At 36.0% G+C, this 57,671-nt stretch carries 55 protein-coding genes (1 of these 55 running past the window's edge); 37 read left to right on the top strand and 18 right to left on the bottom strand.

The features are described 5' to 3' along the window. Nucleotides 1–25: the 3' portion of a LacI family DNA-binding transcriptional regulator gene (locus TX86_RS14815; RefSeq protein ID WP_042349586.1), read on the top strand. Its footprint begins 998 nt before the window's first position; 25 of the gene's 1,023 nt are visible here — the last part of the coding sequence; its start codon lies off the left edge, out of view; it ends in the stop codon at nucleotides 23–25. Between the two features lie 59 nt (nucleotides 26–84). On the opposite strand, the gene TX86_RS14810 is transcribed toward TX86_RS14815, so the two are convergent. From TX86_RS14810 to TX86_RS14795, 4 genes are all read right to left on the bottom strand, one after another. Continuing rightward, complete coding sequence (locus TX86_RS14810; RefSeq protein WP_042349583.1) at nucleotides 85–1,266, bottom strand: iron-containing alcohol dehydrogenase; 1,182 nt, start codon at nucleotides 1,264–1,266, stop codon at nucleotides 85–87. A gap of 101 nt (nucleotides 1,267–1,367) precedes the next feature. Further along, complete coding sequence (locus TX86_RS14805; RefSeq protein ID WP_042349582.1) at nucleotides 1,368–2,840, bottom strand: aldehyde dehydrogenase family protein; 1,473 nt, start codon at nucleotides 2,838–2,840, stop codon at nucleotides 1,368–1,370. A 260-nt stretch (nucleotides 2,841–3,100) separates the two neighbouring features. Then, the gene (locus TX86_RS14800; RefSeq protein WP_042349581.1) at nucleotides 3,101–4,228 is read right to left on the bottom strand and encodes a class II histone deacetylase; all 1,128 of its coding nucleotides are present in this window, start codon (nucleotides 4,226–4,228) and stop codon (nucleotides 3,101–3,103) included. A gap of 40 nt (nucleotides 4,229–4,268) precedes the next feature. Next, the gene (locus tag TX86_RS14795; protein ID WP_042349579.1) at nucleotides 4,269–5,525 is read right to left on the bottom strand and encodes an MFS transporter; all 1,257 of its coding nucleotides are present in this window, start codon (nucleotides 5,523–5,525) and stop codon (nucleotides 4,269–4,271) included. 387 nt (nucleotides 5,526–5,912) lie between these two features. Between TX86_RS14795 and TX86_RS14790 the strand changes: the two genes are divergently transcribed. Next, nucleotides 5,913–7,664, top strand: coding sequence for a sigma-54-dependent Fis family transcriptional regulator (locus tag TX86_RS14790; RefSeq protein ID WP_042349577.1), 1,752 nt, complete (start codon nucleotides 5,913–5,915; stop codon nucleotides 7,662–7,664). Between the two features lie 21 nt (nucleotides 7,665–7,685). Beyond that, on the top strand, nucleotides 7,686–8,588 hold the full coding sequence (locus TX86_RS14785) for an AraC family transcriptional regulator (RefSeq protein WP_042349575.1): 903 nt from the start codon (nucleotides 7,686–7,688) through the stop codon (nucleotides 8,586–8,588). Nucleotides 8,589–9,023: 435 nt separating this feature from the next. Here the strand turns inward: TX86_RS14785 and TX86_RS14780 are convergent, their stop codons facing one another. Genes TX86_RS14780 through TX86_RS27570 form a run of 4 tightly spaced genes read right to left on the bottom strand, consistent with a single transcriptional unit; the run spans nucleotide 9,024 to nucleotide 12,606 of the window. Next, complete coding sequence (locus tag TX86_RS14780) at nucleotides 9,024–9,524, bottom strand: 3-phenylpropionate/cinnamic acid dioxygenase subunit beta (protein ID WP_042349572.1); 501 nt, start codon at nucleotides 9,522–9,524, stop codon at nucleotides 9,024–9,026. After that, the gene (locus TX86_RS14775; protein ID WP_042349570.1) at nucleotides 9,517–10,851 is read right to left on the bottom strand and encodes an aromatic ring-hydroxylating oxygenase subunit alpha; all 1,335 of its coding nucleotides are present in this window, start codon (nucleotides 10,849–10,851) and stop codon (nucleotides 9,517–9,519) included. The genes TX86_RS14780 and TX86_RS14775 overlap by 8 nt, the downstream gene beginning before the upstream one ends. 55 nt (nucleotides 10,852–10,906) lie before the next feature. Continuing rightward, nucleotides 10,907–12,484 (bottom strand): sodium:solute symporter family protein, encoded by a 1,578-nt coding sequence (locus tag TX86_RS14770; RefSeq protein ID WP_042349568.1) that lies wholly within the window; start codon nucleotides 12,482–12,484, stop codon nucleotides 10,907–10,909. 5 nt (nucleotides 12,485–12,489) lie between these two features. Beyond that, a complete protein-coding gene (locus TX86_RS27570) occupies nucleotides 12,490–12,606 on the bottom strand; it encodes a symporter small accessory protein (RefSeq protein ID WP_336469860.1) in 117 nt (38 codons plus the stop codon). 240 nt (nucleotides 12,607–12,846) lie between these two features. On the opposite strand from TX86_RS27570, the gene TX86_RS14765 reads away from it, so the two are divergent. The 6 genes from TX86_RS14765 (at nucleotide 12,847) to TX86_RS14740 (ending at nucleotide 19,314) form a co-directional block, all read left to right on the top strand. Next, nucleotides 12,847–13,527 carry a GntR family transcriptional regulator gene (locus TX86_RS14765; protein WP_042349567.1) on the top strand — a complete coding sequence of 227 codons (681 nt, stop codon included), beginning with the start codon at nucleotides 12,847–12,849 and terminating at the stop codon, nucleotides 13,525–13,527. A gap of 92 nt (nucleotides 13,528–13,619) precedes the next feature. Further along, nucleotides 13,620–14,534: a 2,4-dihydroxyhept-2-ene-1,7-dioic acid aldolase gene (hpaI, locus tag TX86_RS14760; RefSeq protein WP_042349565.1), complete on the top strand. Its 915-nt coding sequence runs from the start codon at nucleotides 13,620–13,622 to the stop codon at nucleotides 14,532–14,534. Nucleotides 14,535–14,625: 91 nt separating this feature from the next. After that, nucleotides 14,626–16,140, top strand: a complete 1,515-nt coding sequence (gene hpaE / locus TX86_RS14755) for a 5-carboxymethyl-2-hydroxymuconate semialdehyde dehydrogenase (protein ID WP_042349564.1) — start codon at nucleotides 14,626–14,628, stop codon at nucleotides 16,138–16,140. A gap of 116 nt (nucleotides 16,141–16,256) precedes the next feature. Beyond that, complete coding sequence (hpaD, locus tag TX86_RS14750; protein ID WP_042349562.1) at nucleotides 16,257–17,240, top strand: 3,4-dihydroxyphenylacetate 2,3-dioxygenase; 984 nt, start codon at nucleotides 16,257–16,259, stop codon at nucleotides 17,238–17,240. A gap of 62 nt (nucleotides 17,241–17,302) precedes the next feature. Beyond that, on the top strand, nucleotides 17,303–17,776 hold the full coding sequence (locus TX86_RS14745) for a flavin reductase family protein (RefSeq protein WP_042349561.1): 474 nt from the start codon (nucleotides 17,303–17,305) through the stop codon (nucleotides 17,774–17,776). A gap of 89 nt (nucleotides 17,777–17,865) precedes the next feature. After that, complete coding sequence (locus tag TX86_RS14740) at nucleotides 17,866–19,314, top strand: aldehyde dehydrogenase family protein (protein WP_042349559.1); 1,449 nt, start codon at nucleotides 17,866–17,868, stop codon at nucleotides 19,312–19,314. A gap of 94 nt (nucleotides 19,315–19,408) precedes the next feature. On the opposite strand, the gene TX86_RS14735 is transcribed toward TX86_RS14740, so the two are convergent. The 5 genes from TX86_RS14735 to TX86_RS14720 all read right to left on the bottom strand — a co-directional run bounded on the left by TX86_RS14735 (nucleotide 19,409) and on the right by TX86_RS14720 (nucleotide 22,759). Beyond that, the gene (locus tag TX86_RS14735; RefSeq protein ID WP_042350521.1) at nucleotides 19,409–19,798 is read right to left on the bottom strand and encodes a 5-carboxymethyl-2-hydroxymuconate Delta-isomerase; all 390 of its coding nucleotides are present in this window, start codon (nucleotides 19,796–19,798) and stop codon (nucleotides 19,409–19,411) included. A gap of 169 nt (nucleotides 19,799–19,967) precedes the next feature. Further along, a complete protein-coding gene (locus TX86_RS14730; protein WP_042349557.1) occupies nucleotides 19,968–20,756 on the bottom strand; it encodes a fumarylacetoacetate hydrolase family protein in 789 nt (262 codons plus the stop codon). Continuing rightward, nucleotides 20,753–21,538 (bottom strand): fumarylacetoacetate hydrolase family protein, encoded by a 786-nt coding sequence (locus TX86_RS14725; protein ID WP_042349554.1) that lies wholly within the window; start codon nucleotides 21,536–21,538, stop codon nucleotides 20,753–20,755. Before TX86_RS14725 ends, TX86_RS14730 begins: the two co-directional genes overlap by 4 nt. 159 nt (nucleotides 21,539–21,697) lie before the next feature. After that, the gene (locus TX86_RS27470) at nucleotides 21,698–21,829 is read right to left on the bottom strand and encodes a hypothetical protein (RefSeq protein WP_268258253.1); all 132 of its coding nucleotides are present in this window, start codon (nucleotides 21,827–21,829) and stop codon (nucleotides 21,698–21,700) included. Between the two features lie 66 nt (nucleotides 21,830–21,895). Continuing rightward, nucleotides 21,896–22,759 (bottom strand): DegV family protein, encoded by an 864-nt coding sequence (locus TX86_RS14720; protein ID WP_042349553.1) that lies wholly within the window; start codon nucleotides 22,757–22,759, stop codon nucleotides 21,896–21,898. Nucleotides 22,760–22,951: 192 nt separating this feature from the next. On the opposite strand from TX86_RS14720, the gene TX86_RS14715 reads away from it, so the two are divergent. Then, nucleotides 22,952–23,794: a YitT family protein gene (locus TX86_RS14715; RefSeq protein ID WP_042349551.1), complete on the top strand. Its 843-nt coding sequence runs from the start codon at nucleotides 22,952–22,954 to the stop codon at nucleotides 23,792–23,794. A 98-nt stretch (nucleotides 23,795–23,892) separates the two neighbouring features. Here the strand turns inward: TX86_RS14715 and TX86_RS14710 are convergent, their stop codons facing one another. Both TX86_RS14710 and TX86_RS27035 read right to left on the bottom strand, forming a co-directional pair. Beyond that, on the bottom strand, nucleotides 23,893–24,078 hold the full coding sequence (locus TX86_RS14710; protein ID WP_042349550.1) for a DUF3813 domain-containing protein: 186 nt from the start codon (nucleotides 24,076–24,078) through the stop codon (nucleotides 23,893–23,895). Then, nucleotides 24,079–24,231, bottom strand: coding sequence for a hypothetical protein (locus TX86_RS27035; RefSeq protein WP_195892895.1), 153 nt, complete (start codon nucleotides 24,229–24,231; stop codon nucleotides 24,079–24,081). 221 nt (nucleotides 24,232–24,452) lie between these two features. On the opposite strand from TX86_RS27035, the gene TX86_RS14705 reads away from it, so the two are divergent. Further along, the gene (locus TX86_RS14705) at nucleotides 24,453–25,247 is read left to right on the top strand and encodes an SDR family NAD(P)-dependent oxidoreductase (protein WP_042349548.1); all 795 of its coding nucleotides are present in this window, start codon (nucleotides 24,453–24,455) and stop codon (nucleotides 25,245–25,247) included. 165 nt (nucleotides 25,248–25,412) lie between these two features. On the opposite strand, the gene TX86_RS14700 is transcribed toward TX86_RS14705, so the two are convergent. Next, a complete protein-coding gene (locus TX86_RS14700) occupies nucleotides 25,413–26,234 on the bottom strand; it encodes a Cof-type HAD-IIB family hydrolase (protein ID WP_042349546.1) in 822 nt (273 codons plus the stop codon). Nucleotides 26,235–26,465: 231 nt separating this feature from the next. Here TX86_RS14700 and TX86_RS14695 point away from each other — a divergent pair, with 231 nt between their 5' ends. The 10 genes from TX86_RS14695 (at nucleotide 26,466) to argF (ending at nucleotide 37,726) form a co-directional block, all read left to right on the top strand. Next, nucleotides 26,466–27,224, top strand: a complete 759-nt coding sequence (locus tag TX86_RS14695) for a prolyl oligopeptidase family serine peptidase (RefSeq protein ID WP_042349544.1) — start codon at nucleotides 26,466–26,468, stop codon at nucleotides 27,222–27,224. Between the two features lie 73 nt (nucleotides 27,225–27,297). Then, nucleotides 27,298–27,606 carry a metal-sulfur cluster assembly factor gene (locus TX86_RS14690; protein WP_042349543.1) on the top strand — a complete coding sequence of 103 codons (309 nt, stop codon included), beginning with the start codon at nucleotides 27,298–27,300 and terminating at the stop codon, nucleotides 27,604–27,606. Between the two features lie 32 nt (nucleotides 27,607–27,638). Further along, nucleotides 27,639–27,977 (top strand): DsrE family protein, encoded by a 339-nt coding sequence (locus TX86_RS14685; RefSeq protein ID WP_042349541.1) that lies wholly within the window; start codon nucleotides 27,639–27,641, stop codon nucleotides 27,975–27,977. A gap of 315 nt (nucleotides 27,978–28,292) precedes the next feature. Next, entirely contained in the window at nucleotides 28,293–29,327 is a 1,035-nt protein-coding gene (gene argC / locus TX86_RS14680; RefSeq protein ID WP_042349538.1) for an N-acetyl-gamma-glutamyl-phosphate reductase, read from the top strand. Between the two features lie 17 nt (nucleotides 29,328–29,344). Next, nucleotides 29,345–30,577: a bifunctional glutamate N-acetyltransferase/amino-acid acetyltransferase ArgJ gene (gene argJ, locus TX86_RS14675; protein WP_195892894.1), complete on the top strand. Its 1,233-nt coding sequence runs from the start codon at nucleotides 29,345–29,347 to the stop codon at nucleotides 30,575–30,577. An 11-nt stretch (nucleotides 30,578–30,588) separates the two neighbouring features. After that, the gene (gene argB, locus TX86_RS14670; RefSeq protein ID WP_042349535.1) at nucleotides 30,589–31,356 is read left to right on the top strand and encodes an acetylglutamate kinase; all 768 of its coding nucleotides are present in this window, start codon (nucleotides 30,589–30,591) and stop codon (nucleotides 31,354–31,356) included. 2 nt (nucleotides 31,357–31,358) lie between these two features. Then, on the top strand, nucleotides 31,359–32,516 hold the full coding sequence (argD, locus tag TX86_RS14665) for an acetylornithine transaminase (protein WP_042349533.1): 1,158 nt from the start codon (nucleotides 31,359–31,361) through the stop codon (nucleotides 32,514–32,516). Between the two features lie 74 nt (nucleotides 32,517–32,590). After that, the gene (locus tag TX86_RS14660) at nucleotides 32,591–33,673 is read left to right on the top strand and encodes a carbamoyl phosphate synthase small subunit (RefSeq protein WP_042349528.1); all 1,083 of its coding nucleotides are present in this window, start codon (nucleotides 32,591–32,593) and stop codon (nucleotides 33,671–33,673) included. Further along, entirely contained in the window at nucleotides 33,666–36,779 is a 3,114-nt protein-coding gene (gene carB / locus TX86_RS14655) for a carbamoyl-phosphate synthase (glutamine-hydrolyzing) large subunit (RefSeq protein ID WP_042349525.1), read from the top strand. The genes TX86_RS14660 and carB overlap by 8 nt, the downstream gene beginning before the upstream one ends. After that, entirely contained in the window at nucleotides 36,776–37,726 is a 951-nt protein-coding gene (gene argF, locus TX86_RS14650) for an ornithine carbamoyltransferase (RefSeq protein WP_042349524.1), read from the top strand. Before carB ends, argF begins: the two co-directional genes overlap by 4 nt. A gap of 52 nt (nucleotides 37,727–37,778) precedes the next feature. On the opposite strand, the gene TX86_RS14645 is transcribed toward argF, so the two are convergent. Beyond that, nucleotides 37,779–38,591, bottom strand: coding sequence for an undecaprenyl-diphosphate phosphatase (locus tag TX86_RS14645; protein ID WP_042349521.1), 813 nt, complete (start codon nucleotides 38,589–38,591; stop codon nucleotides 37,779–37,781). A gap of 186 nt (nucleotides 38,592–38,777) precedes the next feature. On the opposite strand from TX86_RS14645, the gene TX86_RS14640 reads away from it, so the two are divergent. After that, nucleotides 38,778–38,957, top strand: coding sequence for a YjzC family protein (locus tag TX86_RS14640; RefSeq protein WP_042349520.1), 180 nt, complete (start codon nucleotides 38,778–38,780; stop codon nucleotides 38,955–38,957). Between the two features lie 170 nt (nucleotides 38,958–39,127). Next, a complete protein-coding gene (gene clpB, locus TX86_RS14635) occupies nucleotides 39,128–41,716 on the top strand; it encodes an ATP-dependent chaperone ClpB (protein ID WP_042349517.1) in 2,589 nt (862 codons plus the stop codon). A 140-nt stretch (nucleotides 41,717–41,856) separates the two neighbouring features. Here the strand turns inward: clpB and TX86_RS14630 are convergent, their stop codons facing one another. Next, nucleotides 41,857–42,042, bottom strand: a complete 186-nt coding sequence (locus TX86_RS14630) for a YjzD family protein (RefSeq protein ID WP_042349515.1) — start codon at nucleotides 42,040–42,042, stop codon at nucleotides 41,857–41,859. 374 nt (nucleotides 42,043–42,416) lie between these two features. Here TX86_RS14630 and TX86_RS14625 point away from each other — a divergent pair, with 374 nt between their 5' ends. The 14 genes from TX86_RS14625 to TX86_RS14560 all read left to right on the top strand — a co-directional run bounded on the left by TX86_RS14625 (nucleotide 42,417) and on the right by TX86_RS14560 (nucleotide 57,652). Beyond that, the gene (locus TX86_RS14625; RefSeq protein WP_042349513.1) at nucleotides 42,417–43,139 is read left to right on the top strand and encodes a hypothetical protein; all 723 of its coding nucleotides are present in this window, start codon (nucleotides 42,417–42,419) and stop codon (nucleotides 43,137–43,139) included. A gap of 115 nt (nucleotides 43,140–43,254) precedes the next feature. After that, nucleotides 43,255–43,983 carry a hypothetical protein gene (locus tag TX86_RS14620; protein WP_042349512.1) on the top strand — a complete coding sequence of 243 codons (729 nt, stop codon included), beginning with the start codon at nucleotides 43,255–43,257 and terminating at the stop codon, nucleotides 43,981–43,983. A gap of 21 nt (nucleotides 43,984–44,004) precedes the next feature. Beyond that, nucleotides 44,005–44,196, top strand: coding sequence for a ComZ family protein (locus TX86_RS14615; protein WP_042349511.1), 192 nt, complete (start codon nucleotides 44,005–44,007; stop codon nucleotides 44,194–44,196). A gap of 675 nt (nucleotides 44,197–44,871) precedes the next feature. Next, nucleotides 44,872–46,116, top strand: a complete 1,245-nt coding sequence (locus tag TX86_RS14610) for a cation:dicarboxylate symporter family transporter (RefSeq protein WP_042349510.1) — start codon at nucleotides 44,872–44,874, stop codon at nucleotides 46,114–46,116. Nucleotides 46,117–46,305: 189 nt separating this feature from the next. Beyond that, the gene (locus TX86_RS14605) at nucleotides 46,306–47,244 is read left to right on the top strand and encodes a beta-ketoacyl-ACP synthase III (RefSeq protein ID WP_042349509.1); all 939 of its coding nucleotides are present in this window, start codon (nucleotides 46,306–46,308) and stop codon (nucleotides 47,242–47,244) included. Between the two features lie 37 nt (nucleotides 47,245–47,281). After that, a complete protein-coding gene (gene fabF, locus TX86_RS14600; RefSeq protein WP_042349508.1) occupies nucleotides 47,282–48,520 on the top strand; it encodes a beta-ketoacyl-ACP synthase II in 1,239 nt (412 codons plus the stop codon). A gap of 151 nt (nucleotides 48,521–48,671) precedes the next feature. Further along, the gene (locus TX86_RS14595) at nucleotides 48,672–50,021 is read left to right on the top strand and encodes a TrkH family potassium uptake protein (RefSeq protein WP_042349506.1); all 1,350 of its coding nucleotides are present in this window, start codon (nucleotides 48,672–48,674) and stop codon (nucleotides 50,019–50,021) included. Nucleotides 50,022–50,252: 231 nt separating this feature from the next. Continuing rightward, nucleotides 50,253–51,056 carry a DUF2268 domain-containing putative Zn-dependent protease gene (locus TX86_RS14590; RefSeq protein WP_042349505.1) on the top strand — a complete coding sequence of 268 codons (804 nt, stop codon included), beginning with the start codon at nucleotides 50,253–50,255 and terminating at the stop codon, nucleotides 51,054–51,056. Between the two features lie 4 nt (nucleotides 51,057–51,060). Then, nucleotides 51,061–52,056: an ABC transporter ATP-binding protein gene (locus tag TX86_RS14585; protein WP_042349504.1), complete on the top strand. Its 996-nt coding sequence runs from the start codon at nucleotides 51,061–51,063 to the stop codon at nucleotides 52,054–52,056. Between the two features lie 17 nt (nucleotides 52,057–52,073). Continuing rightward, nucleotides 52,074–53,078, top strand: coding sequence for an ABC transporter ATP-binding protein (locus TX86_RS14580; protein ID WP_042349503.1), 1,005 nt, complete (start codon nucleotides 52,074–52,076; stop codon nucleotides 53,076–53,078). Continuing rightward, complete coding sequence (opp4A, locus tag TX86_RS14575) at nucleotides 53,075–54,787, top strand: oligopeptide ABC transporter substrate-binding protein (protein WP_042349502.1); 1,713 nt, start codon at nucleotides 53,075–53,077, stop codon at nucleotides 54,785–54,787. The genes TX86_RS14580 and opp4A overlap by 4 nt, the downstream gene beginning before the upstream one ends. 29 nt (nucleotides 54,788–54,816) lie before the next feature. Next, on the top strand, nucleotides 54,817–55,782 hold the full coding sequence (gene opp4B, locus TX86_RS14570) for an oligopeptide ABC transporter permease (RefSeq protein ID WP_042349501.1): 966 nt from the start codon (nucleotides 54,817–54,819) through the stop codon (nucleotides 55,780–55,782). 20 nt (nucleotides 55,783–55,802) lie between these two features. After that, nucleotides 55,803–56,705, top strand: coding sequence for an oligopeptide ABC transporter permease (opp4C, locus tag TX86_RS14565; RefSeq protein WP_042350520.1), 903 nt, complete (start codon nucleotides 55,803–55,805; stop codon nucleotides 56,703–56,705). Between the two features lie 194 nt (nucleotides 56,706–56,899). Then, nucleotides 56,900–57,652, top strand: coding sequence for a YjbA family protein (locus TX86_RS14560; protein ID WP_042349499.1), 753 nt, complete (start codon nucleotides 56,900–56,902; stop codon nucleotides 57,650–57,652). The last annotated feature ends 19 nt before the right edge of the window (nucleotides 57,653–57,671 follow it).

Genomic DNA, 57,671 nt, shown 5'->3' with positions numbered 1-57,671 from the left:
ACAATCGTGTAAACAATTGAAATAAGACTAGGCGTCTCAAAAGGGAGTTTCAATCACTTTTGAGACGCCTTAGCAATTACTAGTTTAAGCGTTTTGACTAATTTCAGAGCCAACGTAGGCTGCTTCAAGAATATCAAGAATATCTTCTTTCGTCACTTCAATTGGGTTAGCCATAATACTAACTTCTTCGTTTAAAGTAGCTATAGCTAAAGTATCGAATTGGTCGCGACTTACACCTACTTCACTTAAAGTTGGTATTTCAACTTTTTCTGATAGCTGTTTAACGGCTTCTACTGCTTTAGCAGATGCTTCAGCGTCAGATAATCCTTCAACATTTATCCCCATAGCTCTAGCGATGTCTTTATTTCTTCGTTGAACATTTGGATCTTTCGCATTGAAAGCCATAACGTATGGTAATCCACATGCATTTGCAACACCGTGAGGAAGACCACAGTATACGCTTAGCGGGTGAGCAATGGCATGAACGACTCCTAGTAGCGCTGATTCAAAAGCAAAGGCAGCTAGCATACTTCCAAGAAGCATATTTGTACGAGCTTCGATATTACTTCCGTTTTTAACAGCTTCTTCAAGATTGCTAGAAATCAGTTCAATTGCTTTCAAAGAATTAATTTCAGTTGGGATGGATGCGAATTTTGAAACATATGATTCGATGGCATGAGTAAGTGCATCCATTCCAGTTGCAGCAGTAATAGCTGGAGGTAGACCAACAGTTAGTTCTGGATCAACTAATGCTACTGTTGCACCGCAGTTATTACCACCGATAACCATTTTCTTTTTACGTACTGTATCTGTAATAACAGTAACGGATGTAACCTCACTACCAGTTCCAGCCGTTGTTGGAATAGCAATTAATGGTTTTGTAGCAATTTTTACTGTATTAATACCGTCATATTGATTAATTGGCCCTGGATTTGTAATGAGGATATTAATCGCTTTAGCTGCATCGATAGAGCTGCCTCCGCCTACTGCGACAAGAGCATCTACATTATTTTCTTTTGCTAAATTTGCACCTTCTTCTAAAATAGTGTCAGGTGGGTTTGGAAGAACGTTAGAGAATTCAACGACTTCAATGTTTCCGTCTTTTAAGAATTGCAAAACTTTGTCTATAATACCTGCTTGCTTCACACCTTGATCATAGATACACAAAACCTTTTTAACAGAGAGTTCTTGTAAGACTTCAGCGATTTGTGTTACAACACCATTACCAAATTTTACTTTGCTAGGGATACCAAATTGAAATTCCATGATTTATTGCTCCTTTTTCTGTAGTAGTTATATGCTAATAATCAAGTTGCAATCGAATTATACTAGTTATTGCAACTTGATTATTTAATAGGCGGATAGATTTATACGCCGTACCAATTTAGGCCTTGTTCATTTAAATCAACCCATACATGCTTTGTTGACGTATACATATCCATTGCTTCAAGTCCAAGTTCTCTTCCGAATCCGCTTTGTTTCTTTCCACCGAAAGGAGCAGCACTATCTAATAAGCTATACGTGTTCACCCAAACAGTACCGGTTTTTAAACCACGAGCCATTCGATGACCGCGTTTTATATCGTTTGTCCAAACTCCAGCAGCTAAGCCATAAATAGTATCGTTTGCTTTGCGTAAAGCATCCTCTTCATCTTTGAAACGAATAACTGAAATAACTGGGCCGAAGATTTCTTCCCTTGCGATTGTCATTTCATTTGTTACATTATCGAATACAGTAGGAGTGAAGTAATATCCATTTCCGGCTTTCAAGTTTCTTTCTCCACCGGTTACCAGATTAGCACCTTGCTCTAGCCCTACAGCAACATATCTTTGAATTTGTTCCAATTGTTGTTGTGAAACTTGAGGACCCATTTGTGTTAATTGATCTAAAGGATTACCCACACGAATGGATTGAATCTTGTTAACGAATGAATCCATAAATTTGTCGTAAATACTTTCTTGAACGAAAAGGCGTGTACCTGATGCACATACTTGTCCTTGGGCAAAGAAGATACCAAACATGGACCCATTAACAGCATTTTCAAGATTAGCATCATCAAATACAATATTTGGAGATTTTCCGCCTAACTCTAAACTAACAGGTTTCAAGTTTTTACTTGCAGATTGCATAATTAATCGACCTGTATTAGTAGAGCCAGTAAACGCAATTTTATCTATATCAGAGTGTGAAGATAAAGCTTCTCCTGCAACACTACCGTATCCAGGAACTACGTTGATTACGCCATCTGGAATACCTACTTCATGGAAAATTTTAACCATTTCTAGTATACTGACAGGCGTTTGCTCAGCTGGTTTAATAACAATCGTATTACCAGCAGCAAGAGCAGGAGCAAGCTTCCACATTGTAAGCATCAATGGGAAGTTCCAAGGAACAATCGCTCCAATAACTCCGATTGGTTCTTTTAACGTGTAGTTTAAACGATCACTTGGAGAGGCAAGTGTAGCGCCCTGAACTTTATTTGCTAACCCAGCATAGAATTCAAGTACGTCAATCATAGCAGGCATTGCGATATGTTTTGTTTCATTAATTGGTAAACCATTATCTGTTGATTCGATTGTAGCAAGCATATCTGCTTTCTCCCAAAGTGCTTGTGCTACTTTATATAATAATCGTCCACGGTCTCCAGGAGCCATGTTCGCCCAAGGACCTGATTCAAATGCTTGGCGAGCTGCTTTTACAGCTAAATCAACATCTTCTGCACCAGCTTCAGCGACTACAGCGTTCACTTCTCCTGTCGCAGGATTAATTGATTTGAAAGTTTTTCCGGAAAGTGCATCTACCCATTTTCCGTTAATAAATAATTGATATTTTTTATCCATCTCATAGTCCCCTAACTTTTGTGAATTTCTAATTTAATAGTTTTGATGTAATCGTTTACAGTGATGTCTAGAATACTTTTGCTTCAGTAAGATAATGATTTAAACTTATAAATTTAAAATGCAAGATGCATGCCAAGGCGAAAATACAGCATTTTTCGCTTGTTTTCTGTAAGATATTGTTCTAATTTGGAGCACTTATGCTCCAAAATGGAACATGAGTTGAAATACGTGATGTAAGGAGGTCAAAGAAGGTTTGAGCTTTAAGCGTTGATTGTAAATGTCCAAAATGATGATTGAATTTCTATAACTTTTTCAATTGCTTCGACTTGATGTTTAGCTAAAACATCAGTTGGTAAGCTTTTAATAGCTTCATAATACGGGTCGTCTGTCACTTTGCTCTTTAAGCCACTTAATGATTCTATAATTCTTAATGAGCAGAAAGGTACATATGCAGCACTATAACCACCCTCATGACAAACAACAAGGCGTCCATCGCATAGCTTTTTTGCAAGTTCTTTAACAAGAGCGGCGATTTTGCCATAGCCATCTGCTGTTACTAACATACGTGAAAGTGGATCGAATACACTAGCGTCTTGACCAGCGGCTACAATAATAAGTTCTGGCTTAAATTGCTCAGCTATAGGAAATACAACTTTTTCAAGTGCGTAGTAATATCCAGCATTTCCTGTACCAGCAGGTAAGGGAATATTCACATTATAGCCTTCTCCAGCACCTTCACCTAAATGTTCAGCGTAACCTCTATTCGGTGGGAAATTTAGTTCTTGATGAATTGATATAGTAAGTATTTCAGGATCGTCATAGAAAGCATTTTCAGTACCGTTTCCATGATGAACATCCCAGTCTAAAATTAATATGCGTTTTAATCCATATTTTTCTCGTGCATGGTGTGCAGCAATTGCGACATTATTAAACAAGCAGAAGCCCATGCCTAACTCTTTTTCTGCATGATGTCCAGGTGGCCTAGTTAGTGCATATACGTTTTGAACAGTGCCCTCCATAACAGCATCAACACCTGTAATCGCACCACCAACAGAAAGCAAAGCGATTTCGTAGGAACCTCTACCCACAACAGCTAGTTCACCAGCGTCGCCACCATCAGCATCGCTTAATGCTTTAACCTTTTCTACATACGATGGATTATGATTTCTCTCTACTTCTTCTTTAGTAGCTGAACGAGGCTTCATTACTTTCAGTTCTTCGATAAAGCCAGTACGCTCTAACAAGTTTTTAACACGACGCTTACTTTTCGGACTTTCACCGTGTTCGTCCGCTTCAATCCATCCGCCAGGTGGTAAAAATAATGCACCATTTCCTGTATCATGCCAAAAATAGCTTTCATCATAAATAAAACCAGTTTTTTGTTCCATTTTTCATTCACTCCTATATTAGATTTAAAAAGGGGGGATATTACGAAACAATTTCATTTTGATCTAATTCAACAGATGAACCTTTTTGTTTTTTACGAGGATTGGTTTCAATCAATCCGATACTTAATAATGTAATGACTAATCCAGAGATAGCAGCAACAATCATAACAAATGGTAATCCATAAGAATCTGCCAGTGTTCCTGAACCTCCTAAAATGAAGGAACCCATAATTTCACCAATACCGATAATTAGAGCACTTGAGGTAGCTCTTAAATGAACTGGCATCGTTTCTTCAGGAATGATACTCATATAAATGGGAGCGATGGCACCAAATAAACCGCCACATAAAATTAATGAGGCACTTCCTCCTATTGATGTAGGGAATAAATATAGCCCTAGTGGCGCAAGCCCAGCTAATAAAGCGAAAATCATTAAAGCTGATTTTCTTCCGAAATAATCAGAGAACAAAGGAACTAGAATACTAGTAATGATTGTTACAATCCCCATTAGTGACATAATTAAGCCCATTTTTTCTATGGAGTAGTTTCCTACAGATGTTAAATAAAGTGGAGCAAAGGCAGCCAAAATCCAAAAACCAGTCATCATGCTAATGTTAATAAGAATACACATAACGATATTTCGATATTTCAATGCTTCAAATATTCCATTCTTTTTCTCTGGTTGGCTTTGTTGTTCAACTACTGGTGCAGACGGCACCTCTTCTGTAAATCGCCAAATTAAGATGGCTAGAATAATACTTGGTATACTTACAATAACGAATGCCATATGCCAGTTTGTAAACGAAACGAGCTGTGTTACTAATGTTGGCCCAAGTGTACCTGAGATAACAGCAACCCCAGCATTGACAATCCCAACATTTCTTCCAAAACGCCCAGCTAATGAAGCGGATGCTACCATTGATACAGCTAGAGGCAAAATCGGTCCTTCACTTGCTCCAACCAAAAATCTCACAGCGAGTAATAGAGGGTATGAGGTAGCTAATGCTGATATAGCAGAAAAAATAGCTGTTGATAAAATGGCTGCTATTAATAGTGGCTTTCTTTTACCTGTTCGATCCGAGTACATTCCTACTAATGGACCTGCTATTGCGTATCCGATTGTTTGCCACATATTTATTTGTCCAACCTGCCCGTTTGTTAAATCTAAACTATCAACTAAAACAGGCATAATATAAGACAATGCAGTTCGATCAAGGAAAACAAATCCCCATGCTAGGAACATGAATGTTACAATTCTAAATTCATAAGAGCGAGACTTGTTATTTAAGCTTTCCATTTGAATACCTCCTTAATTTTTTATTTGAATTTGGTCTTTCTCCCTAATTAACAACTCTGTATTTCTAAGAATTGCAAGAACTATGCCAATTGATTTATAGTCATATTTCCTACTTTTTTATGTATGAGATGTGCTACTTTAGAACACTGTGTTACAAAATGGAACAAACAAGTTCTGAAAATTCAGAAATAAACATTGCTGTATTTTCACAATCGTTATATACTTTTCCTAATATTTACTTAATTGTTTAGTTCTAGCTTGTGCTAGGGTTCCTATTTCATAATGGTTGTTTGTGTGCTATATGTTAGTGGAACATTAGCACTAGCAAGAACTCCTTTGTTCCAGTTCGTACAGTTTTTCTAATGTAAGAAAGGAGTGGCGGAATATATGTTAGTTCCTCAAAGAAATGTGGAAATTATTAAAGACTCATGGAAGCGTTGCCAAAAAATCGGATTGAATTCTTATGAACCAGCACAAGAACAAAACATAACAAGTGAGTATTTGAAAGAACTTCAATTAGAGAATGAAAAATTAATTTACTATGCTTCTCAAGTATTTGAGAGAATTTACCCCATCATTCATAACTCTCACCATAAAATGGATTTAATAGATCATCATGGGCGTCTCACGTATTCAATAGGCTCGTATTTAGATTCACTTCCTGCCAAACGAAAAAATTCATTATTGGGTATTAATTGGAATGAGAAATACAAAGGAACGAATGCTGTTGCATTGTCGATTAGAGAAAAAAAGCCAATTAAGCTAGTAGGAAAAGATCATTTCTTTTCAGAGAATCAATCGTTACTTTGTGTTTCGTATCCCGTTTTTGGATTAGATCATTCAGTGATAGCTGTTATAAATATTAGCAGTGAAATCAGTGAATTTGATTATTCTGCGCTTCCGTTCGTTTCCATGATTGCGGAATTACTACAAGATAAAATGCTTCTTGAGAATGAAAAGAAAACGAAAATAGTAGCGCTACAAGAGTTAAATAATTTATCAAATCATGTTTCAAAGCCAATTATTTCGCTTAATGCAGATAATACAATTGTCTTTGCTAATAATGCTGCTCAAAACATTTTAGGATTCAATTGTGTTGGAAATGAGTTTGTACAACATAATCAATTTGCTACAGAAATAATTAGCGATACCACAAATAGATATTGGCAAACTCTTGCTCTACAACCCGCTAAAAAAAATGCTGGAAGTTCCAAAAATAACTATACGTTTAATGATATTAAAGGTAGCTGCTCTAAACTGAGTCAGTCCATTCAGCTTGCAAAGAAAGTGGCTTTAACAGATTTCTCAATTTTATTGTCAGGGGAGAGTGGAACGGGTAAAGAAATGTTTGCCCAATCTATACATGCTGCTAGCTCTCGTTCAACAATGCCTTTTATAGCTGTTAACTGTAGTTCCATTCCTGAAAGTTTAATAGAAAGTGAGCTTTTTGGTTATATAAAAGGAGCCTTTACTGGAGCCAATCCAAAGGGGAGCATCGGGAAGTTTGAAGCGGCGAATGGTGGTACTCTATTTCTTGATGAAATTGGTGATATGTCATTACGAGCACAAAGTACATTATTGCGTGTACTGCAAGAGAAAGTTATTACCCCTGTTGGTGGAACGAAAAGTAAGCCAGTTGATGTGCGCATTATTGCGGCTACGCATCGGAATTTTCAAGAAGAAATTAACGCAGGTCGATTTCGAGCAGACCTCTATTATCGTTTGAAAGAAATTCAATTAACAATACCATCCCTACGAGAACGAACTGATAAAATTGAGTTGGCAGAACATTTATTGCAACAAATGCTTCATGGAGCAACGAAAACATTTGCTACAGATGCGAAAGAATTAATTAATAAATATACTTGGCCAGGTAATATACGAGAAATGAAAAGCACATTGCTTCAAGCCGCGTTTTTAGGAGAAGGTGATATTATTCATGCATCACATCTTCAAATAAAGTTGGTCGACAAAGACATGGCTACAATTGAAAAGGGAAGTACAATTAAAGATTTAGAAATTACTCATATTAGGGAAACATTAGAACTATGTGATTGGAATATTAAGCGAGCTGCGGAGAAACTAGCTATTGGTCGAAATACATTGTATCGAAAAATGAAACAATACAATATTACATGAAACAGTAGGAGTTTATAGTTAATGAATAGTTATAAGAAAAAAAGTGAACTTAAACTTTTCAATGAACTAAATCAAACTTTTTTTCGCATTCATCGCATTGATGAGAATATAAGACCTTCTAATTGGAAAATCCATAAGGTTGACCGTCCATATAGCGTTTTTTGGTATGTTGTATCAGGAAAAAAGATTGTTCGAATCAATAACGAGGAGTATATTGTTCGTGGAGGAGATCTCGTTATATTCCCATCCGAAATTTCTTTTGAAATAGAAGAATCTAAAACATTTCCTCCTATGCATCATTTAGAAATCGCGTTTGAAAACAAATTAGGATCTTTTGATTTAGTTAGATTGTATAAGTTTCCTATCGTTACTAATTTGAATGAATATGATAAACGTACAGAATTAGTAGATTATTGGAGGGAAATGAAAAAAGGCTGGACGCCTGAAATTAAGAATTTGTACACTACCAAAAATGGAGAGTTTGAGCTTGCTTTAAATCAAACTATACAATTACTACAATTAAACGCCATTACACTTCACTGGTTTGTAGAAATACTTACTTTATTACAACCGTATGCTGAAGAACTTCTACCAACAATTGATTCACGACTTCAGCATCTTTTTTATTTTATTGATGATCATATAGAAGAAAAGCTTACTTTATATCGATTAGCTAAAGAGGTTTATATAAGTGAAAGTCATTTGAGTTTATTGTTTCGAAAAAATATAAAAATGTCTCCTATAGAATATGTAAGGCACGTCAGATTACAAAAGGCTAGAGAACTATTGTTAACTACTGATCTATCATTGATGGCAATTTCAGAAATGATAGGATTTAGTAGTCAAACACAATTAAGTCGGGCATTTCGTGAAATGATAGGTGTTAGCCCAATGGAATATAGGAAGAATGGAAATTTTATATAAAGAGGGTTGTACAAAAGGAATGGAAAACATATCTTTTGTACAACCCTAATTTTTTTCTGCTGTTCAACCTTACACCTGCTTATTTCTAGCGTATAGCTCTTTCTTTATCTCGGTTGGGGGCTCCAGCACATACGGAGCTAAGGAGGGAGCTTACGCTTTTCTTATACTTTAAGAAAGTTTAACTTCATTAAAGGAATAAAGTATAAGAAAAGACATCGACTTTCGCCATTAGGGGCGATAAGTCGTGTTTTTCTAATAAAATAAGAATGTATATAATTTTGTGCGGTGTCTAGCTCCAGCGCCCAGCGACTAGTAGATTTCACCCATCTCCCTACGATAAGTCAACATCGAATCAGCTACCGCCTCTTCGTGTTTCCTTTATCTCAGTCGAAGTGCTCCAATCTATACGTCGCTTAACGGGCGCTTGCGCTTTTCTTATAAAAACATGCTTAAGTTCATTACTGTTAGTACGGATTGGTCAGGGTATACAATGCGAGAGGCGATTTTCCAACTTTGATCTATTTTTCTAATGATATCTTCTCTTTCTCCGAATATCTCTTCCGTGTTTATTTCAGAACTTCTACTGCGTTTAAATAAGAAATAACTTCTTACTTTATATTCATTTGAATTAGAAGTGGGTTCAATCATGATATTGCTGATAAAATGTCTTTGTCTTGGTGCAGGATTATCTACCCATGCTGATTTCGTATAAAGTCTTTCCACTTTCGTTGTAACGTCTTTTTTTGTATCGGTGAAGTATGACATTTCATGTACTATATTTGTTTGCACTTTATTTTGAACGGTTACTCGTAAAGGCATACAATATTGGATGTCATCGGTTAGGAGTTCTAACCACTCTCTATATTGTCGATGGTCTAGAAGATAAGCTTCTTGATAAAGGAATTGTGTAATTTCATAATGTAGAGCACTATTCATTGATTGTCACCTCAGCTTGTGCAGAGATGAGTTCGAACCAATATTTATGCATACTCCGTGCGATATGATCAGTGTAACAAGTAGGATAGGCTGTACCGGGACCAACAAAATTTGGGTCTGCTTCTACGTTATCAAATCCCATCAAATAATTCGCCACATTGTTATAGCTTAGTTTTCTATCTCGAGCCATTTTACCTTGGCTTGCTTCAACGATTCGTGCCCAGTTTTCAGTATCGTCTTGTTCAAGAGTACCTGCTGCACCGAATGTAGCAAGAAATCCTTTATACGATTTTTCTTTATACTCTTCTGGAAGTGCTTTATCAATCATATACCAAACCCAAATTTCTACTTGATCGGGGCTAATTGGTCGCCATATTCTAAATTGTAGATGATTATATTTATTTCCTTCAGTACCACTACAGGAGCTTAAGAATGAAAGATTAGGGAATACACCCCCGACAAAATTTGTTACTTTTGAGAAAACGTCTAGTTGTTCATTAGTTAAATTCTTTTCAAACATAGGCCACATTGATTCAGGCATCCCTTGAAAACGGTTAGCTGATTGGCCAGTGACTGACGTAATCACATTGATACCATGTCCATTATTTAAAACAACTTGATGACCGTATGAAGCATATAAAGGGTCACTTGGAGTTAGTTTCATTTCTACGGCTGATCGATGTGTAGTCTGTACATGATACGGGTCGGCAGCAAAGTTCTCACTTGTCATTTTCCAATTTGCTTTTGCCACCCAACGTTGAGGAATACCTCTTACTTCCATTCCACCGTCGCTTCTGCCTAGCATTATATCAAAGTACCATTTCATATCGCCTAAATAATCTTCTAATGAAATAGCATTAACATCTAAGTTTCCAAAAATCATCCCTTGATAGCTTTCAACTCGTGGAACAGGACGAAGTCCCCATTCACTTTTATCCATCTTTTCACCATAAACTTTATTTCCTGCAACAATTCCAATTAATTCACCATCTAAATTGTAACTCCAGCCATGATAAGGACAAATATGAGCTTTCTTTTTACCGAAATCCTCTGTACATAAACGTGTTCCTCGATGTGAGCAAGAATTTAGAAAGGCTTTAATTTCTCCGTTACTATTTTTCATTAAAAGAATGGGATCATCAGCTAGCATGCGAGTAATATATTCGCCAGGTTCTTTTAATTCAGATTCATGTGCTAAAAACAGCCATGTAGTACCGAAAATTCTTTCTTGCTCAAGTTTGTAGACTTCTGGATCGGTTATAAGCCATTGTGGGAATTGACCTTCTAATACCTGATTTTTCATTTGTTTTATTTCGTCAATAATCATATTGAATGACTCCTCCTTCAAAAAATTTGCAGTAGTTTAATAAGGGTAAAAATCATTAACTTATATTTGCATCTTGTAGTTTAGTACTTTGCGTCTTTGATTTAGATAGTAAACTGACAACTACGAAAACAATCGCTGATAGGGGTAGGGAATAGAATAAAGGGTCTACAAAAGTCCAAGGATAAGAAACTAGAGTATCTTTACCGAATAAAGCCTTTGCTAAACCAAGAGTTGCTGATTCCTTTTCGTGTAAGAATAAAAAGCCGATAATACTCGTAGAAAATCCAACAACTATACTTGCAATAGCTCCTTCTTTAGTAGAGTTTTTCCAAAAGAAAGCCCCAATCATAGTTGGTAAGAAGCCAGCTGCACATATGCCAAACCAAAACGCAGTTGATTGAGCGATAACTCCACCTGGAAGGAGGTAAGATAAGATGACAGCAGCTAAGACACCGATAAAGACGCCGATTCGTGAACCATCCATTCCGAAAACGGATTTAATCCCTACTGTTTTTAAAATATCTTGTCCAAAGGCTGAACCTTGGAGATGGATTAACGAACTAATAGTGGAAATTGCAGCTGATAGAAGTGTGAGTGTAAATAAATAAACGAACCACTCAGGCATTAGATGACTAATAAACATCGGAATAACTAAATCAACATTTCCATTTGCCATATCTAAAGAGATTTTACCTGTTGTATTATAGAAATATAGATTGCTAATTGGTCCAATCATAAATGCAGCACCAGTCATAAAGAAAATAAAAACACCACCTACTAAAACAGAACGATAGAGGGCATTATTGTTTTTTACGGTCATAAAACGCATCGTTAATTGTGGTTGAGCTAATACGCCAATACCAACACCCATGATAATCGTACTAACGAGCGTCCACCAGATTGGAGAGCCAACTTCAGGCATAGAAGTCCACCCCCGATGTCCTTGGTCAATGAGAGATTGAGGAATCATATTTTTTAAAGCTGTTAAACCATTATGTGCTTCCATAACTCCTCCGACTGCTTTGTAACTCATGAACAAGAAGATTGCCATACCTATTAACATAACGACTGCAGCGAATGCATCCGTATACATAACCGCTTTAATTCCCCCACCAATCACATATATACCAACTATGATGGCAAGAATGAGTAAACTTAGGTTATAATCAATTCCTATTGATTCTTGGAGAAAGCGTCCGCCCCCTATAAGTACGACACTTGTATAAGCTGGCATAAATAAAAAGATGACAGCTCCAGAAAAGACGGTAATAAACTTAGAATGATAACGCTTACCTAGTAAGTCAGAAAAAGTGTATGCTCCTAGTTCTACAGAAAGCTTTCGAATACGAGTACCGAATACGGCAAAAGCAATGAATACTCCAAGGAAAATATTTAAGAATGCTAGCCATAATAATCCGAATCCATTCATAGCCGCAACTCCGCCAAAACCAATTAATGAAGATGTGCTTGTGAAGGTAGCTCCATAGGAAAGAGCCATAATGACTGGGTGTGTATTACGACCGCCAACTAGATAATCGGATTCTGATTTAGTCATTCGATAACCATAATAGGCAAGTCCTGACATGATGATTAGATAGATAATAACTAGTGAAATTAATACTGTAAGATTCATTTCAATTAATCCTCCTCTTCTCCTCGATTCCACATAATAAGCCCATAAATAATACATCCAACCATTGATAGTACAGTTGTTATCCAAGCGAGAGTAATAGTTACATCCTCCATACCTAGCATGAATACTCACCTCCTTAGAAGGTTTTGGAAATATAAAACTTTTAAATAATGTTAACAACATGAAAGTGTTATTAATAGCTCATTATCGCTTATATATTTGACAAAAATGATTATTTAGTAATGTTTATTAACGATAAAATATAGGAAGTTATTGAGTTTATATTAGTTAGAAAATAAAATCATATATGATTTTTCAAAAAACTTATTGAAATCATATATGATTTCGTATATGATTAGCTCATGGGAAAGAAAACCAATAATCCAAATAAAACACAACTTGCATATGAGCATCTTCGCACACAGATTCTAGAAGGAACTTACAAATCTGGACAGCGGATTATCATTGACCAAATTGCTAAGGAATTAGGATCAAGTCCAATTCCAGTTAGGGAAGCTATTCGACAATTGGAATCAGAGGGATTGATTCAGTATAAGCAGTATAGCGGAGCAGTCGTAACAAGTATCAATGAAAGTGAATACATCGAAACGTTAACGGTCATTGGTATATTGGAAGGTTATGCAACCGCCCTTAGCTCCTTATATTTAACGGACAGTGATTATGAAAATCTAATTAATTTAAACAAAGAAATGGATGAGGCCCTTCAGGACTTTGAATTAGAGCTGTTTGGTGATTTAAATCGTATATTTCATACTACAATCTTTGAGAAATGCGGAAATCCCATATTAATTGAAAAAATTAAAGAAACCCAACATCGGTTGGATCGAGTTAGATCAACAGTCTTTACGATTGTTCCTCAACGAGCTGTTCAATCTATTCAGGAGCATACAGATATTATTCAAGTATTAAGAGAAAAAGCTCCTTTCGAAAAGATTGAAGCAATTGTGAGAGAACATAAAATGAATACGATTACTGCCTTTCGAAAAAGAAAAGCCTCTATTCAAGACAATAAAGCGTTGTAACTCGAATGGCTTTGTTTATTAAAAGCAAAGCCAATTTTTATAAGTTTTATAATCAGAAAATACTGAATATTAAGAAAAGGGTGGTTTCGAAAATGTTTGAAGAAATTAAAAGTCGTTTACGAGGATCGATTTCTCCTATTATTACACCATTTGATGAGAATTTAGAAGTTGATGTGGAAGCGCTTAAAGGATTAATAGAATGGCATATTGAAAGTGGTTCACATGGAATTTCTGTAACTGGAACAACAGGTGAGCCAAGTTCATTAACAACGCTTGAGCGTGAGCTAGTGATGGAAACAGCTATTAAAGCTGCAAATGGTCGTATACCAGTAGTGCCAGGAACAGGTTCAGCTAATCAAAAGGAAACATTACATTTAACAAAACGTGCTCAAGAAATGGGAGCAGATGCTGCTCTAGTCATTGTTCCTTATTACAATAGACCGAACCAACAAGCTTTATATGATCATTTTAAAACAGTAGCGGATTCAGTAGATATTCCAATAATCGTTTATAACATTCCTGGAAGAACTGGTGTGAACTTAGAAGTGAAAACACTTGCTCGTCTGGCGAAAGATTGTAAGAACATTATTGGTGTAAAGGAATCGAATAAAGATTTTGAACATATCAACCGCGTATTATTGAATTGTGGTAGAGATTTCTTGTTATATTCAGGAATTGAATTACTATGCTATCCAATGTTAGCCATTGGTGGAGCAGGACATTTCGCTGCAACTGCCTGCGTAGCTCCTAAAGAAGTAGCTGATTTATATAACTTATGGCAAGCTGGCGAAGTTGATAAAGCACTAGATCTTCATTACAAACTAATGCCACTTAATGATGTTCTTTTTAAAGAAACAAATCCTGGTCCATTAAAAACAGCAATGGGATTACTAGGAAAAATCAACCCTGCACTAAGACCACCAATGGGACCACCTTCAGAGGCTTTAACAAATGAAATTCGTAAAGAATTAGAAGCTTTAGGATTAATCGAATCTATTAAATCATAATTCCATTAAAATAAAAGGGGAGACTTCTTCAAGCAATTAAGAGTTTCCCCTCTTTAACCCGAATAGAGTTATATAAGGAGGAGAAAAAACGATGCGTGAATTTCCAGTTTATAATATTCAACATTATATAAATGGACAGTTTGTGGATGGTGTTGCTGGTAAAACATTTGAAAACATCAGCCCTTTTGATAATCAACCAATCAACCAAATTGCTGAAGGTTTCCAAGAAGATATTGAACTAGCGGTAGCGGCTGCTAGGGAGGCTTTCGATAACGGTCCTTGGAGAAAAATGACAGTTCAAGAACGATTGGGCTACATTAACAAAATTGCTGACTTAATTGATGAAAATGCTGAAGAAATTTCCTACCTAGAATCCCTCGACACTGGATTACCAATCAGTCAAACAAAAAAACAGGCTGCACGTGCAGCAGATAATTTCCGCTTCTACGCTCAAATGGTGAATAGTCGACTTGTTGGAGAAGCATATAAAGTAGATTCTGAATTCATTAATTACACTGTGCATAAACCAGTAGGTGTAGCGGGATTAATTACTCCTTGGAATGCTCCGTTTATGTTAGAAACATGGAAAGTAGCTCCAACGTTAGCTACAGGAAATACATGTGTATTAAAACCAGCCGAATGGTCTCCGCTAACAGCTAATAAATTAGCACAAATTATTGATCAAGCTGGTTTACCAAAAGGTGTGTTCAATATTGTGCACGGATTTGGTGAAACAGCAGGGGCATCTCTTGTTGCTCATCCTGATGTTCAACTTATTTCTTTTACAGGTGAGACAAAAACAGGTTCAGAAATCATTAAAAATGGTGCAGATACGTTGAAACGTGTGTCGATGGAACTTGGCGGAAAGTCACCGGCTATTATTTTCGAAGATGCTGAACTAGAAAAAGCACTTGACGCTGTTATCTGGGGGATTTATTCGTTTAATGGTGAACGTTGTACATCGAATTCAAGATTATTTGTACATGAGTCTGTTATTGAGAAATTTACAGAAATGCTGAAAGAGCGTGTGCAAAATATTAAAGTGGGTCATCCAATGGATGCAGAAACAGAAGTGGGACCACTTATTCATCGCAAGCATTATAATAATGTATCTTACTATATTAACTTAGCAAAAGAAGAAGGCGCTGAGGTTATAAGTGGAAGCATTCCAGAAGAATTTAAAGCAGGAAACTATATTGCTCCAACACTTCTACTGAATTGTAATAACGAAATGAGAATTGCTCAAGAGGAAATCTTCGGACCTGTTATGGCTGTTATTCCATTTAAAACAGAAGAAGAAGTTTTACGAATGGCAAACGATATTAAGTATGGATTAGCTGCATTCATTTGGACGAATGATTTGAAACGTGGTCATCGTCTGGCTCAGTCTGTTGATAGCGGTATGGTATGGATTAATTCACATAATGTGCGTGATTTACGTATTCCTTTTGGAGGTTCTAAGCAAAGTGGAATTGGACGTGAAGGTGGACATTATAGTTTTGAATTCTACACTGAAACACAAGTTGTGCACGTAGCAATCGGAGATCCTCATATTCCGAAGTTTGGTATGAAGAAGCAAGTCGCTGCTAGCTCAGCTGAAAAATAATAGATTGAATCTTTACTAGCCGCTTACTACCTACCTATTTAAACATCTTCGCTTGTAATTGAGAGGTTAGTGCAAGTTTTAAAAAAGGGATAACTAAAAATAGGGGGATATATGAGATGACATTTTCAATTATTCGTATTGCAAGAACAGTATTAAATGTAACAGATTTAGATCGTTCAAGAGCATTTTATGTAGATGCTTTAGGATTTATTGAAACGGAAAGAACGGATACTCATATTTATTTACGTGGATTAGAGGAAATTCATCATCACAGTCTTGTATTACAAAAAGCTGATAAAGCAAGTGTTGATGTATTAGGATACAAGGTAACGAAAGAACAAGACTTAGAAGAACTAGAGGCTCTATTCAAATCAAAAGGCTTACCAACAAAATGGATGGAAGAGGGAACTCAACATGCAATTGGCAGAGCTCTTCACGTTCAAGATATTTCAGGATTGCCAATCGAATTCTATTGTTCTATGCCTCAAGTAGAAAGAATGTTACAGCGCTATGATCAGTATAGAGGTTCAAGAGTTCAAAGAATTGATCATGTGAACTGTGCAGTTCCTGATGTACAAAAAGCATATGATTTCTACGTAAATGAATTAGGTTTTGCTTGTTCGGAAGATACAGTTGATAAAGATGGTAAGTTATGGGCTAGCTGGTTACACCGTAAGCCAGGTGTTCATGACCAAGCATTTATGAATGGAGTTGGACCAAGATTACATCACGTAGCTTTCTGGTTACCAGATCCATTAGCACTTATTCATACATGTGATGTTTTAGCGTCAGTAGGATATGCTTCATCTATCGAACGCGGACCTGGTCGTCATGGTTTATCAAATGCATTCTTCTTATATTTAAGAGATCCAGATGGCCATCGTATTGAATTGTACAATGGGGATTATTTAACTTCTGATCCAGATGTTGGACCTCTTCATTGGGATTTAGATGACCCAAGACGTCAAACATTCTGGGGAGCAAAAGCTCCGGATTCATGGTTTGATGAAGCTTCTACTCTTCTTGATATTATCACGAAGGAAGAAGTGACTACTAAAGAGCCAACTCTAGAAAAACGTAAGCCTGAATTTATTATTTAAAAAATAGTTTCTTCTTTAATATATCAAAATTGCCTATTTAAAATAGAAAGAAGGTATGAAGAATGGACGATCGTATGTTTCGAAATGCCATGGGTATGTTTGCTACAGGTGTTACAGTAATCACAACTACAACTGATAATGAAGTGCACGGAATGACAGCAAACGCATTTATGTCAGTTTCATTAACGCCAAAACTTGTATTAATTTCTATCGGTGAAAAAGCAAAAATGCTAAGTAAAATTAAAGAATCAAATAAATTTGTGGTGAATTTACTATCAGATCAACAAAAAGAAGTTTCAATGCAATTTGCTGGTCAACTTAAAGAGAATATAGATGTTGATTTTAGTTGGTCTAATGATTTACCTCTTATTAAAGATTCATTAGCAAGTATCGTTTGTGATGTATACAGTTATCAGGTCGCTGGAGACCACACGTTATTTATTGGTGAAGTAAAAGATCTTGTATTGAATGATGGAGAGCCATTAACTTTCTACAAAGGCAAATATGGTGGCTATGCAGCGGAAACTTTAGTATAGAAAAATAGTTCGACACGCAAAGAAAGGGCAGCGGTATGATGTACTGTTGTTCTTTTTTTTTGAATATGTGCAAAGAGGAGTAGGGAATTATGACAGTGCAAAGAGATATGGAAATTATAAAGAGAGACTTATTTATAGATGGAGACTGGGTGAGTGCAAACGATTATCAATCGTTGTACTCGCCATATTCTGAGGAGGAAATCGGAAGCATTCCCTTAGCAAATGAAGAAGAAACAAATCGTGCGATTGCTTCTGCTTATAAAGCAAGAACAATCATGGCAAAGATGCCTATTTATCAACGTGCAGCAATTCTTGAGCAGCTAGCTTTACTGTTAGAAGAGCGTTTAGAAGAAGCAGCTAGAATTATTGCATTAGAAGCAGCTAAGCCTCTAAAAACAGCGAGAGAAGAAGTAAGGCGAACAATTCAAACGTATAAATTTGCGGCTGAAGAAGCAAAGCAATTACGTGGAGAAACAATCCCTTTAGACGCTGCACCAGGTGGTGTTAATCGCATCGGATATACAGTTCGAGAGCCAATCGGTGTCATTGGCGCCATTACTCCGTTTAATTTTCCGATGAATTTAGTGGCTCATAAAGTTGGACCCGCTATTGCTTCAGGGAATTCCATTGTGTTAAAGCCTGCTTCACAAACACCACTTTCTTCTTATTATATAGCGGAATTATTTAAGGAAGCAGGTCTTCCAGATGGCTGTTTAAATGTAATAACAGGTGGGGGGAGAACAGTAGGTGACCAATTAGTTAAGGATGATCGAATTAGCAAAATTACGTTTACTGGTAGCCCAGCTGTTGGAATTGGAATTAGAAATAAAGCTGGTTTAAAACGAGTTACGCTTGAGTTAGGGTCAAATGCAGCGTTAATTATTGATGATGGTATAGAAATTGATCAAATTATCGATCGTTGTGTGACAGGTGCATTTTCCTTTCAAGGTCAGGTATGTATTTCACTGCAACGTGTTTATGTTCATGAGAACCTTTATGAAACATTCGTTACAAATCTGGCAGAAGCAACTGCAAAATTAACGATTGGTGACCCGCTTGATGAAGCAACAGATGTATCAGCTCTTATTTCAAAAGGTGATGTCGAACGTTCGCTAGCTTGGATAAATGAGGCCAAATCACAAGGTGCTCAAGTGGTACTAGGTGGTGAATCACAAGATAATGTGCTATTGCCTACCATACTTACAAATGTAGATAATCAAATGAAGGTATCTTGTCAGGAAGTATTTGCTCCTATTGTGATTGTAAATTCGTTTTCAAACATCAATGAGGCAATTGCACGTGTAAATGATTCACGTTATGGCTTACAAGCCGGAGTGTATACAAATAATATTCAAACGGCCTTATTTGCTGCTGATGAATTACATGTAGGCGGTGTAATCATTAATGATATTCCTACTTTCCGTGTTGATAATATGCCCTATGGTGGTGTGAAAGAAAGTGGAGTTGGACGAGAAGGAATTAAATATGCTGTAGAGGAAATGACAGAGCTTAAGTTAGTTGTTTTTAATAAAAATTAAAATAATATGTAAGAAAGCCTTCCTTTAGAGCAGGAAGGCTTTCTTTAAAAGATAATAAAGTATAAAAAATTTGTGGTGTCTAACCTTACACCTGCTATGCTTTGTTATAGCGTTTATGAATATTGTTTTTCTTATACGTTCCAGCCTCACTGAATTCATATAATTCGAGTGAAAGGGCAAGGTATCTTTTGTTAAACAAGTCTGAGAAGTGATCTTGAATCATGTTAAAGAGTTCATCACAAACTGCTTTTTTATCACTCTCTGAACGACCAGCTCCTATTTTTAAGGTAGCATGAACAAAAGCATCATCTTCTGATCCATCAGCGATGTAATAATGTTGTAATTCAATAGCTCTTGATCGTATACCACCGACTGGAAAAATAGGTGAGTAAGATATAAGTATTTCATTTACTTTACGTAAGAGTTCATCTATGCGAGCATCGTCTTTAATGTTGTCGGTATATTCAACAATGAAATGTGGCATAAAATTAATTCCTTTCTTATTGTCTAGCTCCAGCGCCCGGATCCTAGTGTGCTTCGTCATCCTCCCAATGATAAGTCAACATCGAATCTACTTCTGTCTCTTCGTGTTTCCTTTATCTCGGTTGGATGGCTCCAGCAAATACGGAGCTAGCGGGGCGCTTGCACTTTTCTTATTCCTTCTGACTTGATGATAGTACTTCTTGTTTACTTACAAAAGTATCATCACCAGCAATTGTATTAATCAGACGTCCGATGCCTTCAATTTCAGTAATGACTTCATCTCCAACTGCTGTATCTGCTAAACCTTCAGGTGTTCCTGTTAAAATAATATCTCCAGGGCTTAAAGTCATAAAACTACTGAAATATTCAATTAAATCTGTGATGCTGAAAATCATGTCTTTTGTTGATCCTTCTTGAGTAAGTTTGCCATTAATATATGTTTTAAGAGTGAGATTCATCGGGTCTGGAATGTCTTCTGCATCAACTAACCATGGTCCAATTGGTGTACATGTATCTCGGTTTTTCACTCGAAGATTTGGTCGATAGTAGTTTTCAAGATAATCACGGATGGCATAGTCGTTTGCAATCGTGTAGCCAGCAACATATTGATACGCATCTTCTTTCTTTACATTGCGCGCTGTTTTACCGATTACTACAGCAAGCTCGCATTCATAGTGCATATAAGTAGCATCAGCAGGACGTCTCGTTTGACCACGATGTCCAACGAATGTATTGGGACCTTTTAAGAAGGCAAGTGGTTCTTCGGGAGCATTAAATGCTAGCTCTTTTGCATGATCCGCATAATTTAAACCTAGTGCAAATACTGTGCCTGGTTCAACAGGTGGTAGCCAAACGACATCTTGTTCATTTACTATTCGTCCATCAGTTAATTGTAATTGTCCGTTGTATTCTACTGCATCATGAATACTTCCGCTGTATGCTACACGTGCTCGTTTCATTGGTTTCCCTCCATCGCTACATTTTCTTCTTGAACAATTGTATTTTCTAAATAGCCAATTTCATCAATTTCAATTCGAATGTGGTCTCCTATTTTTGCAAGTGGAGCGTGTTCAGCTACTCCAACTAAAAGAATATCTCCAGCTTGGAGTGTCATAAAGTCCGTAACATCAGCAAGTAACTTAGCGATTGGTCTAACTAGATTGGCTGTAGTATTTTCTTGAACAGTTGTTTCATTGATTAGCACTCGAATTCGTAAATCATTTGGATTTGTAACTGAAGATGCATTTACAATCCATGGTCCAATTGGACAAAACTTATCACGTGCCTTAAAGCGAATCGCAGGTCGATAAACACTTTCGTGAGGGATACTAATATCATTAACGATTGTATACCCTTCAATATAATTCAATGCTTCTTCTTCTGTAATTCTAGTGGCTGTTTTTCTAATCACGATGCCTAGAGCAGCACCAACGGAGAGTTGTTCAGTATCTTGAGGTAATGGAATGGGTTGGGCAAAAGATGTGTATGTATTTTTAGGTTTAATATAAAGAATAGGTCCCTTTGGAGGAGCGTTGTATGGAGATTGATTCATTTGCTCTTTCATTGCCTCTAATTCGCCTCTATAGTTTAGCAATGTCCCATAAACAGTTCCTTTAATAGGCACGTCGATTTGAAGTTGTGATACGTCGTATGTATTCCCGTTTTTAATGATTTGGTTATTTTCGATTTGTATATCTTCTGAAGTAAGCTGATTTTGAAGCTTGATTTTTGCTTGGATCAAAATAAATCACTCCTTTAAGTTTTTATCATAAAAATAAATCATATATGATATCATATATGATTTTAAGGATATTATCAATGTATTTGGATTTTTCTGATAAATTATTTTTGATTATAGTTAGAAATAGATAAAGCCACCAGTATACCTGGTGGCTTTATCTTATAAATGATTCATTGACTTCGAATCTTGATGTTTGCCTGCTTTAAAGTTCTTATTTACAAGCTCATTTCTTTTCATATTAATTGCGTTATTATCTTTTGCTTTTTTGTTGTTGTCTTTTGTATGGGACACAATGCTTTCTCCTTTCGATTTGTTTACGTTAGTTTACATCATCGAAGGAGGAAGTATGTATGCTGATTAATCTACAGGCATTTCATCTAAGAAAAAGATTGCAATTGTTCCAGGGCCTGCATGAGCACCAACTGTGGAACCAATTAACTCTATATCAAATGAAGTAGTTCCGAATTCTTTTGATATAGCTTCCTTCCAATCATTAGCGGCTTTTAAATCATCACCATGACTGATGCCGATTGTTTGTTTAGCAAGCTGTGCACCATGTTCTTTCATTAATTCTAAAGTACGTTTGACAAGTTTTTTCTTCCCATGAATTTTTTCTAGTGGTACAAGTTTGCCATCATCCACGTGTAGCAACGGGCGGATATTTAATAAACCACCAACAAATGCAGACGCTTTTGAAATTCGGCCACCTCTAGCTAAATATTCAAGATTATCCACGGTGAATAAGTGCACCATATGTTTGGCGTGAAAGTTAAGTTTGTCGATAATCTCTTCTTTTGAAGCACTTGTTTTAGCAAGTTCAACTGCTCTTTTTACAACTAATCCATATCCTAATGAAGCACATTTAGTATCGATAATGGTAAGGTCCAAATCTGGATAATCAGCTTTAACTTGTTCTTTAATCATTACAGCTGTTTGATAAGTGCCTGATAGTTCAGATGAAAACGCAACATAAATGGCTTGTTTTTTTTGTTTAGCGAGCTCTGTAAATGTTTCTAGGAAAAATTCTGGTGATGCTTGTGACGTTTTAGGAGCAGCTCCTTGTCTCATAGCATCATAAACGGTTTTACTTTGAATGTTAATTCCATCTTCGTAATCTTTTCCTTCTAGATGAACGTTTAGTGGAATAAAAGTAAGGTTGTTTTCAGAAAAATAAGATAGGGGTAAATCACACGCACTATCTGCTAGTATATTTATAGTCACAACTTCACCTTCTTAAATAGTTTATTTTTGTATAAGTACTATATTAGTGTAGCATTGGTGAAAATAATAGGAAAGAATTGTTGATTAAGTTTTATTCGAAAATGCATTGGAAAAGTATTGTTCATTTGATATTATGTATGTTTCAGTTATTTCATTTAGGACAATATATTAAAATAATTAGGAGGTACAGTTTTGAATATAGAGGAAGGAAAAAAAATCTTAGCGGTAATTGTTGGGGCACTTCTAAATGCAATTGCAATGAATTTCTTCTTGATTCCTGCCAAGGTTTATGCGAGTGGTTTTGCAGGAGTAGCTCAATTACTCTCTAGTATCATTGGTAGCTTTACTTCGTATACATTATCAACAGGAATTTTAATATTTTTACTGAATGTTCCTGTCGCAATATTAGCCTGGAAGAAAGTCGGAAAGGCGTTTACGTTTTATAGCTTTTTATGTGTTGCATTAATGTCTTTGTTTATGGAAATTATTCCAATTTATCAATTTTCACCTGATATTATATTAAACGCTGTATTTGGTGGTGTTATTGCAGCCGTTGGTGTAGGTATTACATTGAAATATGGAGCTTCAACAGGTGGTATGGATATCGTGGCTATGATTCTTTCACGCATGAAAGATAAGCCAATTGGAACTTACTTATTTGCCATGAATGGTGCAATTATCGTTACTGCAGGTATCTTATATGGACCAGAAAAATCTCTTTATACTCTTGTAGCTCTTTATGTCACAACGCGAGTTATTGATGCAATTCATACTCGTCATGAGAAATTAACAGTATTTATTGTTACGCAAAAAGCAGAGGTTTTAAAAGAAGCGATTCATGCCAAATTAGTTCGTGGTATTACAATGATGCCAGCAAAAGGCGCGTTTACAAATGAAGATAAAGATATGATGATGATGGTTATTACCCGTTATGAATTATATGATTTGATTCATATTATTAAAGAAGTCGATCCTAAAGCATTTACGAACATTGTGGAAACGACAAATGTATTCGGGTTCTTTAGGAAAGATTAAAATGAATTTCTAAAAAAACAAAAAGGAAGGGCGTACTAAAAGTGAATCACTTTTGGTACGCCCTTTTTTTTGCGTATTTGATTGCTAAGTTACTGTTTCTAAGTTAACGAATCTAATTCTGCTTGCATGTCTCGTAACTGAAGCTTTTCGGCAGTTGATGTGTTAGCGTATGCAGAGGAAAGCGCATTTTTCGCTTTAGCTATAGCTTCTTCTCGATAGTGAGTGTCGGCATGCATAGCTTCATTTACGAATCGACGGGCTTCTTGAAATAGTTTATTGGCCATTTAACAACACCCGGATTCGCTGCAACCAGAGCTACTCATTTTATTTGCCTCTGCTTCAGCTAAAGTCATACGATATGGGAATTTTTCATCATGCTTGGAAACAGTATCTTTACTTTGTTGGAAGAAACGCTTCGATTTGTTACGTTTGCCCATTAGTAAACCCCTCGCAATCTAAGCAATTGACACATTCACTGTGTCGATAATAGTGTATGTAGATTTGATTGGATTATAAAGGTAAATAATGGTTGTCGGAAACGGGGCTAATTGTTAGATAGAATCTGCTATTTTATTTAAGTAATAATACATTTGTATACTAATGAACACCAAGCTGATATAATTTTAATCTGAATATTCAGATTAAGGGGGTTAATTTTTTGAAAGTACATACACATTTTAAAGACCGAGTTTGTGTTGTAACAGGAGCAGGAAGTGAAAGTGGAATAGGGTTTGCTACGGCAAAAATTATAGGTGAATTAGGTGCAAAAGTTGCCCTTATTTCTACAACGGTTCGTATTCAAACTCGTGCGGATGAATTAAAGGAGATGGGAATAGAGGCAAAAGGTTATATAGCTGACTTAATGGATGAACAACAAGTGCAACGAGTTACGAAAGCTATTCTCCAAGATTATGGTCAAGTCGATATTTTGGTCAATAATGCTGGAATGGGACAAATCGGTTCTCCAGAAAAATTCATTTCATTTGTAGACATGGAAACAGATGAATGGAATTTATCTATTTCACGCAATCTTTCAACTTGTTTTCATATGACAAAAGCAATTATCCCACATATGATTGCGGCTAATTATGGGCGTATTATTAATGTTACATCAGTTGCTGGCCCGATAGTTAGTAATCCTGGAGAATCAGGCTATAGTGCAGCTAAAGCTGCTATGGTAGGAATGAGTCGTGGTATCGCAATTGAGGTAGCCAAGCATCATATTACTGTTAATAATGTAGCTCCGGGTTGGATTGCAACAGGTTCACAAACAAAGCATGAAGAAATTGCAGGGCTTCACACACCGATAGGGCGGAATGGTCGCCCAGATGAAGTTGGGCATATGATTACTTTTCTTGCATCAGAACAAGCATCATATATTACCGGTCAATTATTTGTTGTAGATGGCGGAAATACGATTCAAGATTACAAAGGTCCTCATGAATATTTGTAAGTGTTTATTTTAAGCAAACTAAATAAAAGACAAATTAAAAAGACTAAGCAATCGGTAAGTGGTTGCTTAGTCTTTTGTATAGCTTCGGTGCCCAGCTCCTAGTGTGTTTTGCTAACCTTCCTATGATAAGGAAGAGGACTCCAGCAAACACTTGCGCTTTTCTTATTATTGCGCTTTCTTTAAATTAAACTTTTCCTCTAAAAAGATGGCAATACCATCTTGCTCATTTGTAAGGGTCGTTGTATTTGCAATGTTTTTTACTTCTGCAATACCGTTGCCCATTGCAACACCACATCCCGCATACTCTAGCATTTCTAGATCATTGTCTTCGTCACCGAAAGCGATGATTCGATTTTGTGGAATGTTTAGATTCGCAGCGACTTTTTGAATACCAACAGCTTTATTGAGACCAGATTTAACAATTTCAATAACGTGGAATGGGTCTGCCCATCGACGGTGATCAATGACTTCGGCATGTACGTCGGATAAATGCTTCCTAATAGATGAAACATGTTCTTCGTCTGTATGAATGAGCATACTTGTTGGTGATGAACCAAGGTAGCTTCGCAAGTCTCCTATTGTTATTTTAGGATTTCCCATATTAAATATATCGATTAATTTTGGATCATGTTGATGCAAATAAATATCATCTTTTACTTCAGCAATAATATTGTGGTACTTGTAATCATTACAAGCTTCCACAATGTCTCTTGCTACTTTAATATCAAGCGGACTATGATAAAGTCCCCAGTTAGCGTCTAATGGATGGTGAACGAAAGCTCCGTTAAAATTAACAATTGGAGTTTGAAGAGCGAGCTCGTTATAGTACGGTAAACTTGCACGATAAGGTCTACCAGTAGCAATCATAACGTGATGACCTTGTTGAATTAGAGTCCCTAATGTTGATTTTGTTTTTGCTGATATGGTTTTGTCATCTTTTAGTAATGTTCCATCTAAATCTAAGACAATTAAATGTTTTTCAGTCATAAAGCCCCTCCTCTTTTTATCATAATACTACTTTACAGTAGGAATGTTGTAAAAGAAACTTTCTTTCGTTTCCAATTTACAGCATGATATTGTAAATGTATACATGTTCATTGTTAAATATATGTAATTTTCATGTTCTTCTTAGTGTAAACGTTTTATATAATCATTTTAGTATTTAAGTTAAAAGGATATAATGTAGTAGTAGAAAAATGGTATGTTGGGGGAATACATATGGTAATCATCAAGAAAGAAAATATACTTGGCATCCCTTTATTGCATGTCGTAAAACATGAGAAAATGGAAGACAAGCTTCCGTTCGTCATTTTTATTCATGGAATTGCAAGTATTAAAGAAAGAAACCTGCAATATGCATATATGCTAGCGGAACAAGGGTATCGTGTTATATTACCAGATGCTCTTTATCATGGTGAACGTTTGGAAGAGAAACATCTACATGCAGAATTTTGGAAAGTCGTCTTAACGACTATTCATGATATCGAAGTATTGAAAGAGTTTTTTGATGAGCAAGGCTTAATAGAGGAAGGACGAATTGGGGTTGCAGGAACATCAATGGGAGCCATCATTACATTAGGCGCTATGGCGAAATATGATTGGATTCAAACTGCTGTTTCGTTAATGGGTAATCCAGCTTATATTGATTTTGCTAAATTACAATTGCAAGTAATGGAACAAAATAATATTAAAATTCCTTTAACAAATGAACAAATTGAAGAACAATTAAATATGCTAAAAGAATATGATGCTACTACAGACATTTCGGAATGGAATCACCGTCCACTATTATTCTGGCATGGAAAACGTGATACAACCGTACCATATGAAGGGGCATATAATTTCTATGAACAATTAAAGCCTACATATGAGCAAAAGAATATACCATTGTCATTTATTTTAGATGAACAAGCAGGGCATGTTGTTCCGAATAAAGCTGCAGTAGAAGCGGTAAATTGGTTTGTGAAATATTTGTAAGGTATGCAAATTGTCTTTTAGGACAGCCTTATTAATATTTGTTACAATGTAAAAAATAAGGAGTGTGAAAAATATGGATCAAGATTTAAAAGATAATATTATGGGTGCTTTGGAACAAGTAATAGATCCTGAGCTAGGAGTTGACATCGTCAATCTTGGATTAGTTTATGATATTGACTTAAATGATGAAGGAATGGCAACAGTTACAATGACATTGACGTCTATGGGTTGCCCATTAGCAGGTCAGATCGTGGATCAAGTAAGAGTGGCACTAATGGATATTCCTGAGGTGAAAGATTCAACTGTGGACATTGTGTGGAATCCACCATGGTCGAAAGATCGCATGTCTCGTTATGCTAAAATAGCATTAGGCATTTCTTAATGCTCTGACTATTTTAGAGGGTGTGATTAGTAGTGAATAATAAAGTGGTTCTTCTAAGTGCGAACACATTTGGAAAAGGAAATGAAGAGCTTGGTGAAACGTTATTGGAAACATTTTTTACATTATTAAAGCAGCGTGAAGAAATTCCGAAAGCTGTTTTTTGTATGAATAGTGGAGTCCTTTCGTTGACGAGCCAATCGCTTGTTTCTTTACAATTACAAGACTTAGCAGCAAAAGGTACTGACGTTTTTGCGTGTAAAACATGTGTAGATTACTACGATGTGGAAGACAAGATTGTCGTAGGTGAAATCAGCAGTATGGCACACTTTATTGAACTTGCTAGTCAATATGAAGTTATAACAATTAACTAAGAAAAGACCGTCCAAAATTATGGACGGTTTTTTCTTTATGGGAATAATGAATATTCGTTGCATAAAAATAATGAAATATACATTAGTAATATGTTTAATGTTTTAACACTTTAGTAAGTGGAAATATCGAAAAGTCTATTTACATTGACTTTTCAACACTACGCTAATAAATAGGTCAAAAATACATTTTCTTTAGAAAAGTTAAAAATTTATAAAAATTCAATTGCATTTATTTTTATTCACACTTATAATAATGTAAATATAAACGGTAATGCATTGTTTTTATGTATTCTTTCAAAGGGGGGCGAAGATTAAATGAATGTTTCTATAGTAGGCGCGACGGGATATAGCGGGCTAGAGTTAATAAGAATTCTAGATAATCACCCGCATTTTAATATAGTGTCACTTCATTCATCATCGAAGGCAGGTCAGTATATACATGAAGAAAATCCACATCTCATGCATATAAATCTAATGTTGGAACCAATTAATCCAATCGAAATAGCTAAGAAAAGCTCGATTGTTTTTCTAGCGACTCCAGCGGGGGTATCGGCTGAATTAACACCACAATTTATCGAAGCTGGCGTTAAGGTGGTCGATTTATCTGGTGATTTAAGGCTTGAAAATCCAGAATCTTATAAACAGTGGTATAAAAAAGAAGCAGCTTCGATTGATACACTAGCACAAGCAGTGTATGGACTTAGTGAATGGAATGCGGCGAATATTAAAGGTGCCCATGTAATCGCAAATCCGGGTTGTTATCCAACGGCAACATTGCTTGGGTTAGCGCCATTATGTCAAAAGAATTGGTGTGAACCTAATAGCATTATTATTGATGCAAAATCGGGCGTATCTGGTGCAGGAAGAACGCCATCATTAAATACGATGTATAGTGAATTGAACGAAAATTTCAAAATTTACAAAGTGCATCAACATCAACACATTCCTGAAATTGAGCAACAATTGAACAAATGGCAAGAAGATATAACAACAGTTGAATTTAATACACATTTAGTTCCTATGATTAAAGGGATTATGACAACAACATATGTTCAATTGAAAGAAAATGTGACAACAGCCCAATTAGTAGATTTATATAAAGAAGTATATCAAGATCATCCATTCGTAAGGGTTATGCCGGAAGGACAGTATCCATGTACGAAACAAGTAGCTGGATCGAATTTCTGCGATATTGGTGTGAGTATTAATGAAAGAACAAGAAGAGTAACAATCGTTGCTGTAATAGATAATTTGGTGAAAGGAGCGGCAGGTCAAGCGGTACAGAATGCGAATATATTAAGTGGCTACGAACAAACAGCTGGCCTTAAACAAGTACCGCAGTATCCATAAACCTGCTTGTGATGAAAATGAATACAACGACATTTAATAGCAGCATTAAAGAAATTCAAGGTGGAAATATTTTAAGTGCCAAAGGTTATAAAACGGGCGGGTACCATATGGGTCTACGCAATAATAAAAAAGATTTAGGAATTATTGTATCTGATAATTTAGCAAATGCAGCTGCGGTTTTCACTAAATCTATTACGCAAGCAGCTCCTATTAAAGTAACAAAAGAGACAATGGCTCAAGGTGCAAAGATTCAGGCGGTCATCGTTAATAGTGGAAATGCAAATGCAGCAACAGGTGAACAAGGTATGCTTGATGCATATGAGATGAGAAATTTAGCGGCTAAGAAGCTGGGAATTGAAAATACACAAGTTGCCGTAGCATCTACAGGTGTAATTGGGCAACTATTGGATATGGATAAAGTTAAATCAGGTATCGAGCAGATTGAATTTCAAAATCTAGCAGAGTGTGCTGCTGATTTTGAGACAGCTATTTTAACTACAGATACTTTCCAAAAGCATTGTGCATTTCAAGCGGAGATTAATGGAGTAACTGTAACTGTTGGTGGTGCAGCTAAGGGGTCAGGAATGATTCATCCTAATATGGGAACAATGCTTGGATTCCTTACATCTGATGCGAATGTTTCTTCGGAAAATTTACAATTGGCATTATCACAATGTATTGATTCGACATTTAATCAAATTACAGTTGATGGGGATACATCGACAAATGATATGGTGATTCTTTTAGCGAACGGTCAAAGCAATTGTGCTGAGTTAACACCAAGCCAAGAAGGCTGGGCTACATTCGTTGAATTAGTGGCATTAGCTTGCAAAGATTTATCAAAGAAAATCGCAAGAGACGGTGAAGGTGCAACGAAGTTAATTGAAGTGAATGTGGAAGGAGCACAATCAGTAAGTGATGCTCGTGCATTAGCTAAAACAGTGGTAGGTTCAAGTCTGGTGAAAACAGCTATCTTCGGAACAGATGCAAACTGGGGACGTGTTATCGCTGCTATGGGACGTGCAGGTGTTCCGTTTAATCCGGAAGATGTAACTATTTACTTTGGGGATATCGTTGTATTACAAAACAGTACGCCAGTTAATTTTTCTGAAGAAGACGCTAAAGCGTATTTAGAGCAAGAAGTGGTTGTCATTAAAGCGGTATTAAACGAAGGTGAAGCAAAGGGAACGGCTTGGGGCTGTGACCTAACGTATGATTATGTCAAAATCAATGGTAGTTATCGTTCGTAGGGAGGCACATTATGAAAATTCTACTTATAAAGCTAGGAGGAAGCATTTTAAATGAATTGCATGAATCCTTCTTTACAAGTTTAAAAGATTTACAGGCGGAAGGATATAAGCTTGTCTTTGTTCATGGTGGTGGCCCTGATATAAACGAAATGCTAGATGCATTACAAATCGTACCAGAGTTTCACAACGGTTTGCGAAGAACAACCAAAGATGTATTAGATGTAGTTGAGCTAGTGCTATCAGGAAAAACCAATCGAACGCTCGTGTCCTTATTACAAAAGTATGGTTTCTCAGCAATTGGACTTCATGGAAACGATGCTAATCTTCTACAAGGAGATTATATTGATCAATCAGCTTTAGGTGAAGTAGGAGAAATCACAAATGTTAATAGTGATTTAATTATGAATATCCTTTCTTTAGATCTTGTACCTGTTTTAACACCATTAGCGCTTTCTGAGAATGGAAAGACGTTAAATGTAAATGCAGATATGGCTGCTGGGGCAGTTGCAAAGGCATTGAATGCGGAAAGCTGTGTGTTTGTTACAGATGTAAAAGGTGTTCTAGAGAACGGTGCATTAGTAGAACGTATGACTTTAGATGAAGCAGAACAGTTAATTGAAGATAAAGTAATATATGGTGGTATGATTCCAAAGGTAAAGACAGCTCTTAAAACATTACAAACAGGTATTGAGCATGTGCGAATTGTAAGTGGTAAAGAGCATTTTTTTGAAAGTGGAAAATGGGTAGGAACGTCATTTGTAGAGAAAGTGAGGGTTTAACAATGAGTCATGTATTTCCAACATATGCAAGATGGAATATTACACCTGAAAAAGGTGAAGGAAGTTGGCTAACAGCGACAGATGGACAAAAATACTTGGATTTTACAACTGGAATTGGTGTATTAAACCTAGGACATTGTAATAGTAAAGTAAAGGCAGCGGTTCAAAAACAATTAGATCAATATTGGCATACATCAAATTTATTTCAACAACCAAATCAAGAAGCGTTGGCTACAAAGCTAGCAGAGACATCTGGATTAGATGCAGCGTTCTTTTGTAATAGTGGAGCAGAGGCGAATGAAGCTGCTATTAAACTAGCAAAGAAAGCGACAGGAAGAAAGAAAATTGTAACATGCGTACAATCATTCCATGGTCGTACATTTGCTACAATGGGTGCGACAGGTCAAGAAAAAGTACGAATTGGTTTTGGCCCAATGCTCGATGCGTTTGAATACATTACTTTCAATAATGAAGAAGAAGTGAAAGCTGCGGTTGATGAGAATACAGCAGCAATCATGTTTGAAATCGTTCAAGGTGAAGGCGGTATTAATCCGGCGACAGAAAGTTTTTTGAAAACCGTTCAAGAAGTAGCGAAGAACGTTGGTGCATTAATTATTATTGATGAAGTGCAAACAGGTATCGGACGAACTGGTAAGCCATTTGCGTTCCAAAACTTTGATTTTCAACCAGATATCGTAACTTGTGCAAAAGGACTCGGTAATGGATTGCCAATCGGTGCAATGCTTGGAAAAGCTGAGTTGAAAGAACATTTCGGTGCAGGAACTCATGGATCGACTTTTGGAGGAAATCCAATTAGCACAGCTGCTGCAATTGCCGTACTAGATGAATGTTTCCAAGATGATTTCTTACAAGAAGTTGTTGCGAAAGGCGAGTTAGTAAGAAGCAAGTTAAAAACAGCATTAAGTGATGTTCAACTGGTTAATGAAGTAAGAGGATTAGGTTTAATGATTGGTATTGACTTGAAAGTAGATGCAGGACCATTAGTTCTTGAATTACAAAAGGAACAATTACTTGTATTAACTTCAGCGCCACATGTAATGAGATTATTACCACCACTTACTGTAACAATTGAAGAATTAGACCTAGCAATTGAAAAAATTAGTACACTATTGAAGAAAGTACCTACGCCAGCCGTATAAGGCTGAATATTTTTTGATGGATATGAATAAAAATTCTTATATTTAAATAAATATTCATCAATAGAGGTGAGAGAATGAAAGGCTATTTACATTTACAAAATGGAGAAGTATTTACTGGAAAATGGCTTACTAGTCAACCACAGACTGTTATTTCAGGAGAAATGGTGTTCTTTACTGGAATGACAGGGTATCAAGAGGTACTTACAGATCCTTCATATAAAGATCAAATTGTAGTATTCACTTATCCGTTAATCGGAAATTACGGAATTAACAAAAGTGATTTTGAAAGCATTAAACCGCATGTTGCAGGTGTGATTGTTCATCGTGGAGATATGATGCATTCACATTATGATGCTGAAATGTCGATTGTTCAGTATTTAAATAAATGGAATGTCCCAATGTTAGGAAACGTTGATACACGTGCTGTAGTAAAGCGAATTCGTACAAAAGGCTCGATGCCAGCTTACATGAATACAACAGCTGAATTTAATGTCTCTGAACAGAATTTCCATGCAGATTCACCTGTGCCGCTTGTGTCACAGCAACAAATGGAAGTTCATGGTGATGGCAATCATCATATTGTCCTAATGGATTTTGGCTTTAAGAAATCAATTTTAACGTATTTGTTGGAGAAGGGCTGTAAAGTAACGGTGGTACCTTACAATACAACAGCTGCTCAAGTACATGCTCTGAAACCAGATGGTATTCTCCTATCAAATGGTCCTGGGGATCCTGTGGATATGTTGCCATATATTGCAGAAATACAAGCTATTGCATCAAGCTATCCAACTATGGGGATTTGTCTTGGTCATCAGCTTATATCGTTAGCATTTGGTGGGAAAACGAAGAAATTATTGTTCGGCCATAGAGGAGCTAATCAACCAGTTGCAGATATTTTCAATAAATCAGTGTTTATGACTTCTCAAAATCACAGCTATGTTGTAGATGAAAAAAGTTTAGAAGGTACAGAATTACAAGTACGCTTCAAACAAGTAAATGATGGATCAATTGAAGGGGTACAACATAAAACCTTACCAATTATTACAACTCAATTCCATCCAGAAGCAAATCCAGGTCCAGCAGAAAGTGCTGTAATATTTGATGAATTTTTACAAAAAGTGAAAAGTTCTAGCGGGAGAGAAAAAGTGTATGCCTAAAGATACGTCCATTCAATCTATACTCGTTATTGGTTCAGGTCCAATTGTCATCGGTCAAGCGGCAGAGTTCGACTATGGTGGTACGCAGGCTTGTCTAGCTTTAAAAGAAGAAGGCTATAAAGTTATTTTAATTAATAATAATCCTGCTACGATTATGACAGACGAAACAAATGCCGATATTGTATACTTTGAGCCATTAACGAAAGAAGCAATTACAAAAATTATCGCAAAAGAACGTCCAGATGGTTTACTAGCAACACTTGGCGGTCAAACAGGGCTAAATTTAGCTTATGAATTAGATGAAGCTGGTGTACTAGAGAAATTTAATGTGAAGTTGTTAGGAACTCCGATTGATTCGATTAAAAAAGGTGAAGATCGTGAATTGTTCCGTCAGCTTATGTTTGAAATTAATGAACCAGTTCCAGATAGTACAATTGTTCACACATTAGAAGAAGCTGTTGCCTTTTCTAAAGAAATTGGCTTCCCAATTATTGTACGTCCAGCTTATACGCTTGGTGGTACAGGTGGCGGTATTGCTGCAGACATGGATTTATTTAAAGAACTTGTACGTGGTGGCTTACAAGAAAGTCCGATTACACAATGTTTAATCGAAAAAAGTATTGCTGGATTTAAAGAAATTGAATACGAAGTAATGCGTGATAGTTCTGGTACATGTATTACAGTTTGTAACATGGAAAACATTGACCCAGTTGGAATTCATACGGGTGATTCGATTGTAGTTGCTCCGTCTCAAACGTTAACAGATGAAGAATTTCAAATGTTACGAGGAGCGTCTATTAAAATTATTTCGGCATTAGGTATTATTGGTGGCTGTAATATTCAATTTGCATTGGACCCTAACAGCAAACAATATTATTTAATTGAAGTAAATCCAAGGGTTAGTCGCTCGTCAGCGCTTGCTTCTAAAGCAACAGGATATCCGATTGCACGTTTAGCAGCTAAGTTAGCAGTAGGTTATCAGCTTTCTGAGATTAAGAATCCTGTAACGAAAACAACATATTCTAGCTTTGAACCAGCACTTGATTATGTAGTAGTGAAGTTTCCGCGTTGGCCATTTGACAAGTTCCAACAAGCTAACCGTAAGCTAGGAACACAAATGAAGGCAACAGGAGAAGTAATGGCAATCGATCGTAACCTTGAAAGTGCCATTCAAAAAGCTGTTTCTTCACTTGAAAGTAAAAATGTCGGCTTGAAGCTAGCACGTTTGGAAATCTTATCTGTTAATGAATTAATTGAAGAAATGAACGCTAGCAATGACGAACGATTCTTTATTCTTTTAGAGCTAATTAGAAAAGGTATGACAATTGAAGCTATACATGAGGCTACAAAAATAGACTTTTTCTTTTTACATGTATTTCAAAAGCTTATTCAAACAGAACAGTTCATTGATACGCGCGATTTAGAGACGATTACAGATGAAGAACTAGCTGATTTGAAAGAAATGGGCTTCTCAGATCGATATTTAGCACAACATTGGAATGCTACTGAAAGTGATGTTCGTGCAAAAAGAAAAAGTCTAGGGATTGTTGCGGCTTATAAAATGGTTGATACCTGTGCTGCTGAGTTCGCTTCACCAACAAGTTATTACTATAGCTCGTATAATGGCGAAAATGAACAAGCACCATCTGACCGTAAAAAAGTATTAATTATTGGTAGCGGTCCAATTCGAATCGGGCAAGGAATTGAGTTTGATTATTGTTCAGTTCATAGTGTACTTGCATTACAAAGTGAAGATATTGAAAGCATTATGATTAATAATAATCCAGAAACAGTTAGTACCGATTTCGCTACAGCAGATAAATTATACTTTGAGCCATTAACACTAGAATATGTATTAAATGTAATCGAAGCTGAGCAAATTGAAGATGTTATTGTTCAATTTGGTGGTCAAACTGCTATCAACTTAGCTCAATCTTTAGAAGAAGCTGGTATCAATTTGTTAGGTACTTCTTTTGATACGGTAGACCAATTAGAAGATCGTGAACGCTTCTATGATTTACTGGAAGTATTGGATATTCCACACGTTCCTGGTGCGATTGCTGAGAACCAAACAGAACTATTAGATTGGGCTGATAAATTAACATATCCTGTTCTTGTTCGTCCATCTTATGTAATTGGTGGAGCCGGTATGGATATTTATAATAGTAGAGAAGAGTTAGAAGCGGGAACGCAGAATAAATTATATCCACTTCTAATTGATAAATATGTACCAGGTAAAGAAGCGGAAGTAGATTTAGTTGCGGATGGAAAAGACATCTGCATCCCGACACTTGCTGAACATATCGAGAAAGCAGGTATTCATTCTGGGGATAGTATGGCTTATCTTCCAGCACAAACACTTTCACAAAATGTGAAAGATAAAATTGTAAAATATGCAGAACAAATTGTTCAGCACTTAAATTATAAAGGATTAATGAATATTCAATACGTTATCTCAGGTGATGATGTATACGTGTTGGAAGTGAATCCGAGAGCGAGTCGTACGATTCCAATCATTAGTAAAGTGGCGAATGTACCATTAGTGCAAATTGCTACAAAAATATTGCTTGGGAAATATTCATTGTCTGAATTAGTCGACAAAGTTGGTTTACTTGAAGAATTGCCATACTACGTTGTGAAATATCCTGTCTTTTCAACGTTTGCTTTAAGTGGCTTAGATAGTAAATTAGGACCGGAAATGAAATCGACTGGTGAAGGTATTGCTATTGGTGAATCTAAAGCAGAAGCGCTAGCGAAAGCTTTTGAATTCTTAGAGAAAAGCATTCGTACCCATGGCAATGAAGTATATATTGCTCCATCTGTAACTCTTTCTGAAGAGCTGCTTGCGGAAATGACTGAAGTAGGATTAACACCAGTATCAGATATTGATATAGATGAGTGGCTAAAAAGTAGAAAAGGTAAAGTATTACTATCATTAGCCGATGATGAAAAAATAGCTCGTATTAAAGCAGCTAAATATCGTTTATTAACTTTTACAAGCATTGAAACATTTGAAGCATATGTGAAAGCAGCATCAAATACAGATACACCAATCGTATCTTTAGAAGATTGGCATGAAAAACTAGTAAAGGGTGTGACCATATGAGTTCAGCGACAAAACAAAAAATCTTAAATAGTAAAGATTTCTTATCATATGACGGCGTATCAACAGATCAAGTATTAGAGTTATTACAACTTGCAACAGAAATCAAAACAAAGCTTAAAAATGGTGAAGCTTATGCTCCACTTAGTGGGAAAACATTAGCGATGATTTTTGAAAAGTCTTCAACTCGTACTCGTGTATCTTTTGAAGTGGGAATGCTTCAATTAGGTGGTCATGCTTTATTCCTTTCTAATAAAGATTTACAAATTGGTCGTGGAGAAACAATTGGTGATACGGCACAAGTGCTATCTGAATATGTAGATGGGATTATGATACGTACATTCGAACATGAAAAAGTAGAAGAACTAGCTAAATTTGCTGCTATTCCAGTTATTAATGGGTTAACTGATTTATCTCATCCATGTCAGGCATTAGCAGACTTATTAACAATCCAAGAAATTAAAGGAACGTTAAAAGGTTTGAAAATGTCGTATGTTGGAGATGGAAACAATGTAGCACATTCATTAATGATTGCTTGTGCAAAAGTAGGTATGAATTTCGCTATTGCAGCACCAACAGGGTATGAAGCAAATAGTGAAATTATTGCTGAAGCGAAGAAAATTGCTGAAGAAACCGGCTGTACAATTGAAGTAACTACAAATCCTCAATTAGCAGTCAAAAATGCAGATGTTATTTATGGTGATGTATGGACGAGCATGGGGCAAGAAGCCGAAAATCAAAAACGTCTTGCCGATTTTACAGGCTATCAAGTAAATGCTGAGCTTGTAAAAGGTGCAAAATCAGATTACATTTACATGCATTGCTTACCGGCACACCGTGAAGAAGAAGTATCAGCAGAAATTATTGATGGACCAAACTCAGTAGTGTTCCATCAAGCAGGAAATAGAATGCACGCTCAAAAAGCATTGCTAGTAGATTTAATGTCATAATATAAAAAGCAGTTTGAATTACCTACTAGGTGATTCAAACTGCTTTTAATTTTTAGCTAAAAATTAGGACAGCTGCCCCGACGATGAAGCAATAAATGGCGAAATAGACAAGGTTTCCTTTTGCCATAATGTTCATAAACCAACGAAGTGAGAAGTATGAAGCAATTAATGAGCCGAAGAATGCTAATGTATATGGAATAGCTAAAGTACCAAGTTGAGGGTCTTGAAAAATATCACTTAAAGATAAAATCATCCCGCCTAAAGAAACAGGAATGAATAGTAGGAATGAGAAACGTAATGCTGTTTCTTGCTTTGTTCCTAAAGACATCGCTGCAACAATCGTAGCTCCAGAGCGGCTAATGCCCGGTATTAATGCGACTACTTGAGCTAAACCAATAATGATTGCATCTTTTAATGATAAGTCGCTATCGTTTTTGCGACCGCGTAAATTACGAATTGACCAAAGAGCAACACCGGTTACAATAAGTGCAATACCAAGCGTGGTAATGCCTTTTAAGTTTTCTGATATGTAATCCTCAAATAACACACCTATTACGCCCGCTGGAATAGTAGCAACAATCAAATACATAATAAAACGAAAATCCGCTTTCGCTTTTTCTTCTCTTTTTGTTACATATAAGTAACCATTTTGCATTAAGCGCCATATATCTTCACGATAAATCAGTAAGACAGCAATAAGAGATGCGGAGTTCACAAGTAATTCAAAACTCATTCCTTTAATTTCAATGCCGAAAAAGTGTTGCATTAACACGAGATGGCCGCTTGAAGAAATAGGAATTGGCTCAGTAAAGCCTTGTACCACTCCTAAAAATAAATACTTAATCATAAGTAGTAATTCTTCCACAATAATCCTCCGGTTGTTAATAAGTATTTATACCCCATTCAATTTAACACTATTAGCTTAACCAAAGTAAAGGTAGTTCAAGAAAAAATCATGGTCTTCTAAGTGTTAAAAATAGGAATGTTCATGGATTTAAATAATCTTGGAGATAATATGAAGGCATGTACTAATAGAAGGAGGTAAGCAGATATGGGACAATCACGTCATTTTAAACATGGGCAGAAAGCCCCTAATAATGGTTATTATGTTGAAGTTGGTGAAACGGGAAGCATGGTAAAAGATCCGAAGAAAATACATTTAAAAGCGGGCGATTCTTTCCCTGAAGTATCCAATCAGAATCGTCATTGGACATATCAAAGAAAGCCATAAGGTGTAGATATTTATAAAAAGGCGCCATCCTCATGCTAGGATGGCTTTACATATAGTATAAACAATGTATAATGTAATCAAAGGTCAAAAAAGGTCAAATTCGTCAAAAGTGATTAGTTTTTTTAAATAAGGGTATATGGGAAAAAGGTTTTATATTTGGAGGGATAGAAATGGATCTTAATAAGATGACCGAACGAGTTCAGCAAGTATTTCTAGGTGCACAACAACTGGCGCAAAGCCAACATCAGCAGGAATTAAAGATTGCTCATTTGCTTGTAACGATGGTTGATCAAGAAGATTTCATGTTACTTCGAGTATTAGAAGCTCAAAACATAGACCTACAAGCATTTACAAATAAACTTAAACAATTTCTAGCACAACAACCGCAAGTATCCGGTAATGTGCAATTATATATGTCTCAAAGACTTCAAGAAGCAATCGATCAAGCGTGGAAAGAGGTAGAAAAGCTAGAAGATGAATATTTATCAATCGAGCACTTATTACTTGCTTTCTTCTCAAGTTCTGCAGCGGAAATAAAAGAAATTAAGCGACAATTCTCATTACAATCAAAGAAAGTTTTAGAAACGATAAAAGAAATAAGGGGGAACCAAAGAGTGACTAGTTCTAATCCTGAAAATACGTATGAAGCTTTAAAGAAATATGGACGTGATCTTGTAGAGGAAGTGCGAAATGGAAAATTAGATCCTGTTATAGGGCGTGATTCTGAAATTCGTAATGTAGTACGTATCCTTTCTCGTAAAACGAAAAATAATCCTGTACTAATTGGGGAACCAGGTGTAGGTAAAACGGCTATTGTCGAAGGATTAGCGCAACGTATTGTACGTAAAGATGTACCGGAAGGGCTAAAGGATAAGACGATTTTTGCACTTGATATGAGTTCACTCGTAGCTGGAGCTAAATTCCGAGGCGAATTTGAAGAACGTTTGAAAGCCGTTCTAAATGAAGTGAAGAAAAGCGACGGTAAGATTCTATTGTTCATTGATGAACTTCATACCATTGTAGGTGCAGGTAGAACAGATGGTGCTTTAGACGCAGGAAATATGTTAAAGCCGATGCTTGCTCGTGGTGAATTACATTGTATTGGGGCGACTACACTAGATGAATATCGCCAATATATAGAGAAAGATCCAGCTCTTGAGCGTCGATTCCAACAAGTACTTGTTAAAGAGCCAGATGTAGAAGACACGATTTCTATTTTGCGCGGATTGAAAGAGCGATTTGAGGTGCATCACGGTGTTCGTATTCACGACCGTGCACTAGTGGCGGCAGCGACATTATCAAATCGTTATATCACAGAACGATTCCTCCCTGACAAAGCAATCGATTTAGTGGATGAAGCATGCGCAATGATTCGTACAGAAATTGATTCAATGCCAACGGAATTAGATGAGTTAACAAGAAAAGTTATGCAACTTGAAATTGAAGAAGCTGCTCTTAAGAAAGAAGACGATGAACAAAGTAAAAAACGTCTAGGAGTCCTTCAAGAAGAACTTGCAAATTTGAAAGAAGCAGCAAATAGTATGAAGTCACAATGGGAACTTGAGAAATCAGGATTGCAAAATATTCAACATAAACGTGAGCAACTAGAGACGTATAAACGTCAATTAGAAGAAGCTGAAAATAATTATGATTTGAATAAGGCAGCCGAGCTTAGACATGGTAAGATTCCAGCATTAGAAAAAGAAATCATGGCTCTTGAAGATGCGGTGAATAATAAACAAAATGACAACAAGCTTCTCCGTGAGGAAGTTACAGAAGAAGAAATTTCATCCATTGTTGCTAGATGGACAGGTGTTCCTGTAACACGCATTATGGAAGGAGAACGTGAAAAATTACTACGCCTTGAAAGTGTGTTACATGAACGGGTAGTTGGTCAAGATGAAGCCGTACAAATCGTTGCTGATGCCGTACTTCGTGCTCGTGCGGGTATTAAAGACCCTAGCAAGCCTATTGGTTCCTTCTTATTTATGGGACCAACAGGGGTAGGTAAAACAGAACTTGTAAAAGCATTAGCAGAAGCGCTCTTTGATAGTGAAGATCATATGATTAGAATTGATATGAGTGAATATATGGAGAAACATACTGTTTCTCGCTTAATTGGAGCACCTCCAGGGTATGTTGGTTTCGAAGAAGGTGGTCAATTAACTGAAGCGGTTCGAAGACAGCCTTACTCTGTAATCTTATTAGATGAAGTAGAAAAAGCGCATCGTGACGTATTTAATCTATTGTTGCAAATTCTAGACGATGGTCGAATTACAGATTCGCATGGGCGAGTGGTTGATTTTAAAAATACAGTAATTATTATGACATCTAATATAGGTTCAGCTTATTTAATTGAAGGAGCAACACCTGAAGGAATTAGCGAAGAAGCACGAAATGCAGTTATGTCTGAATTGAAAATGCATTTCCGACCTGAATTTTTAAATCGTATTGATGATATTATTATGTTTAAACCATTATCTATTGATGAAGTTACGAAGATTGTCGATTTACTTATGAAAGATCTTCAACATCGTCTGGCAGAACGATCTATTAAAGTTGTCTTGAGCGATGATGCAAAAGCGTTTATTGCAAATGCTGCGTATGATCCAATTTATGGAGCACGACCATTAAAACGTTATATTCAAAAACATGTTGAAACAGCCTTAGCGCGTCAATTAATCGCTAAGGGTGCAGTTGAAAATATGACTGCAAATATAGCTGTAGAGAATGATCAATTAGTAGTAAATATTGAATAGTCATGAGCATAAGTAATAATACTTGCAAGAAGGAAGTATAGTAATACGAAAAAAGAGGCAAAGCGTATGCTTGCCTCTTTCTACCTTAATGGCTTTGACTATAAGTAGTCTAACTACAATAATAGTCAAAGTGTTACAAATTAATGATGTTGTTCTACAGGATCATTTGGTAGAAGCAATGGTACGATGCAAACTAAAATAGAAACAGGAATAGTTAGAACTAGTCCATTATTAAAGTCATAAGCAGCACCATTCATAGAGCTAACTACATAAACGATCATTTGTAATAACAAGAACACCCAAAAAAACGTTACTAAAAAACGCATGTTCTTCACCTCTTATGTTCGTCAATACATTATATATTACCATATTTCATTACCCTAAGGAAATGACTTTTACCACTTTCAAGATGTTATTTAAAGAAAGTATTAATTATTCTGATAAAGGTAAGAAATAAGTGTAACACTTATTAGTATAGCATAAAAATCTTAACCATATGTATAGGAAGAAGAATAACGAAATCCACTTTTTTCCTTATTGATATTGAATTTTATAGTTCGGTAGTTTAAGATTATCTAAATAAATGCGAGAAGTTTGTCTCATATTGTAGTTTTTGTGCGCTTGTTTTGGACATAACGCCGTAACATTTTCTACTTACTACATATAATTAAGAGAAAGAATTAATAGAAAGGATTGGCCAATGATGCTGCGAAGCTTTCAATATGATGGACAATGGAATATTATATATTATCCGCAGAAGCCGAGTGGTTTTTCGGTATTCATTATTGGAGATCATCACCATTATGTCAAGAACAATGATAGTTTTTGGCTGCGCCATCCAGGTAGATTACAGATAATTGAACAATTACAGCAAGAAGGTTATACCGGATTTTCATCAAACCTTTATGGTGAACATTGGGGGAGTAAGAAAGCAGTAGGACTCGCTAAATCGCTCTATCATTTAACGATGAAAAGTGAAATATTAAATGAGAAAATTCATATTTTGGCTGAAGGAAAAGGAGCATTAGTTGCGTTACAGCTGATGCAATCTTTATCATCAAATATTCGCTCAGTTGTTCTGTTAAATCCGTGTTTGTCACTTAAAGCTAACTGGAAGAAGGAAAAAGAGAGAAAAGTGTTTTATCAACCATTTATTAAAGGTGTATCAAAGGCGTTTGGAACAAGCCGAACAGATTTAGAAACATCTTTTGATGATGTTATAGATTTACAGATTAATACCTCCATTCCCATCAAAATTATTCATGTTCTTGGCAATGATTCGAAAGAACAGTTCGAACTATATAAAAAAGTGCAATCAAGCAATCAAGCGGAAACAGAAATCATCTATTTGCTTCCAGAAAAACGATATAAAGTAGCGACGGAAGTAACAAGATTCTTTCATAAGTATGAATCGATACTTTAGTGAATACGATGATGAGTAAGAGCCACACAGTAATTTTTCCTGTGTGGTTTTTTACTTTGACTTGCATACAATAAAGTGAATGTGTTAAATATTGTAGACAATGGGGGATTAATGGATGACCAAAAACATTGTCATTGGTGTGTATCACTTCTTTGGTTTTCATATATGTAATCATCTACTTAATCAAGGTCACGAAGTTATTGGTGTTGAATGGGAAGAATGTATGGCCGAATACCGTGATGAAAAAGCGATGTTGTTTAATCGGAATGCTAATTTTACGTTAAAGACGCTCGAAGACAAACTGAATTTAGAGCAAGAACATCTAATATGCGTTAATTTATATGACCATCTAGAAACTAAAGATACTAATGAACTATGGGGGAAAGTTGTTTCTATCTTAAATCAAAGTAGCCATCCTCAAAGTCGTATACTTATATTTTTACCTGAAAATATGAATAGTAAAATGAATGAGTGGAAACAAACATTGCAAACTAATTCAATAATTCAGTGGGTTTATGTAGGGAAATTATATGGTCCTTGGCTGGCAGAACAAGATTATCAAGAATTACAGAGCTTTTCACATGCTATTTATGTAGATGATTTTTGTAAGGATTGGACACGGTTACTTACCTTACAAAAAGAAGAGATTCATGTTGTAGGAGAATATCAGGATGGTTGGAGAGAGCAGCTTACGAAAGGAATCAATACAGAAATAAAAAATCAAGAAGAGATCAGTGAACCGACATTCATGATACAAGCATATACAAGCTTGAGAAGCGGCTTACAAGCAATGAAAGACCATGAAGAGAAGCTGAAGATGTTACAAGAATGGAATGAACTTTGAATTCAGAGAGGAGTACGAATAATGAAACGTAGTCATCAAAAGGAGTTTATGAATATTGCCATGAAGCATTTTCCAGAAGGGAAGGAGAAATTGAAATCAGTTGGTATTGATATTTCTCTTAGTATGCTACCTATATTTATGGACTTATTTACTAAAGTGATGGAGGAAGCATACGAATTAGGGAAACGTGATGCTTTAAAGTCCAAATCGTAGTTCTTGTCAGTAGGGAAATTTGTTATTGAATGACTAATTAAATAAGGGCGGTTTTTCAAAGTTCTAAGTGTGTAGTACCAACTACGTTTAGGGCTATTTTTTTTGAAGAAAATAAAGTCATTCATTTCTTACTAAGGACTAGATTGAACAAGATAAGTAAAAAATTCAATGAAAAGTGTATTATGTGTTATTTACAGATTTATAAGTGAGATGTAAAGATAGAAATATATAGTTTAAAGTATATAGAAATAATGCTTGAAAAAGAAAATACACATTTCTTGTAATAAATTGATTTTTTAGTATAATTAAAAAAAGAAAAGTGTATTATGATTAATCCTATGTATATTATCGATAGGTAATTCACAAGTTTAGGTAAATGGATAGTTTGAAAACACATTAAAATAATAAGTGAATTTTCTGATAAAACATTTAGGTTTACCTATATTTTAGGTTATTAGAGTGCTAATTGCTTATAGCGGTTAGCATTCTTATTCTCTTAAGAGATAAATTGAAAACAATTATGGTGTAAACGGTTTCAAGTTGTTGGTGTTAAGGGGGAAATAGATAAAGTGAAAGAATCTTAAAATAATAATTATATTTTTAAGAGCCTTTTGTAATATCTTTTTTATATATCTTTTGGGAGATACATACATCTAGAGTAAAGGGGAAAAGTCTATGAAAAAAAAGAAATTAAGTTTAGCTACACAAATTATGATTGGTTTGATATTAGGTATTATTGTAGGTGCGATTTTCTATGGTAGTGAAACAGCACAAACCTATTTACAGCCATTAGGAGATATATTCTTACATTTAATTAAAATGATTGTTGTTCCAATTATTATTTCAAGTATTATCGTTGCAATTGCAGGTGTTGGTGACTTAAAAGCTGTAGGTAAATTAGGAGGTAAATCAATCCTTTACTTCTTTTGTGTTACACTGACAGCTATTGCAATCGGACTAATTTCAGCTAACATCTTCCATCCTGGTGAAGGATTGAATATGGACAAGCTTGAACAAAGTGATATTTCTAAATATGTAGATACTGCAGAGGCAGAAGGGCATACCTCCGTAATAGATATGATTGTTCATATTGTTCCACCAAACCCATTTGAAGCAATTGCTTCAGCTGACATGTTAGCAATCATTTTCTTCTCAGTTATGTTTGGTCTTGGAATTGCAGCAATCGGTGAGAAAGGGAAGCCAGTATACGATTTCTTCTCAGGTACCTCCCAAGTTATGTTTTATATTACAAATTTAATTATGAAATTCGCACCAATAGGGGTATTTGGTTTAATTGGTGTAACAATTTCTAAATTTGGTTTAAGTTCATTAATACCTCTTGGTAAACTAGTAATTACTGTATATGGTACGATGATTTTCTTCATTTTAGTCATCCTAGGTATTATTGCAAAAGTCGTAGGATATAGTATTTTTAAACTGATGAAAGTACTTAAAGAAGAATTAATTTTAGCGTTCTCTACAGCAAGCTCTGAATCCGTTCTACCTAGAATTATGGATAAAATGGAGAAAGAGGGATGCCCTAAACATATTGCAACATTTGTAATTCCAACAGGTTATTCTTTTAATCTTGATGGGTCAACATTGTATCAAGCGATAGCGGCATTATTCATTGCCCAAATGTATGGTATTCATTTAAGTATTTTCGAACAAATTACGTTAATGTTTGTATTGATGATTACATCTAAAGGTATTGCAGGTGTTCCTGGTGTATCATTTGTCGTTTTATTAGCAACTTTGGGTACAGTCGGAATTCCAGTGGAAGGATTAGCGTTCATTGCTGGTATTGATCGTATTTTAGATATGGGACGTACAGTAGTAAACGTTATGGGGAATGCCCTTGCTTCAATTGTTATTTCAAAATCAGAAAAACAATTTAATCCGCCAGTAAAAGCAGAATGATTTTAATAAGTGGCGTCCTAAAAGTGATTGAAAATCGCTTTTGGGACAGCCTCTTTTTTATGTGATAAAGTATTAAATTGAAAAAAGTGACTTGCATCGAAAGCTGTAATTAGGTAAAATTAGTACCAAGTCATAACATTTGATAATAAACGTTCACATAAATTATAGAAGAGAAAAGGGGCTGCGATTATGAATGCTGGTATCCTTGGAATTGGAAGATACTTACCTGAAAAAGTGGTTACAAATAAAGATTTAGAAAAAATGATGGATACATCTGATGAATGGATTAAAACAAGAACAGGAATTGAAGCAAGGCGCCTAGCAAGTGATGATGTTGATACATCACATATGGCATATGCAGCGGCTTCAAAAGCTATTGAAAATGCTAATATTAAAGCGGAGGAAATTGATTTAATATTAGTTGCAACGGTTACTCCTGATCAACCGTTTCCATCTGTTTCTTGTATGATTCAAGAACAATTGGGAGCGAAGAAGGCTGCAGCAATGGATATAAGTGCTGCTTGTGCTGGATTTATGTATGGGATGATCACAGCTCAACAATTTATACAGAATAATGCGTATAAGTATGTTTTAATAGTAGGTGTGGAAAAATTATCGAAAATCACAAATTGGGATGATCGAAACACTGCTGTATTATTCGGCGATGGAGCAGGTGCTGTTGTTATGGGACCTGTATCTGATGGTAAGGGTATTCTATCATTTGAATTAGGTGCAGATGGTACAGGTGGTAAGTATTTATATCAAGATGAAAATGACCACATTTACATGAATGGTAGAGAAGTATTTAAATTTGCTGTTCGTCAAATGGGTGAATCTTGTGTAAATGTACTAGAGAAAGCAGGTCTTCAAAAAGAAGATGTTGATTTCTTAATTCCACATCAAGCGAATTATCGCATCATGGAGGCAGCAAGAACAAGATTAGAATTACCTCTAGAAAAAATGTCAAAAACGATTCATAAATATGGAAACAACTCTGCAGCATCCATTCCAATTGCTTTAGCAGAAGAAGTTGAAGCAGGTAAAGTGAAAGATAACGATTTAGTTATCATGGTAGGCTTTGGTGGCGGCTTAACATGGGGCGCTATTGCTTTGAGATGGGGCAAGTAGAAACGATTTAAATGAAAAAACTAAGGAGCTGACATGAATGAAAAGGCGTGTTGTTGTAACTGGCGTTGGTGCAGTTACACCTTTGGGAAATAATGTAGAAACATCTTGGGATAACATCAAAAAAGGTGTATCTGGTGTTGGACCATTAACGAGATTAAATAGTGATGAATATCCTGCTAAAGTAGCAGCAGAAGTAAAAGATTTCTCGATTGCTGAATATGTAGACCGTAAAGAAGCACGTAAAATGGATCGCTTTACTCATTATGCGGTAGCAGCAGCTAAGATGGCTGTTGAAGATGCAAAATTAGAGATTAATGATGATAATGCGAATCGAGTAGGTGTTTGGATTGGGTCTGGTATCGGTGGAATGGAAACGTTCGAATCACAGTATGAGACTTTCTTAAATAGAGGTTATCGTCGTGTAAGTCCATTCTTTGTACCTATGATGATTCCTGATATGGCTGCTGGTCAAGTATCTATTTATTTAGGTGCAAGAGGCGTTAACTCATGTACGGTAACAGCTTGTGCAACAGGAACAAACTCTATTGGAGATGCTTTTAAAGTAATCCAACGAGGCGATGCAGATGCAATGGTAACAGGAGGAACAGAAGCTCCAATTACGAAAATGTCTGTAGCAGGATTCTGTGCTAATACAGCACTATCAACAAATCCAGATCCAAACACAGCTAGCCGTCCATTCGACGCTAACCGTGATGGATTTATCATCGGAGAAGGTGCTGGTATTGTTGTATTAGAAGAACTAGAACATGCACTTGCTCGTGGCGCTAACATTTATGCGGAAGTGGTTGGATATGGTTCAACAGGTGATGCATATCATATCACTGCTCCAGCTCCAGGCGGAGAAGGTGGCGCACGTGCGATGAAGATTGCTGTTGAAGATGGTGGACTTAAACCAGAAGATATTGATTATATTAATGCTCATGGTACTAGTACGCCATACAATGATAAATATGAAACAATGGCAATTAAAGAAGTATTCGGTGACCATGCATATGATTTAGCGGTAAGTTCAACGAAATCAATGACAGGACACTTACTTGGTGCAGCAGGTGGAATAGAAGCAATCTTTACGGTATTAGCGATTAAAGAAAGTATTCTTCCTCCTACAATTAATCTAGAAACACCAGATCCAGAGTGTGACTTAGATTATGTATCAACAGGAGCACGTCCAAAAGAAATTCGTGCAGCTTTAAGTAATTCATTAGGCTTTGGTGGGCATAATGCTACACTTGCTTTTAAGAAGTTTGAAAAATAAAGACAAAGAAAGACGGTCACTATTTAGTGTCCGTCTTTCTTTGTCTTTATTTTATGATGCGTATGAATCAACCAATTTTTGAGCAAGATTAAGAAATAGTCTGCTTATGAAAAATGTTGAATAAACATTTCAAGTTTGAAAGGATTTCATAATGAAAACAAGACAAATCTTGAATAAATTGTCTCCCGCTCGCATTATCGTTTTGTATTATTTTTTAGCAGTAACGATTTCAACCATCTTATTTCGTTTGCCAATTGCACTGCAAGATGGCGTAGAACTATCCTTAATCGATGCTATATTTCTTGCTGTTAGCGCTGTTAGTGTGACTGGACTATCGGTTGTAAATATTACAGAGACTTTCAGTGTACCAGGTTATTTTATATTAATGTTTGTTCTACAATTTGGTGGTATCGGCATTATGACTTTAGGTACATTTTTATGGTTAATATTTAGAAAGAAAATCGGCTTTAAAGAACGTCAACTCATTATGACTGATCAAAACCAAGTATCTTTTTCAGGGCTAGTGTACTTATTAAAACAAGTATTAATATTATTTATTACTGTCGAAGCGATTGGTTCCATCATTTTAGGATTTTATTTAATGAGAAATTATCATACAATTTCGGAAGCTTTATTACAGGGGTTATTCATGTCAATTAGTGCTACAACGAATGCAGGATTTGATATTGTAGGGAGTTCGTTAGTACCCTATGCGCATGATTACTTCATCCAATTAGTTAATATCACATTAATTATATTCGGCTCAATTGGCTATCCTGTTTTAATTGAATTAAAGCATTTTTTAATGCAAAGATCTAAAAATCAAGTATTTCATTTTTCGTTATATACAAAGCTAACAACTGTTACATTTTTTTTATTAATTATTCTTGGAACAATCGCAATTCTTGCATTGGAATATTATCATTTCTTAGCCGGGAAAAGTTGGCATGAGAGCTTCTTTTATGCGTTATTTCAATCTGTCACAACGAGAAATGCAGGTCTTGCGACGATGGATGTAAGTGAGTTTACGAATGCAACTCTTTTCATTTTATGTGCTTTAATGTTCATTGGAGCTTCTCCTAGTTCAGTTGGTGGCGGAATACGAACGACTACATTTGCTATTGCGATATTGTTTCTATTTCACTATGCACGTGGTAATCAAAATATTAAAGTCTTTAAGCGTGAAATACATGAGGACGATATAAAGAAATCACTTGTGGTCATGATGATTGCACTGATAGTTTGTGCAACAGGGATTTTCTTGCTAAGTATTTCAGAGCCATTTTCTATTATGGAAATTGTCTTCGAGGTATGCTCGGCATTTGGTACGACGGGTTTATCGTTAGGAATAACAGCAGATTTATCAATGTTCGGTAAAATCGTAATAATTGTCTTAATGTTTATTGGGCGAGTAGGAATCCTTTCATTTATATTCATGCTAGGTGGAACAAAAGAGCCTGATCACTATCGTTATCCAAAGGAAAAAGTCATAATTGGCTGATATATGAATTTGTTAGAGGGAATGTCCGAAAAGTAATTTTTCGGACATTTTCTTTTTATACAGGAATATTAGTGTGGATTATGAGCAGTGAATGCGAAAACATGAGTAGTGAATCAATCATTAGACAGTAAACTCTCTAGCTTTTTTACGTTTCTAATCATGATATGTACTATCGTCACATATAATGTAGCAAGCGTTCTATTCGATAAAAATAAAAGAGCAGGTGAGAATATGGGGGTTGAAAATACACGTGAATGGCTAAAAGAGCATAGTAACAGCCCGCTTAAGCTATGTAGTAAATTAACTCCATATTTTGGTGACACTACGGAAGAACAGGTATATGAGTATCTTCAAGGATTTGGCATGTACACATCTAGCTCAAAGGTAGAAAGTGATTTGGAAACGTTGGTTGAAAAAGATGTGTGGTCACATATAGAGCGACTATTTAATTTGTATAGAGAAAAATGGAATGGGGCAGATATTCCGATATTTATCATTCCACACAAAAGGCAGAGTTTTTTTTCGAATGGGCATCATAAGTCAGGATTAGCATTCCCAGACAAATTATTTCTTTTTTTATCACCAAAGACGAGTATGGATGATCGTGAAGCATTGTTTGTACATGAATACCATCATGTTTGTCGTTTAATAAACCAAAAGAAGAAAATCGATACGTATACGCTTGCTGATTCTAGTGTATTAGAAGGGCTTGCGGAATATACAGTGCAGACCATTAAAGGAGAAAAATATTTAGCGCCGTGGACAAAACAGTATTCGATTGAATTTCTGGACCGCTTTTGGAAAGCTCATTTTGAAGAGAACTTAACAGTTACACGAAAAGATAGAAAGCATGATCAAATCATGTTTGGTAAAGGGAAGTACCCCGCAATGATTGGTTATTGCATGGGATATTATTTAGTAGATATGTATGTGCAGACACATTCGTTTTCTGTAAAAAAGTCTTTTCGCTTGTCGTCTGATGAGATAATCAAAAACTACCGAGAGATTAAAAAGAAAAAAGATAAAAAGGAGTAACAGCATGACTAATCACTCCTCGAATCATTTGTTAGAAATCAAAAATTTAGAAGCTGGATTTATGATTGATGGTGCTTATTATAATGCGGTTAATCGAGTATCGCTGCTAGTAAAATCGAATACTATCATTGGTGTAGTAGGTGAATCAGGATGTGGCAAGAGTGTTCTCTCGCTTTCCATCATGAAACTATTGCCAAAAGACAGAAGTAAAATCAAAAACGGTGATATTTTTTTTGAAGGGAAGAATATAGGTGAATTTTCTGAAGCTGAAATGAATACTCTTCGGGGCAAGGAGATATCGATGATTTTTCAAGAGCCAATGACATCATTAAATCCTGTTTTTACGATTGGTTATCAATTGAAAGAAGTGTTCATGAATCATGAGAAAAGTTCTAAGAGGAATATAGAGACACGTTGTATACAACTATTGAAGAAGGTTGGTATTGGTAGAGCTGAAGAGGTGATGAAAGAGTACCCATATCAATTATCTGGTGGGATGAGGCAAAGAGTTATGATTGCGATTGCTATAGCTTGTCAACCGAAACTCCTCATAGCAGACGAACCTACTACTGCACTAGATGTCACTGTACAAGCTCAAATTCTGCAATTATTAAAAGATTTACAGGCAAAAAGTAAAATGTCTATTTTATTTATTACACATGACTTAGGGGTGGTAGCAGAGATGTGTGATGAGGTGGTTGTAATGTATGGAGGTCAAATTGTAGAAAGAGCAACGGTGGATCAGTTGTTTTATAATCCGAAGCATCCATACACCATTTTACTTCTTGATGCAATGCCTTCCCTTACTAAAGAGGTTGAAGTTTTATCATCTATTAAAGGAATTGTACCTTCTCTTCAAAATATGCCACAACAAGGTTGCCGCTTCGTTTCACGCTGTCCAAATGCTTTAGAGAAATGTAAAACTAGTACACCATCATTACGTAATGTTGAACAAGGTCATGAAGTAGCTTGTTTATTATATGAATCAAATGTACGGTAGGCTGAGGTGAGTAACCAATGAATATAGTAGATAGTAGGAAACAAGATATTCTACTAGATGTTCGTAATCTTAAAAACTATTATCCTATCAAAGGTCAATTATTTGGACAATCTTCTCGTTCTATTAAAGCTGTAGATGATATTTCTTTTACGATTCGTAGAGGAGAAACATTAGGATTAGTTGGAGAATCAGGTTGTGGGAAATCAACAACTGGAAAATCAATATTACGTCTAAACCAACCGACAGCAGGAAAAATATTTCTTGACGGTAAGGACATTACTCACTTAACGGGGTATGAGCTCCGGCGAGTAAGAAAAGATTTGCAAATGGTGTTTCAAGATCCATTCGCTACGCTTAATCCTAAACATATGGTAGGGGATATAATCGCTGAGCCAATTCGAAACTATGAAACTAAAAATAAACAGAAGTTGAAAAAACAAGTACTACAATTATTAGAGCGAGTAGGGCTACCAAAAGACGCTTATTATAAATATGCTCATGAATTTTCAGGAGGGCAAAGACAAAGAATTGGTATAGCGAGAGCGCTGGCGTTAAAGCCAAAGCTAATTGTAGCGGATGAACCTGTCTCTGCGTTAGATGTATCTGTGCAATCACAAATCTTAAATCTACTTAAATTATTACAAGAAGAAGATCAGCTTACGTATTTGTTTATTGCTCATGATTTGAGTGTTGTGAAGCATATGAGTCATCGTATTGGTGTTATGTATCTCGGAAATATTGTGGAAATGGCGGATTCAGCATCTGTATATAGCAACCCTCTTCATCCATACACACAAGCATTATTATCTGCCATCCCAGAACCGGATCCACGAAAAAGAAAAGACCGAATCGAGATAAAGGGTGACATACCAAGTCCTAGTAATCCTCCACCAGGGTGCCCATTTCATCCAAGATGTCACCATGCTATGTTTCAATGTTCACTTACTAAACCGAAATTACAAGCAATCAAACCAGGACAACTAGTGGCTTGTCATCTATATGATAATGGAGGGAGAGGATGAAGAAACGAATAGTAGTGCTCCTGCTATGCTTAGTTGTTTTTGTTTCGGCATGTAGTGGAGAAACGCAAGTGCAAGTCAATCAAGCGAAGCGTAATGTTATTAATGATAGAGAGAAAGTTATTACATACGCTTATCAACAACCTTTTAAAGGTGTGTTTTCAAATGTGTTTTATACAGGAGAAGATGATGCGAATGTTCTACAATTCATCACAGAAAGTGTTTTTCAAGTTAATCCTAATACATTGGAAACAGAACCATATTTAGCAGATTGGGAATTATCAACGGATCATACCGTGTTAACGATTAATTTAAAAAAAGGTATCAAATGGCATGATGGAGTAGAACTGACGATTGAGGATTTAATTTATGCTTGGTATTTAATTGCTGATCCTGAATATCCAGGAAGTCGCTTTTCTAATGTATCTATGATTAAAGGGGCAAAGGAATACAAGCAAGGGCGTTCAAAGAGCATTGCAGGGATTCGTTTGATTAATCCCTACAAAGTAGAAGTAACATTAACGGAACCGAAAAATAATGTTATTTCGAATATATGGTCCACTCCTGAACCAAAGCATTACTATGGAGACATATCTCCGAAAGATTTAGAAAATGCCAAGCAAGTTAGACAAATGCCGATAGGTACAGGACCTTATAAAGTGGCGAGAATTATTCCGGGAGAAAGTGTTGAGCTTGTTCGAAATGATGAATATCATCAGGGTAAACCAGGATTAGATCGAATTATTTACAAAATCGTTGATGGAACAATTGCTCAAGGGTTGCTTGCAAATGGTGAGGTCGATTTAATGGAAGCACCTGCCGATCAATGGGAGTCTATTCGAAAATTGCCTAATATCGATACAGCGGTAATGCCGGCATTATCATATGCTTATATCGGATTTAAGTTTGGAAAGTGGGATTCGAAGAAGAACAAAGTTGTATCTTCGAATAATAAATTTAAAAATAAGAAATTACGGCAAGCAATGGCGTATGCATTAGATAGAGAATCATATGTGAAATATTTAAAAAACGGTTTAGGTAAAGTGCTTAATACACCAATGCCTTCAGTATCTTGGGCAAAAATACCTGATGAGCAAATCAATGCATATGAATACGATATTGATAAAGCGAAAGCGTTATTAGATGAAGTGGGTTATATAGATATAAATGGTGATGGTTATCGAGAAGATCCCAATGGGGAACGATTTGTTATTAAGCTTGATCATATGTCCGGTTCGGAAACTTCCACTGTCCGTGCTCAATTTTTAATTCAATCATGGAAGAAGATTGGACTGCTTGTTGAATTAAATGGTGGCGGTTTAAAGGAATTAAATACATTCTATAGTGCAGTAGAGAAGGATGATCCATCAGTTGAGGTGTACGCTGGTGCTTGGGGACTTTCAGTTGATCCAGATCCAACCGGTTTGTGGAAGTCTGATAGTTATTGGAATTATTTGCGCTGGAGTAATAAAAAATCAGATGAACTAATTGCAAAAGGTCTTCAATTCCCAAAGGACCCTAATGAAGATGTGAAAGAATATCGGAAAGAAGTCTATTATGAATGGCAGAAGCTGATTAATGAAGAGCTTCCGATGATTTTTTTAGATCAATATTATAGTGCATGGGCAATCAATAAACGTTTGAAGAATGTGACATTAGCTACATATGGCATTATTACTACGAATATATGGAGATGGACAATCGAAGAATAGAAGCTTCAAGAAGTAAGGGGAATAAATATATGGTTCAATTCGTGTTACGAAGAATAATTGGTATGATTCCTATTCTTTTTCTTCTTTCTATTGTGGTGTTTACATTAGCGAAATTAATGCCGGGTGATGCATTGACGGGAAAGATTGATTATTTGAACACAGACCCGGCGTATGTAGCTGAAACGAGAGCGAAATATGGATTAGATGATCCTATTTATGATCAATATGTACGTTGGATTAGCGGGGTGATAAAAGGTGACTTTGGTGAGTCATTTGTTCATAAAATGGATGTTATGGAGCTGATTGGTTCTCGTCTACCAAATACGATTTTGTTAGGTATTCTTTCGTTATTCATTACGTATGTTTTGGCTTTTTTAATGGGACGTTATTCGGGAAGGCATCCTTATAGTCTGGGTGATTATAGTATCGCTTTGTGGAATTACTTAGCCCTTGCTATTCCTAGCTTTGTCGCCGCGCTGCTCGCTATTTATATATTTGCTATTAAACTTCAATGGGTTCCGGCAAGTGGGAGTATTAGTATGGATTATGAGCAAGGAACAATTGTCTATATACTAGACAAGCTAAGGCATACAATCTTACCTGCAATTGTGCTAGGAGCCATGACAACTGCTTCTTATACGCAATTTTTACGTAATGATATGATTGAGAATTCACATCAAGATTATGTGCGGACAGCGCGAGCTAAGGGCACGAAGGAATCGCATATTTATAATAAGCATATTTTACGTAATTCTGTTATTCCGATTGTGACATTAATAGGATTTGATATTGCAGGCTTATTTGGTGGTGCTGTGGTGATTGAATATATTTTTACGTACCCTGGTATTGGTTCTTTGTTTATTGAATCGGTTAATTCTCGGGACTATTCTGTTGTGATGGCGATAACGATGATGTTAACGGTAATGACTTTACTAGGGAATTTGTTAGCAGATATTTTATATGGGCTAGTAGATCCAAGAATTCGTTTAAGGTAGGAGGCAAACTCATGAGGTCGATGAAATCACAGTCCAACTCATCGCTCGAATATAAGCGACGAATGAAGCAGTCACCTTGGAGTATTGCTAGACAAAAGTTTACAAGAAACATTATAGCGATGAGTAGCATGATTATTTTTGTCTTTATCGTTGGTATTAGCTTATTTGCGGAGCCATTGTCAAAACCGTTAGTTGAAACAGAAGAAATTCACTTAGAACAAATGAGCCAAGCGCCTTCTGCACACTATATATTAGGAACGGATCAATCTGGTCGTGAAGTGTGGCCAAGACTTCTACATGCTGGTCATACCTCACTCAATATCGCATTTTCCATTACATTGCTTGCTATAACAATTGGAACGATTATCGGAGCAATTGCCGGCTATTACGGTGGAATGGTTGACTATTTACTTATGCGTTTCACCGATTTTGTGATGGTTTTTCCATTTATCGTTTTAGTGATTGTTGTGAAATCAATTTTTGTAGACACAGGGATTGGTACGTTTATTTTAGTTGTTGGTTTGCTTAGTTGGACGGGGACTGCAAGAGTTGTTCGAAGCAAAGTAATGGCTGAAAAAGAAAATGAGTATGTCATGTCAGCTATATCAATTGGTTGCGGTTCTCTAAACGTAATTATTAAACATATTCTGCCTAATATACTATCGACTATCATTGTGAAAGCAACATTGCTTGTTGCGACAATGATTGTAGCAGAAACGGGCTTAAGTTATTTAGGGTTTGGTGTTCCAATGAATATTCCAACATGGGGGAATATGGTGCAGGAAGCAAGAAGTCCAGATGTCTTGGCGAATAAATGGTGGATTTGGATGCCGCCTGCTGTCATGCTGACGCTCACTATACTTTGTATAAATTTTATTGGAGAAGGATTAAAAGATGCTTTTAATCCAAAATCAAGTAAATGAATAATTATAAATATTTTCCTGAAAGTATAATTAGTTTGTACTCTAATGAAAGAGGTATATATGATATAAAGGGTAGTTCGGAGTTGAAATTGTTTATGTGAACTTTCAATATAATAATGATAAATAACGAATATTTTTTTTAACTACTGACTATACTTATTGACAAATAGTTTCCAATAAGTGAGGGGTAAAACATGTTATATCTCCATGATGTATGGGTAAATTGGTTTGAAGGTGAAGAAAACGGTTATAATATTTGTCACTTTCATGAGTGGAGAAAAGAGGACGGAATTGAGCTATTAGATCAAGTTCCTTTATTGAAAGTTTCTTCTGCACTATTTGAATTCATTGAAAATAACTTAAGTGATGTGCCACAAGAATTAATGGAAGAAGTTTACCAAAAAGCGTTTTGTAGAAAAAATCATGAAAGAATACAGCTAGAATATTGTTTTGTGATGTCAGACGGTAAGGGAATTATGGCTATTGATACGATGGGCTATCAAATTCCAATTCGAAAAAGTAGACTTATTCCGAGACAAGAGCAGCTTGTTTATGACATGATTAAGAATGCGCCAGAAAAGGAATACGATGTAGTAGCTAAAGCTGACAGCAAAGGATATCATATTCTTTCTCCTGAACCGACAACAATGCAAGGATTAACTCGTAAAGAAAGACAATTGAAACAGCTATTATTTATGGCATTAGATCAACTACATACGTCGAAAAACACCGCCGAAATTCGTTATTGGTATACGGAATGGTCTCCAGATAAATATTCGTATATTCAACATTTAGATTTTGAAGATGCATGGCATGAGCTTTTTGAAGAAACAAAAAGTGGATGGACAGGTAAGCACGAGCTATTGTGTGAACGTATTATTAAAGGACAACCATTTTTTGAAAAGCTATGGGAAATTGAGGTAGGAGATCGTCCATCGATGTTATAAGCTAGTACAAAATAAAAAA

Origin of the sequence: Bacillus massiliigorillae (assembly GCF_000380245.2) — a bacterium.
Taxonomy (GTDB): Bacteria; Bacillota; Bacilli; order Bacillales; family DSM-1321; genus Bacillus_AD; species Bacillus_AD massiliigorillae.
The sequence above is the reverse complement of the archived record's forward strand: the minus strand, read 5'-3'. Positions and strand labels throughout refer to the sequence as shown.

Coding starts and splice junctions, on each gene's coding strand:
- TX86_RS14695 (WP_042349544.1), top strand. CDS start 26,466: ATGGTAATCATCAAGAAAGAAAATATACTTGGCATCCCTTTATTGCAT.
- TX86_RS14785 (WP_042349575.1), top strand. CDS start 7,686: ATGAATAGTTATAAGAAAAAAAGTGAACTTAAACTTTTCAATGAACTA.
- argJ (WP_195892894.1), top strand. CDS start 29,345: ATGAATACAACGACATTTAATAGCAGCATTAAAGAAATTCAAGGTGGA.
- TX86_RS27570 (WP_336469860.1), bottom strand. CDS start 12,606: ATGCTAGGTATGGAGGATGTAACTATTACTCTCGCTTGGATAACAACT.
- fabF (WP_042349508.1), top strand. CDS start 47,282: ATGAAAAGGCGTGTTGTTGTAACTGGCGTTGGTGCAGTTACACCTTTG.
- opp4A (WP_042349502.1), top strand. CDS start 53,075: ATGAAGAAACGAATAGTAGTGCTCCTGCTATGCTTAGTTGTTTTTGTT.
- TX86_RS14560 (WP_042349499.1), top strand. CDS start 56,900: ATGTTATATCTCCATGATGTATGGGTAAATTGGTTTGAAGGTGAAGAA.
- TX86_RS14580 (WP_042349503.1), top strand. CDS start 52,074: ATGAATATAGTAGATAGTAGGAAACAAGATATTCTACTAGATGTTCGT.
- TX86_RS14795 (WP_042349579.1), bottom strand. CDS start 5,525: ATGGAAAGCTTAAATAACAAGTCTCGCTCTTATGAATTTAGAATTGTA.
- TX86_RS14660 (WP_042349528.1), top strand. CDS start 32,591: ATGAAAGGCTATTTACATTTACAAAATGGAGAAGTATTTACTGGAAAA.
- TX86_RS14780 (WP_042349572.1), bottom strand. CDS start 9,524: ATGAATAGTGCTCTACATTATGAAATTACACAATTCCTTTATCAAGAA.
- hpaE (WP_042349564.1), top strand. CDS start 14,626: ATGCGTGAATTTCCAGTTTATAATATTCAACATTATATAAATGGACAG.
- TX86_RS14745 (WP_042349561.1), top strand. CDS start 17,303: ATGGACGATCGTATGTTTCGAAATGCCATGGGTATGTTTGCTACAGGT.
- TX86_RS14590 (WP_042349505.1), top strand. CDS start 50,253: ATGGGGGTTGAAAATACACGTGAATGGCTAAAAGAGCATAGTAACAGC.
- argB (WP_042349535.1), top strand. CDS start 30,589: ATGAAAATTCTACTTATAAAGCTAGGAGGAAGCATTTTAAATGAATTG.
- TX86_RS14730 (WP_042349557.1), bottom strand. CDS start 20,756: ATGAAACGAGCACGTGTAGCATACAGCGGAAGTATTCATGATGCAGTA.
- TX86_RS14630 (WP_042349515.1), bottom strand. CDS start 42,042: ATGCGTTTTTTAGTAACGTTTTTTTGGGTGTTCTTGTTATTACAAATG.
- argF (WP_042349524.1), top strand. CDS start 36,776: ATGAGTTCAGCGACAAAACAAAAAATCTTAAATAGTAAAGATTTCTTA.
- TX86_RS14770 (WP_042349568.1), bottom strand. CDS start 12,484: ATGAATCTTACAGTATTAATTTCACTAGTTATTATCTATCTAATCATC.
- TX86_RS14800 (WP_042349581.1), bottom strand. CDS start 4,228: ATGGAACAAAAAACTGGTTTTATTTATGATGAAAGCTATTTTTGGCAT.
- TX86_RS14775 (WP_042349570.1), bottom strand. CDS start 10,851: ATGATTATTGACGAAATAAAACAAATGAAAAATCAGGTATTAGAAGGT.
- hpaI (WP_042349565.1), top strand. CDS start 13,620: ATGTTTGAAGAAATTAAAAGTCGTTTACGAGGATCGATTTCTCCTATT.
- TX86_RS14595 (WP_042349506.1), top strand. CDS start 48,672: ATGAAAACAAGACAAATCTTGAATAAATTGTCTCCCGCTCGCATTATC.
- TX86_RS14690 (WP_042349543.1), top strand. CDS start 27,298: ATGGATCAAGATTTAAAAGATAATATTATGGGTGCTTTGGAACAAGTA.
- argD (WP_042349533.1), top strand. CDS start 31,359: ATGAGTCATGTATTTCCAACATATGCAAGATGGAATATTACACCTGAA.
- TX86_RS14740 (WP_042349559.1), top strand. CDS start 17,866: ATGACAGTGCAAAGAGATATGGAAATTATAAAGAGAGACTTATTTATA.
- TX86_RS14585 (WP_042349504.1), top strand. CDS start 51,061: ATGACTAATCACTCCTCGAATCATTTGTTAGAAATCAAAAATTTAGAA.
- TX86_RS14620 (WP_042349512.1), top strand. CDS start 43,255: ATGACCAAAAACATTGTCATTGGTGTGTATCACTTCTTTGGTTTTCAT.
- TX86_RS14605 (WP_042349509.1), top strand. CDS start 46,306: ATGAATGCTGGTATCCTTGGAATTGGAAGATACTTACCTGAAAAAGTG.
- TX86_RS14640 (WP_042349520.1), top strand. CDS start 38,778: ATGGGACAATCACGTCATTTTAAACATGGGCAGAAAGCCCCTAATAAT.
- TX86_RS14710 (WP_042349550.1), bottom strand. CDS start 24,078: ATGGCCAATAAACTATTTCAAGAAGCCCGTCGATTCGTAAATGAAGCT.
- TX86_RS27035 (WP_195892895.1), bottom strand. CDS start 24,231: ATGGGCAAACGTAACAAATCGAAGCGTTTCTTCCAACAAAGTAAAGAT.
- opp4B (WP_042349501.1), top strand. CDS start 54,817: ATGGTTCAATTCGTGTTACGAAGAATAATTGGTATGATTCCTATTCTT.
- TX86_RS14610 (WP_042349510.1), top strand. CDS start 44,872: ATGAAAAAAAAGAAATTAAGTTTAGCTACACAAATTATGATTGGTTTG.
- TX86_RS14805 (WP_042349582.1), bottom strand. CDS start 2,840: ATGGATAAAAAATATCAATTATTTATTAACGGAAAATGGGTAGATGCA.
- TX86_RS14700 (WP_042349546.1), bottom strand. CDS start 26,234: ATGACTGAAAAACATTTAATTGTCTTAGATTTAGATGGAACATTACTA.
- TX86_RS14790 (WP_042349577.1), top strand. CDS start 5,913: ATGTTAGTTCCTCAAAGAAATGTGGAAATTATTAAAGACTCATGGAAG.
- TX86_RS14765 (WP_042349567.1), top strand. CDS start 12,847: ATGGGAAAGAAAACCAATAATCCAAATAAAACACAACTTGCATATGAG.
- argC (WP_042349538.1), top strand. CDS start 28,293: ATGAATGTTTCTATAGTAGGCGCGACGGGATATAGCGGGCTAGAGTTA.
- opp4C (WP_042350520.1), top strand. CDS start 55,803: ATGAAATCACAGTCCAACTCATCGCTCGAATATAAGCGACGAATGAAG.
- clpB (WP_042349517.1), top strand. CDS start 39,128: ATGGATCTTAATAAGATGACCGAACGAGTTCAGCAAGTATTTCTAGGT.
- TX86_RS14615 (WP_042349511.1), top strand. CDS start 44,005: ATGAAACGTAGTCATCAAAAGGAGTTTATGAATATTGCCATGAAGCAT.
- TX86_RS14735 (WP_042350521.1), bottom strand. CDS start 19,798: ATGCCACATTTCATTGTTGAATATACCGACAACATTAAAGACGATGCT.
- TX86_RS14810 (WP_042349583.1), bottom strand. CDS start 1,266: ATGGAATTTCAATTTGGTATCCCTAGCAAAGTAAAATTTGGTAATGGT.
- carB (WP_042349525.1), top strand. CDS start 33,666: ATGCCTAAAGATACGTCCATTCAATCTATACTCGTTATTGGTTCAGGT.
- hpaD (WP_042349562.1), top strand. CDS start 16,257: ATGACATTTTCAATTATTCGTATTGCAAGAACAGTATTAAATGTAACA.
- TX86_RS14625 (WP_042349513.1), top strand. CDS start 42,417: ATGATGCTGCGAAGCTTTCAATATGATGGACAATGGAATATTATATAT.